56 protein-coding genes, 1 tRNA gene and 1 pseudogene (2 of these 58 cut by a window edge) are annotated in these 56,838 nt (G+C 56.4%); 25 read left to right on the forward strand and 33 right to left on the reverse strand.

Features of this window, described 5'->3' with window-relative positions; translation table 11 throughout:
• The 8 genes from hscA to trmJ all read right to left on the reverse strand — a co-directional run.
• Positions 1-714, reverse strand: the beginning of a protein-coding gene (hscA, locus tag BW979_RS25540) for a Fe-S protein assembly chaperone HscA (RefSeq protein ID WP_047227473.1). It extends 1,149 nt beyond the left edge of the window; the window shows 714 of its 1,863 coding nt (coding positions 1-714); it begins with the start codon at positions 712-714; its stop codon lies beyond the left edge, outside the window.
• 50 nt (positions 715-764) lie between these two features.
• Positions 765-1,286 (reverse strand): co-chaperone HscB, encoded by a 522-nt coding sequence (hscB, locus tag BW979_RS25545; RefSeq protein WP_076386242.1) that lies wholly within the window; start codon positions 1,284-1,286, stop codon positions 765-767.
• Between the two features lie 8 nt (positions 1,287-1,294).
• Positions 1,295-1,618 (reverse strand): iron-sulfur cluster assembly protein IscA, encoded by a 324-nt coding sequence (gene iscA / locus BW979_RS27360; protein WP_047227471.1) that lies wholly within the window; start codon positions 1,616-1,618, stop codon positions 1,295-1,297.
• Between the two features lie 24 nt (positions 1,619-1,642).
• Complete coding sequence (iscU, locus tag BW979_RS27365; protein ID WP_003185157.1) at positions 1,643-2,029, reverse strand: Fe-S cluster assembly scaffold IscU; 387 nt, start codon at positions 2,027-2,029, stop codon at positions 1,643-1,645.
• A 43-nt stretch (positions 2,030-2,072) separates the two neighbouring features.
• Positions 2,073-3,287 carry an IscS subfamily cysteine desulfurase gene (locus BW979_RS25555; protein ID WP_047227470.1) on the reverse strand — a complete coding sequence of 405 codons (1,215 nt, stop codon included), beginning with the start codon at positions 3,285-3,287 and terminating at the stop codon, positions 2,073-2,075.
• 50 nt (positions 3,288-3,337) lie between these two features.
• Entirely contained in the window at positions 3,338-3,829 is a 492-nt protein-coding gene (gene iscR / locus BW979_RS25560) for a Fe-S cluster assembly transcriptional regulator IscR (RefSeq protein ID WP_047227469.1), read from the reverse strand.
• A 267-nt stretch (positions 3,830-4,096) separates the two neighbouring features.
• Positions 4,097-4,873, reverse strand: a complete 777-nt coding sequence (cysE, locus tag BW979_RS25565) for a serine O-acetyltransferase (RefSeq protein WP_076386244.1) — start codon at positions 4,871-4,873, stop codon at positions 4,097-4,099.
• Positions 4,874-4,875: 2 nt separating this feature from the next.
• Positions 4,876-5,646, reverse strand: a complete 771-nt coding sequence (trmJ, locus tag BW979_RS25570; protein WP_047227467.1) for a tRNA (cytosine(32)/uridine(32)-2'-O)-methyltransferase TrmJ — start codon at positions 5,644-5,646, stop codon at positions 4,876-4,878.
• A 144-nt stretch (positions 5,647-5,790) separates the two neighbouring features.
• Between trmJ and suhB the strand changes: the two genes are divergently transcribed.
• Positions 5,791-6,609, forward strand: a complete 819-nt coding sequence (gene suhB, locus BW979_RS25575) for a type III secretion system regulator SuhB (RefSeq protein WP_003185165.1) — start codon at positions 5,791-5,793, stop codon at positions 6,607-6,609.
• Positions 6,610-6,910: 301 nt separating this feature from the next.
• On the opposite strand, the gene BW979_RS25580 is transcribed toward suhB, so the two are convergent.
• From BW979_RS25580 to queA, 6 genes are all read right to left on the reverse strand, one after another.
• The gene (locus BW979_RS25580) at positions 6,911-7,459 is read right to left on the reverse strand and encodes a glycine zipper 2TM domain-containing protein (protein WP_047227466.1); all 549 of its coding nucleotides are present in this window, start codon (positions 7,457-7,459) and stop codon (positions 6,911-6,913) included.
• Positions 7,460-7,575: 116 nt separating this feature from the next.
• Entirely contained in the window at positions 7,576-8,490 is a 915-nt protein-coding gene (gene secF, locus BW979_RS25585; RefSeq protein WP_047227465.1) for a protein translocase subunit SecF, read from the reverse strand.
• A 9-nt stretch (positions 8,491-8,499) separates the two neighbouring features.
• Positions 8,500-10,368, reverse strand: a complete 1,869-nt coding sequence (secD, locus tag BW979_RS25590; RefSeq protein WP_047227464.1) for a protein translocase subunit SecD — start codon at positions 10,366-10,368, stop codon at positions 8,500-8,502.
• Between the two features lie 63 nt (positions 10,369-10,431).
• Positions 10,432-10,767, reverse strand: coding sequence for a preprotein translocase subunit YajC (gene yajC / locus BW979_RS25595; protein WP_007956696.1), 336 nt, complete (start codon positions 10,765-10,767; stop codon positions 10,432-10,434).
• A gap of 43 nt (positions 10,768-10,810) precedes the next feature.
• Entirely contained in the window at positions 10,811-11,926 is a 1,116-nt protein-coding gene (tgt, locus tag BW979_RS25600) for a tRNA guanosine(34) transglycosylase Tgt (protein ID WP_160891620.1), read from the reverse strand.
• Positions 11,927-11,940: 14 nt separating this feature from the next.
• Positions 11,941-12,990 carry a tRNA preQ1(34) S-adenosylmethionine ribosyltransferase-isomerase QueA gene (queA, locus tag BW979_RS25605; protein WP_025211994.1) on the reverse strand — a complete coding sequence of 350 codons (1,050 nt, stop codon included), beginning with the start codon at positions 12,988-12,990 and terminating at the stop codon, positions 11,941-11,943.
• Between the two features lie 108 nt (positions 12,991-13,098).
• Between queA and BW979_RS25610 the strand changes: the two genes are divergently transcribed.
• From BW979_RS25610 to BW979_RS28230, 4 genes are all read left to right on the forward strand, one after another.
• Positions 13,099-13,183 (forward strand) — tRNA-Leu (locus tag BW979_RS25610).
• A gap of 390 nt (positions 13,184-13,573) precedes the next feature.
• Positions 13,574-13,903 (forward strand): hypothetical protein, encoded by a 330-nt coding sequence (locus BW979_RS25615; protein WP_047227462.1) that lies wholly within the window; start codon positions 13,574-13,576, stop codon positions 13,901-13,903.
• A gap of 98 nt (positions 13,904-14,001) precedes the next feature.
• Complete coding sequence (locus BW979_RS25620; protein WP_076386246.1) at positions 14,002-14,406, forward strand: hypothetical protein; 405 nt, start codon at positions 14,002-14,004, stop codon at positions 14,404-14,406.
• Between the two features lie 374 nt (positions 14,407-14,780).
• Complete coding sequence (locus BW979_RS28230) at positions 14,781-15,119, forward strand: colicin E1 family microcin immunity protein (RefSeq protein ID WP_155417171.1); 339 nt, start codon at positions 14,781-14,783, stop codon at positions 15,117-15,119.
• A gap of 20 nt (positions 15,120-15,139) precedes the next feature.
• Here BW979_RS28230 and BW979_RS25625 read toward each other — a convergent pair whose 3' ends face one another.
• The gene (locus BW979_RS25625; protein ID WP_047227460.1) at positions 15,140-16,492 is read right to left on the reverse strand and encodes a colicin-like pore-forming protein; all 1,353 of its coding nucleotides are present in this window, start codon (positions 16,490-16,492) and stop codon (positions 15,140-15,142) included.
• Between the two features lie 356 nt (positions 16,493-16,848).
• Here BW979_RS25625 and BW979_RS25630 point away from each other — a divergent pair.
• The 4 genes and pseudogenes from BW979_RS25630 to BW979_RS25645 all read left to right on the forward strand — a co-directional run.
• A pseudogene (locus BW979_RS25630) lies at positions 16,849-17,880 on the forward strand (DUF927 domain-containing protein); the annotation flags it as partial.
• Positions 17,881-17,971: 91 nt separating this feature from the next.
• Positions 17,972-18,814, forward strand: a complete 843-nt coding sequence (locus tag BW979_RS25635) for a hypothetical protein (RefSeq protein ID WP_047227459.1) — start codon at positions 17,972-17,974, stop codon at positions 18,812-18,814.
• Positions 18,815-18,879: 65 nt separating this feature from the next.
• Positions 18,880-19,068, forward strand: coding sequence for a hypothetical protein (locus tag BW979_RS25640; protein ID WP_047227458.1), 189 nt, complete (start codon positions 18,880-18,882; stop codon positions 19,066-19,068).
• A 385-nt stretch (positions 19,069-19,453) separates the two neighbouring features.
• On the forward strand, positions 19,454-20,455 hold the full coding sequence (locus BW979_RS25645; protein WP_047227457.1) for a hypothetical protein: 1,002 nt from the start codon (positions 19,454-19,456) through the stop codon (positions 20,453-20,455).
• 175 nt (positions 20,456-20,630) lie between these two features.
• On the opposite strand, the gene BW979_RS25650 is transcribed toward BW979_RS25645, so the two are convergent.
• The 3 genes from BW979_RS25650 to BW979_RS25660 all read right to left on the reverse strand — a co-directional run bounded on the left by BW979_RS25650 (position 20,631) and on the right by BW979_RS25660 (position 24,321).
• Positions 20,631-21,095, reverse strand: a complete 465-nt coding sequence (locus BW979_RS25650) for a hypothetical protein (protein ID WP_047227456.1) — start codon at positions 21,093-21,095, stop codon at positions 20,631-20,633.
• Between the two features lie 85 nt (positions 21,096-21,180).
• Positions 21,181-21,840, reverse strand: a complete 660-nt coding sequence (locus BW979_RS25655) for a hypothetical protein (protein ID WP_076386250.1) — start codon at positions 21,838-21,840, stop codon at positions 21,181-21,183.
• A gap of 189 nt (positions 21,841-22,029) precedes the next feature.
• Positions 22,030-24,321: an AAA family ATPase gene (locus tag BW979_RS25660; protein ID WP_047227455.1), complete on the reverse strand. Its 2,292-nt coding sequence runs from the start codon at positions 24,319-24,321 to the stop codon at positions 22,030-22,032.
• A 288-nt stretch (positions 24,322-24,609) separates the two neighbouring features.
• On the opposite strand from BW979_RS25660, the gene BW979_RS25665 reads away from it, so the two are divergent.
• Positions 24,610-25,704, forward strand: a complete 1,095-nt coding sequence (locus BW979_RS25665) for a hypothetical protein (protein WP_047227454.1) — start codon at positions 24,610-24,612, stop codon at positions 25,702-25,704.
• Positions 25,705-26,983: 1,279 nt separating this feature from the next.
• Positions 26,984-27,850, forward strand: a complete 867-nt coding sequence (locus BW979_RS25675) for a hypothetical protein (protein WP_047227452.1) — start codon at positions 26,984-26,986, stop codon at positions 27,848-27,850.
• Positions 27,851-28,031: 181 nt separating this feature from the next.
• Here the strand turns inward: BW979_RS25675 and BW979_RS25680 are convergent, their stop codons facing one another.
• Positions 28,032-28,391 carry a DUF6124 family protein gene (locus BW979_RS25680; RefSeq protein WP_047227451.1) on the reverse strand — a complete coding sequence of 120 codons (360 nt, stop codon included), beginning with the start codon at positions 28,389-28,391 and terminating at the stop codon, positions 28,032-28,034.
• Positions 28,392-28,884: 493 nt separating this feature from the next.
• Here BW979_RS25680 and BW979_RS25685 point away from each other — a divergent pair, with 493 nt between their 5' ends.
• Positions 28,885-30,078 (forward strand): colicin E3/pyocin S6 family cytotoxin, encoded by a 1,194-nt coding sequence (locus tag BW979_RS25685; RefSeq protein WP_047227450.1) that lies wholly within the window; start codon positions 28,885-28,887, stop codon positions 30,076-30,078.
• A complete protein-coding gene (locus BW979_RS25690) occupies positions 30,075-30,305 on the forward strand; it encodes a DUF7683 domain-containing protein (protein ID WP_047227449.1) in 231 nt (76 codons plus the stop codon). The genes BW979_RS25685 and BW979_RS25690 overlap by 4 nt, the downstream gene beginning before the upstream one ends.
• Before the next feature lie 41 nt (positions 30,306-30,346).
• Here BW979_RS25690 and BW979_RS25695 read toward each other — a convergent pair whose 3' ends face one another.
• Positions 30,347-31,054 (reverse strand): class I SAM-dependent methyltransferase, encoded by a 708-nt coding sequence (locus BW979_RS25695; RefSeq protein WP_047227448.1) that lies wholly within the window; start codon positions 31,052-31,054, stop codon positions 30,347-30,349.
• 232 nt (positions 31,055-31,286) lie between these two features.
• Between BW979_RS25695 and BW979_RS25700 the strand changes: the two genes are divergently transcribed.
• The 3 genes from BW979_RS25700 (at position 31,287) to BW979_RS25710 (ending at position 33,967) form a co-directional block, all read left to right on the forward strand.
• Positions 31,287-31,685 carry a DUF488 domain-containing protein gene (locus tag BW979_RS25700; RefSeq protein ID WP_076386252.1) on the forward strand — a complete coding sequence of 133 codons (399 nt, stop codon included), beginning with the start codon at positions 31,287-31,289 and terminating at the stop codon, positions 31,683-31,685.
• 134 nt (positions 31,686-31,819) lie between these two features.
• Positions 31,820-33,328: a DUF6630 family protein gene (locus BW979_RS25705; RefSeq protein ID WP_076386254.1), complete on the forward strand. Its 1,509-nt coding sequence runs from the start codon at positions 31,820-31,822 to the stop codon at positions 33,326-33,328.
• 18 nt (positions 33,329-33,346) lie between these two features.
• Complete coding sequence (locus BW979_RS25710; RefSeq protein WP_047227445.1) at positions 33,347-33,967, forward strand: GIY-YIG nuclease family protein; 621 nt, start codon at positions 33,347-33,349, stop codon at positions 33,965-33,967.
• Between the two features lie 100 nt (positions 33,968-34,067).
• On the opposite strand, the gene BW979_RS25715 is transcribed toward BW979_RS25710, so the two are convergent.
• Positions 34,068-34,604: a DUF4256 domain-containing protein gene (locus BW979_RS25715; RefSeq protein WP_047227444.1), complete on the reverse strand. Its 537-nt coding sequence runs from the start codon at positions 34,602-34,604 to the stop codon at positions 34,068-34,070.
• 80 nt (positions 34,605-34,684) lie between these two features.
• On the opposite strand from BW979_RS25715, the gene BW979_RS25720 reads away from it, so the two are divergent.
• From BW979_RS25720 to BW979_RS25730, 3 genes are all read left to right on the forward strand, one after another.
• Positions 34,685-35,206, forward strand: a complete 522-nt coding sequence (locus BW979_RS25720) for a GNAT family N-acetyltransferase (protein WP_172833805.1) — start codon at positions 34,685-34,687, stop codon at positions 35,204-35,206.
• Positions 35,207-35,363: 157 nt separating this feature from the next.
• Positions 35,364-36,509 (forward strand): hypothetical protein, encoded by a 1,146-nt coding sequence (locus BW979_RS25725; RefSeq protein ID WP_047227443.1) that lies wholly within the window; start codon positions 35,364-35,366, stop codon positions 36,507-36,509.
• Entirely contained in the window at positions 36,503-37,264 is a 762-nt protein-coding gene (locus BW979_RS25730; RefSeq protein ID WP_076386256.1) for a hypothetical protein, read from the forward strand. The genes BW979_RS25725 and BW979_RS25730 overlap by 7 nt, the downstream gene beginning before the upstream one ends.
• 224 nt (positions 37,265-37,488) lie before the next feature.
• Here BW979_RS25730 and BW979_RS25735 read toward each other — a convergent pair whose 3' ends face one another.
• The gene (locus BW979_RS25735) at positions 37,489-38,193 is read right to left on the reverse strand and encodes a hypothetical protein (protein WP_047227441.1); all 705 of its coding nucleotides are present in this window, start codon (positions 38,191-38,193) and stop codon (positions 37,489-37,491) included.
• 159 nt (positions 38,194-38,352) lie between these two features.
• Here BW979_RS25735 and BW979_RS25740 point away from each other — a divergent pair, with 159 nt between their 5' ends.
• On the forward strand, positions 38,353-39,330 hold the full coding sequence (locus BW979_RS25740; RefSeq protein WP_156893536.1) for a hypothetical protein: 978 nt from the start codon (positions 38,353-38,355) through the stop codon (positions 39,328-39,330).
• A 77-nt stretch (positions 39,331-39,407) separates the two neighbouring features.
• Positions 39,408-39,824: a VOC family protein gene (locus BW979_RS25745; protein WP_047227439.1), complete on the forward strand. Its 417-nt coding sequence runs from the start codon at positions 39,408-39,410 to the stop codon at positions 39,822-39,824.
• Between the two features lie 2,138 nt (positions 39,825-41,962).
• Here BW979_RS25745 and BW979_RS25750 read toward each other — a convergent pair.
• Entirely contained in the window at positions 41,963-42,676 is a 714-nt protein-coding gene (locus BW979_RS25750) for a FadR/GntR family transcriptional regulator (RefSeq protein WP_047230511.1), read from the reverse strand.
• A 97-nt stretch (positions 42,677-42,773) separates the two neighbouring features.
• On the opposite strand from BW979_RS25750, the gene BW979_RS25755 reads away from it, so the two are divergent.
• Positions 42,774-43,517: a FadR/GntR family transcriptional regulator gene (locus BW979_RS25755; protein WP_047230512.1), complete on the forward strand. Its 744-nt coding sequence runs from the start codon at positions 42,774-42,776 to the stop codon at positions 43,515-43,517.
• Positions 43,518-43,622: 105 nt separating this feature from the next.
• Here the strand turns inward: BW979_RS25755 and BW979_RS25760 are convergent, their stop codons facing one another.
• From BW979_RS25760 to BW979_RS27930, 9 genes are all read right to left on the reverse strand, one after another.
• Positions 43,623-44,345 carry an oligogalacturonate-specific porin KdgM family protein gene (locus BW979_RS25760; RefSeq protein ID WP_076386258.1) on the reverse strand — a complete coding sequence of 241 codons (723 nt, stop codon included), beginning with the start codon at positions 44,343-44,345 and terminating at the stop codon, positions 43,623-43,625.
• Positions 44,346-44,484: 139 nt separating this feature from the next.
• Positions 44,485-45,252 carry an ABC transporter ATP-binding protein gene (locus BW979_RS25765; RefSeq protein ID WP_076386259.1) on the reverse strand — a complete coding sequence of 256 codons (768 nt, stop codon included), beginning with the start codon at positions 45,250-45,252 and terminating at the stop codon, positions 44,485-44,487.
• Between the two features lie 10 nt (positions 45,253-45,262).
• Positions 45,263-46,102, reverse strand: a complete 840-nt coding sequence (locus BW979_RS25770) for an ABC transporter ATP-binding protein (protein WP_076386261.1) — start codon at positions 46,100-46,102, stop codon at positions 45,263-45,265.
• A gap of 11 nt (positions 46,103-46,113) precedes the next feature.
• A complete protein-coding gene (locus tag BW979_RS25775) occupies positions 46,114-47,022 on the reverse strand; it encodes an ABC transporter permease (RefSeq protein WP_047230516.1) in 909 nt (302 codons plus the stop codon).
• Positions 47,022-48,059, reverse strand: a complete 1,038-nt coding sequence (locus BW979_RS25780; protein ID WP_076386263.1) for an ABC transporter permease — start codon at positions 48,057-48,059, stop codon at positions 47,022-47,024. Before BW979_RS25780 ends, BW979_RS25775 begins: the two co-directional genes overlap by 1 nt.
• 34 nt (positions 48,060-48,093) lie before the next feature.
• Positions 48,094-49,716 (reverse strand): ABC transporter substrate-binding protein, encoded by a 1,623-nt coding sequence (locus BW979_RS25785; RefSeq protein WP_076386265.1) that lies wholly within the window; start codon positions 49,714-49,716, stop codon positions 48,094-48,096.
• 71 nt (positions 49,717-49,787) lie between these two features.
• On the reverse strand, positions 49,788-50,942 hold the full coding sequence (locus BW979_RS25790) for a mandelate racemase family protein (protein WP_047230519.1): 1,155 nt from the start codon (positions 50,940-50,942) through the stop codon (positions 49,788-49,790).
• Positions 50,943-51,288: 346 nt separating this feature from the next.
• Positions 51,289-52,125 (reverse strand): IS3 family transposase, encoded by an 837-nt coding sequence (locus BW979_RS25795; RefSeq protein WP_047230569.1) that lies wholly within the window; start codon positions 52,123-52,125, stop codon positions 51,289-51,291.
• Positions 52,122-52,424, reverse strand: a complete 303-nt coding sequence (locus BW979_RS27930; RefSeq protein ID WP_047230570.1) for an IS3 family transposase — start codon at positions 52,422-52,424, stop codon at positions 52,122-52,124. The genes BW979_RS25795 and BW979_RS27930 overlap by 4 nt, the downstream gene beginning before the upstream one ends.
• A 1,619-nt stretch (positions 52,425-54,043) precedes the next feature.
• On the opposite strand from BW979_RS27930, the gene BW979_RS25805 reads away from it, so the two are divergent.
• Complete coding sequence (locus BW979_RS25805) at positions 54,044-54,355, forward strand: hypothetical protein (RefSeq protein ID WP_047229442.1); 312 nt, start codon at positions 54,044-54,046, stop codon at positions 54,353-54,355.
• Between the two features lie 132 nt (positions 54,356-54,487).
• On the opposite strand, the gene BW979_RS25810 is transcribed toward BW979_RS25805, so the two are convergent.
• Positions 54,488-54,859 (reverse strand): PH domain-containing protein, encoded by a 372-nt coding sequence (locus tag BW979_RS25810; protein ID WP_047229441.1) that lies wholly within the window; start codon positions 54,857-54,859, stop codon positions 54,488-54,490.
• 450 nt (positions 54,860-55,309) lie between these two features.
• Here BW979_RS25810 and BW979_RS25815 point away from each other — a divergent pair, with 450 nt between their 5' ends.
• Both BW979_RS25815 and BW979_RS25820 read left to right on the forward strand, forming a co-directional pair.
• Positions 55,310-56,305 (forward strand): TRAP transporter substrate-binding protein, encoded by a 996-nt coding sequence (locus tag BW979_RS25815; RefSeq protein WP_047229440.1) that lies wholly within the window; start codon positions 55,310-55,312, stop codon positions 56,303-56,305.
• A 66-nt stretch (positions 56,306-56,371) separates the two neighbouring features.
• Positions 56,372-56,838, forward strand: partial view of a TRAP transporter small permease gene (locus BW979_RS25820; protein WP_047229439.1) — the 5' portion only. 166 nt of this gene lie beyond the right edge of the window; only the first 467 of its 633 coding nucleotides appear in the window; the start codon lies at positions 56,372-56,374; its stop codon lies beyond the right edge, outside the window.

The raw sequence follows: 56,838 nt of genomic DNA on the forward strand, positions 1-56,838 counted from the left end.
GCCGCCCAGGGCGCTGTCGCCGCCGGTGGCCAGGACTTCGAATACACCGCCGGTCAGGCGCAGAATGGAGATATCAAAGGTGCCGCCGCCTAAGTCATAGATCGCGACGAGGCCTTCGGCGTGCTGGTCCAGACCGTAGGCCACCGCAGCGGCGGTCGGCTCGTTGAGCAGGCGCAGCACGTTCAGACCGGCCAGCTTGGCCGCGTCCTTGGTGGCTTGACGCTGGGCGTCGTCGAAATAGGCCGGGACAGTGATGACCGCACCGACCAATTCGCCGCCCAATGCCGCTTCGGCGCGCTGGCGCAGCACCTTGAGAATGTCAGCGGAAACTTCCACCGGGCTTTTCGGGCCCTGCACCGTTTCAATGAACGGCATGTGGGATTCGCCGTCGACGAAACGGTACGGCAGCTGATCACCCAATTGCTTGACGTCGGACAGACCACGCCCCATCAGGCGCTTGACCGACACAATGGTATTGAACGGATCGGTCGCGGCGGCCAGCTTGGCTGACTCGCCCACTTCCACATGATCGGCGTGATAGCGCACGGCGGACGGCAGGATCACTTGCCCCTGCTCATCGGCCAGCGGTTCGGAAAGACCGCTGCGCAACGCAGCGACCAGGGAATTGGTAGTACCCAAGTCAATTCCCACAGCCAGGCGACGCTGGTGCGGTTGTGGACTTTGGCCGGGTTCGGCGATCTGCAGTAGGGCCATCGTAATCAGGACTTATCTGTAATCAGGCGTGCGACCGGAGCGGCACTGGGTTAATCGTCGAGGCGCTCTTCAAGCTGGCGCACTTCGTAGGTGAGCTTGTCGAGGAACTGCATGCGCCGCATCAGGCGTTCGGCCTGTTCGCGTTGCGCGGCATCGTCCCAACAGGCTGCGAAGCTTTCATTCAAGGTGTGCTGGGCGTCCTTCAAGCGGCGCTTGAACACCGCGACACCGGCCAGATCGGCGCTGTCCTGCAGATCTTCGAGTTCTTCGCGCCACTGCATCTGCTGCAACAGAAACTCGGGATCATGCACGGTGACTTCCAGAGGCAACTCATGACCACTGATGGCCAGCAGATAACGCGCGCGCTTGGCCGGGTTCTTGAGCGTCTGGTAAGCGTCGTTGAGGTTCGCCGACCGTTCCAGCGCGCGCCGCTGCTCTGCCTCCGAGGCATCAGCGAAGCGGTCGGGATGGACACCGCGGGCCAGCTCCAGATAACGAGCGGACAACTGCTCGATATCCAGGGAAAAGCCCGGCTGCAACTGGAACAAAGCAAAATGACAAGGAGTACCCACAAGCCGCCTCAGATGTTGAAGCTTTCGCCGCAGCCACATTCACCGCGCACGTTGGGGTTGTTGAACTTGAAGCCTTCGTTCAACCCTTCCTTGACGAAATCCAGCTCAGTGCCGTCCAGGTACGTCAGGCTTTTCGGGTCGATGATCACTTTCTGACCATGACTCTCGAACACCTGATCGTCTTCGCCCACTTCGTCGACGAATTCGAGCACGTAGGCAAGACCAGAGCAGCCCGTGGTGCGAACACCCAGGCGGATACCCTCGCCCTTGCCGCGCCCCTCAAGAGAGCGCTGCACATGCTTAGCTGCCGCTTCTGTCATCTGGATAGCCATGAAAACTCCTTACCTGTGCGCGGATCAGATCAAGCCTTTCTTCTGCTTGTAATCGCGAACGGCAGCCTTGATGGCGTCCTCGGCGAGTACCGAGCAGTGGATCTTCACTGGCGGCAGGGCCAGTTCTTCGGCCAGCTGAGTGTTCTTGATGGTTTCAGCCTCATCAAGGGTCTTGCCCTTCATCCACTCGGTGGCCAGGGAGCTGGACGCAATGGCCGAACCGCAGCCGTAGGTCTTGAACTTGGCGTCTTCGATGATGCCTTGCTCGTTGACCTTGATCTGCAGACGCATGACGTCGCCGCACGCTGGGGCGCCGACCATGCCGGTGCCAACATCAGGATCCTGCGCGTCCATCTTGCCGACGTTGCGCGGGTTTTCGTAGTGGTCGATGACCTTTTCGCTATATGCCATTTGCTTCAATCCTCATCAGTGAGCCGCTCTGGTGGCGACTTCTTCAGTGCGCCGCCCACTCGATTTTCGAGATGTCGACGCCGTCTTTGTACATGTCCCACAGCGGCGAAAGAGCACGCAGCTTGGTAACGGCCTCGCAGACTTTCTGCGCGGCGTAATCGATTTCTTCTTCGGTGGTGAAGCGGCCGAAGGTGAAGCGGATCGAGCTGTGAGCCAGTTCGTCGTTGCGGCCCAGGGCGCGCAGTACGTACGAAGGCTCGAGGGACGCCGAGGTGCATGCCGAACCGGACGACACGGCCAGATCCTTGAGCGCCATGATCAGCGACTCGCCTTCAACGTAGTTGAAGCTCAGGTTCAGGTTGTGCGGTACGCGGGCGATCATGCTGCCGTTGACGTAAAGCTCCTCGAGGTGCTCGACCTGCTTGAAGAAGCGGTCGCTCAGGGCCTTGATGCGTACGTTCTCGGCGGCCATGTCTTCCTTGGCCACACGGAAGGCTTCGCCCATGCCGACGATCTGGTGGGTCGCCAGGGTGCCGGAACGCATGCCACGCTCGTGACCGCCGCCGTGCATGGTCGCTTCGAGGCGAACACGCGGCTTGCGGCTCACGTACAGCGCGCCGATGCCTTTAGGGCCGTAGGTCTTGTGGGCGGAGAACGACATCAGGTCGACTTTGAGCTTCGACAGGTCGATGTCGACCTTGCCGGTGGACTGAGCCGCGTCGACGTGGAACAGGACGCCCTTGGAGCGGGTCAGCTCGCCGATGGCCTCGATGTCGTTGACGGTGCCGATTTCGTTGTTCACATGCATGATCGAAACCAGGATGGTGTCGTCCCGCAGTGCGGCTTCCACCATGGCCGGAGTGATGATGCCGTCTTCACCTGGCTCGATGTAGGTGACTTCGAAGCCTTCACGCTCCAGTTGGCGCATGGTGTCCAGGACAGCCTTGTGCTCGATCTTGGAGGTGATCAGGTGCTTGCCCTTGGTGTGATAGAAGTGCGCGACACCCTTGATTGCCAGGTTGTCGGACTCAGTAGCACCAGAGGTCCAGACGATTTCACGCGGGTCGGCATTGACCAGGTCAGCGACCTGGCGGCGGGCGTTTTCGACCGACTCTTCAGCTTTCCAGCCGAACACGTGGGAGCGGGACGCCGGGTTACCGAAGTTTCCGTCGACCAGCAGGCATTCACTCATCTTTTGCGCGACACGCGGATCAACCGGGGTGGTCGCAGAGTAATCAAGGTAAATCGGCAATTTCATGGACTTTCTCCTAAATCAGGCTGGCTGGCGTTCCGCTTGCTCTGCGGCGGTCATTCGACGGCGGACGCTTCAATCTTGTCCAGGTGCGGCGTCTTGCCATTGCAACGACGCTGGTCCTGACGCTGGGCTACTTCCTGCACCTCACGACGAGTTACAAGGTCAGCCAAGCTGATACCGCTAAGAAATTCGTGGATCTGCAGGCTCAGGTCGCACCACAAGTGGTGGGTCAGGCAAGTATCGCCGCCATGGCAGTCGCCAAGGCCCTGGCATTTGGTCGCATCGACCGATTCGTTCACCGCGTCGATCACCTGGGCAACCTGGATGCCCTGCATGTCGCGTGACAGCTGATAACCGCCGCCGGGGCCGCGCACACTGGAAACCAGGTTACTGCGGCGCAGCTTGGCGAACAGCTGTTCAAGGTAAGACAGGGAAATGCCCTGGCGCTCGGAGATATCGGCCAGGGACACCGGCCCGTGCTGCGCATGCAATGCCAAATCCAGCATCGCGGTCACGGCGTATCGGCCTTTTGTAGTCAGTCGCATGGACAATTACCACGGAGTTCGGAATGGGGCGAGTATGCAATTCCCGAGTATTTAAGTCAAGTATAAGACCTAGTGCTTTACTCAGGTTTACCCGCAAAAGAGCGCGCGCATCATAGCAAAGGCTGGTCGGCGGCGACCAGTGATACCGCGTTATCGTTCATCGCGAGCAAGCTCGCTCCCACATTGGATCTGCGGCGGCCTTCGATTTTGTGGCCATTGCAAATCCCCTGTGGGAGCGAGCCTGCTCGCGATGAGGCCAGCAGGGTTTCAGCTGGCCTCGCTTTCATCCTTGTCCTTCACACACGCAAAATCTTCCTCGCGCAGTTCAGGCAGGTCCTTGGCGCAGTAATTACTGCCCAGGTCCTTCAGGGCGCCGCACATGCCCTCCAGGCGCCCATCGACGGCCTGCAGGTGATCGAGCAGTTGATTGATGGCACGGGCGACCGGGTCGGGCATGTCTTCGCCAACACCGTAGGCATCGAAGCCGATCTTCTCGGCCATGGCCTTGCGGCGGGCGTCCTGCTCGTCATCGGTCTTGACGATGATCCGCCCCGGAATGCCCACCACGGTTGCTCCGGCCGGCACAGCCTTGGTCACCACCGCATTGGAGCCGACTTTCGCCCCCGCTCCCACCGTGAACGGCCCGAGCACCTTGGCGCCGGCACCGACCACCACGCCGTCTTCCAGCGTCGGGTGGCGCTTGCCTTTGTTCCAGCTGGTGCCGCCGAGGGTAACGCCCTGGTAGAGCGTCACGTCATCGCCGATCTCGGCGGTTTCACCAATGACAATGCCCATGCCGTGGTCGATGAAGAACCGCCGACCGACCTTGGCGCCCGGGTGGATCTCGATTCCGGTCAGCCAGCGTCCGAAGTTGGAGACAACTCGAGCCAACCACTTCCAGCCCATGCCCCACAAGGCACTCGACAGGCGATGGATCCAGATGGCGTGCATGCCCGGGTAGCAGGTCAGCACTTCAAAGGCATTGCGCGCCGCCGGGTCACGATGGAAAACGCTTTGGATATCTTCACGCAAACGATCGAACATCTTTATTCCTTCCGCTTAATCAGCTCGCCACGGGCCGCTTTCTGGGTTTCCGTGAGGATGCCGCGCAATATATTCATCTCCGCCCGGCTGACCGAGCTTCGTCCGTACAACCGACGCAGGCGCGCCATCAAGTGCCGGGGCTTGTCCGGGTCGAGAAACTCGATGTCCACCAGGGTCTGCTCCAGGTGTTCATAGAGCCGCTCCAGCTCGTCCATGGTCGCCAGTGTCTCACTGCGCGGCGACGTGGCCTCGAATTTTTCCACCTTGCTGGGCTTGCCTTCGGCTGCCAGCCAGGCCATGCGCACTTCATAACTCAACACCTGCACCGCCGCCCCGAGGTTCAGGGAACTGAACTGCGGGTCGGAAGGGATATGCACGTGAAAGTGACATCGCTGCAGCTCTTCGTTAGTCAGGCCGGAATCTTCACGGCCAAACACAAGAGCGATCTCAGCGCCCTGCCCGGCTTCCTCGACCACTTTCGTTCCGCATTCGCGGGGGTCGAGCAGCGGCCAGGGGATACGGCGGTCGCGGGCGCTGGTGCCGAGCACCAGGTTGCAGCCCACCAGGGCGTCTTCCAGGGTGGCGACCACTTGGGCGGCTGCCAGGATGTCACCGGCGCCGGAAGCCCGGGCGTCGGCTTCGTGATGGGGAAACGAGCGTGGCTCGACCAGCACCAGCCGCGACAGGCCCATGTTCTTCATGGCCCGCGCAGCCCCGCCGATATTTCCCGGATGGCTGGTATTGACCAGGACGACACGAATGTTCTGCAACAAGGGAGGCGCTCTCGAACACGATAAAGGGAGCAAATCTTACCTAAGCACCTACCGTTAAGCTATGAAAGCGAACACCAACCTTCTCCTGGGAAAACTTTCTGATAGAATGCGCGGCTTTCTTTAACAACCTTAGGTGACACATCCATGCAGCCCATGCTGAATATCGCGCTGCGCGCCGCCCGCAGCGCCAGTGAACTGATCTTCCGCTCCATCGAGCGCCTGGATACCATCAAGGTCGATGAAAAAGACGCCAAGGACTACGTGTCCGAGGTTGATCGCGCCGCCGAACAGAAAATCGTCGACGCACTGCGCAAGGCTTACCCGAACCACTCGATCCTGGGTGAAGAGACCGGCATGCACGCCGGCACCGGCATCGAAGGCGAAGAGTACCTGTGGATCATCGATCCGCTGGACGGCACCACCAACTTCCTGCGCGGCATTCCTCATTTCGCTGTCAGCATCGCCTGCAAATACCGTGGTCGCCTGGAACACGCCGTCGTGCTGGACCCGGTTCGCCAGGAAGAATTCACCGCCAGCCGTGGCCGTGGCGCCCAGTTGAACGGTCGTCGCCTGCGCGTCAGCGGTCGCACCAGCCTGGACGGCGCCCTGCTGGGCACCGGCTTCCCGTTCCGCGATGACCAGATGGACAACCTGGACAACTACCTGGGCATGTTCCGCGCCCTGGTCGGCCAGACCGCCGGCATCCGCCGCGCGGGCGCCGCGAGCCTGGACCTGGCATATGTCGCCGCCGGTCGTTTCGATGCATTCTGGGAGTCGGGCCTGTCCGAATGGGACATGGCAGCAGGCGCCCTGCTGATCCAGGAAGCCGGTGGTTTGGTGAGCGACTTCACCGGCGGCCACGACTTCCTTGAAAAAGGCCACATCGTTGCCGGCAACACCAAATGCTTCAAGGCTGTGCTGACGGCCATCCAGCCACACCTGCCGGCTTCGTTGAAGCGCTAAGCAGCTCGGCTACAGAAAAAGCACCTTTCGGGGTGCTTTTTTTATGCCTGTCTCACACCGCTCACTGATCGTTCCCACGCTCTGCGTGGGAATGCATCCGGTGACGCTCTGCGTCACCTCTAGAAGCGGAACGCGGAGCGTCCCTGGCGGCATTCCCACGCAGAGCGTGGGAACGATCAATGGATGCAAGCTGAACCACCGCTATCGCGAGCAGGCTCGCTCCCACAGGGAATTTGGGGTGGGCCATAGAATGCGGGCGTAAAAAAAGCACCCCGAAGGGTGCTTCTTCATAACCGCTGGATCACTGAGCCGGTTCGTTCTGACCCAGGATCAGTTGGCCTTCCTTGTTCACCGGGATCTGGTTGCCCGGGTCGCGGTCCATGCGGACTTTGCCTTCCTTGCCATCGAGCATGTAGCGAACGTCATAACCTACAACCTTGTCGCTGATGTCATTGACCGTGTTGCAGCGAGTTTGGGTGGTGGTGTAGGTGTCGCGTTCCTGCATGCCTTCCTGAATCTTGTTACCGGCATAACCGCCGCCGGCCGCACCCGCCACGGTGGCGATTTTCTTGCCGGTGCCGCCGCCGATCTGGTTACCCAACAGGCCACCGGCCACTGCGCCCAATACGGTACCGGCGATCTGGTGTTGATCCTGGACCGGCTTCTGCCGGGTCACGGTGACGTCCTTGCACACTTCACGGGGGGTCTTGATTTGTGTTTTAACCGGGTCCACGGCCAATACTTGCGCATACTCAGGGCCGCTTTTGACCAAGCTGTAGGTGGCTACCGCACCACCGGCAGTCACACCGACAGCACCCAATACCGCACCAACCAGCATCGATTTGTTCACTTGAACCTCCTGACCATCACATGCGGATTTATCCGCGCTTCTCCCAGCCTTGGAGCACAAAAAAAGGCGCGAGTTCAACTCGCGCCTTTCAGGCCATGACGGGCGGAAGCCAAACCTTACGGTCGGTCGTCCACTTCCGTGTCGGTGGCCACCGGAGGAATCAGATCCTCGGTGCTCAGGTTCAGCCAGATCAGCACCACGTTGGCGATGTAGATCGACGAGTAAGTACCCGCCAATACACCAATGAACAGCGCAATGGAGAAGCCGAACAGGTTGTCGCCACCGAAAATCAGCAGTGCACCGATCGCCAGCAACGTGGAGATCGACGTCGCCATGGTCCGCAGCAGGGTCTGGGTGGTCGAAATGTTGATGTTCTCGATCAGCGAGGCCTTGCGCAGCACACGGAAGTTTTCACGCACCCGGTCGAACACCACGATGGTGTCGTTGAGCGAGTAACCGATGATCGCCAGCACCGCCGCCAACACCGTCAAATCGAAGGTGATCTGGAAGAACGACAGGATGCCCACAGTGACGATCACGTCGTGGATCAGCGAGACAATCGCGCCCACCGCGAACTTCCACTGAAAGCGGAAAGCCAGGTACAGCAGGATCCCGCCCAGCGCCATCAGCATGCCGAGGCCGCCCTGGTCGCGCAGCTCTTCACCCACTTGCGGGCCGACATACTCGACACGCTTGACCTGCGCCGGGTTGTCGCCACCGGCCTTCTGCAAGGCCTCGGCCACTTGCTGACCCAGCTGCGGGTCTTCACCCGGCATCCGCACCAGCAGGTCGGTGGTCGCGCCAAAGCTCTGCACCACAGCGTCGGTGTAACCCGAGGTCATCAGTTGCTCGCGCACCTTGGTGACATCGGCCGGACGCTCGTAGGTCAGCTCGATCAGCGTACCGCCGGTGAAATCCAGGCCGTAGTTCAAGCCCTTGCTGAACCAGCTGAACAACGCCAGCAAGGTAAGCAATACAGTGACGCCGAACGCAACGTTGCGAACGCCCATGAAGTTGATTGTACGTAACATGGCAGCCCCTTAAATCCACAACTTCTTGAAGTCACGGCCACCATAAATCAGGTTGACCATTGCACGGGTCACCAGAATGGCTGTGAACATCGAGGTAAAGATCCCGAGGGACATGGTCACTGCGAAGCCCTTCACCGGGCCGGTGCCCATGGCGAAGAGAATCCCGCCCACCAGCAAGGTGGTCAGGTTGGCATCGATAATCGCAGTAAATGCCCGGCCGAAGCCTTCGTTGATTGCCCGCTGGACCGACATGCCCGCGGCGATCTCTTCACGAATCCGCGAGAAGATCAGCACGTTGGCGTCCACCGCCATACCCATGGTCAACACGATACCGGCAATACCCGGCAGGGTCAGCGTAGCCCCCAGCAGCGACATCAGCGCCAGCAGCAGCACCATGTTCACCGCCAGCGCAACCGTGGCGATCAGGCCGAAGAAGCGGTAGATGGCGATGATGAACAGCGAGACAAACAGCATGCCCCACAGCGATGCATCGACACCCTTGGCAATGTTGTCGGCACCCAGGCTCGGGCCAATGGTGCGCTCTTCAGCGAAGTACATCGGCGCAGCCAGACCACCGGCACGCAGCAGCAGGGCCAGTTCCGAGGATTCACCCTGGCCGTTGAGGCCGGTGATGCGGAACTGGCTGCCCAGTGGCGACTGGATGGTCGCCAGGCTGATGATCTTTTTCTCTTCCTTGAACGTCTGGACCGGTACGTCTTTCTCGACGCCGTTGACCACTTGCTTGGTGTAAGTAGTGGTCGGCTTCTGCTCGATGAAGATCACCGCCATGCTGCGACCGACGTTGCTGCGCGTGGCGCGGCTCATCAGTTCGCCGCCGTGGCCGTCCAGGCGAATGTTCACCTGTGGGCGACCCTGCTCGTCGAAGCCCGCCTGGGCGTCGGTCACCTGGTCACCAGTGATGATCAGGCCGCGCTCGATCTGCGCCGCCGGACGACCGCCTTCACGGAACTCGAAGCTCTCGGTGGTAGCGCGGGAAGCACCCGGTTCGGCCGCGAGACGGAATTCCAGGTTGGCGGTCTTGCCGAGGATACGCTTGGCTTCGGCAGTGTCCTGCACGCCCGGCAGCTCAACCACGATGCGGTTGGCGCCCTGGCGCTGCACGATCGGCTCGGCCACACCCAGCTCGTTGACCCGGTTACGCACCGTGGTCAAGTTCTGCTTGATGGAGTATTCGCGGATTTCCGCCAGCTTGGCCGGGGTCATCGCCAGACGCAGCACCGGCTGACCATTGAGGTCGGCTGGCACAATGTCGAAATCGTTGAAGTTCTTGCGGATCAGCGCACGGGCCTTCTCGCGTACATCTTCGTCAGTGAAACCCAGCTGAATGGCACCGTCGAGCTGCGGCAGGCTGCGATAGCGCAGACGCTCTTTACGCAACAGGCTCTTGACGTCGCCTTCGTAGACTTTCAAGCGTGCATCCAGCGCTTTATCCATGTCCACTTCCAGCAGGAAGTGCACACCACCGGACAAGTCCAGACCCAGCTTCATCGGATGCGCGCCGAGGTTGCGCAGCCATTGCGGGGTGGTCTGGGCCAGGTTCAGGGCCACGACATAGTCGTCACCGAGGGCCTTGCGCACCACGTCCTTGGCCGGCAGCTGGTCTTCAGCCTTGAGCAGACGCAACAAACCGCCCTTGCCGCCTTCGGCAATGGTCGCGGCCTTCACGTCGATACCGGAGGCCTTGAGCGCAGCGCTCGCACGGTCCAGATCGGCCTGAGTGACCTGCAAGGCAGTGCTTGCGCCACTGACCTGAATGGCCGGGTCATCAGGATAAAGATTGGGAGCGGAATAAATCAGACCGACCGCCAGCACCGCCAGGATCAGTAAATATTTCCACAGAGGGTATTTGTTCAGCATCACGCCGCCCGCTTATGACGCGGGGCGCCTTGCGCGCCCCGTCGATTGAATAGAAGTTGTTACTTAGATCGCTTTCAGCGTGCCTTTTGGCAGCGTGGCCGCGATGGCGCCCTTCTGGAATTTCATTTCAACGGTGTCGGACACTTCCAGTACCACGAAGTCATCGGCCACTTTGGTGATCTTGCCAGCGATGCCGCCGGTGGTGACCACTTCATCGCCCTTTTGCAGGCTGCTGAGCAGGTTCTTCTGCTCTTTGGCACGCTTGGCCTGTGGACGCCAGATCATCAGGTAGAAGATGACCAGAAAGCCAACCAGGAAAATCCACTCGAAACCGCCACCCATTGGCGCTGCTGCAGGGGCAGCGGCATCAGCCATGGCATTAGAGATAAAAAAGCTCATTTAGCACTCCAGTTGCAAGTATTGAATCTTAGGATCGGAAAACTCAGTCCAAGGGCGGAACAGGCAACCCGCGCTTGGCATAGAAGGCATCGACAAAGGCGGCCAATGTACCCTGTTGAATAGCCTCGCGCAAACCAGCCATAAGCACCTGGTAATGGCGCAAATTGTGGATGGTATTCAACATGCTACCCAGCATTTCGCCGCACTTGTCCAAATGGTGCAGATAAGCACGGGAGAAGTTCTGGCAGGTGTAGCAATCGCAGGTCGGATCCAGCGGCGATTCATCATGGCGATGGAACGCGTTACGGATCTTCAGCACGCCTGTATCAATGAACAGATGCCCATTGCGGGCATTACGGGTTGGCATCACGCAATCGAACATGTCCACACCGCGGCGCACACCCTCAACCAGATCTTCCGGTTTGCCAACGCCCATAAGGTAACGAGGTTTGTCAGCCGGCATCTGACCCGGCAGGTAATCGAGCACCTTGATCATTTCATGCTTGGGTTCGCCCACCGACAGACCGCCGATGGCCAGGCCGTCGAAGCCGATCTTGTCGAGGCCTTCGAGCGAGCGCATGCGCAAATCCTGGTGCATACCGCCCTGGACAATACCGAACAGCGCCGCCGTGTTCTCGCCATGGGCGTTCTTGGAGCGCTGGGCCCAGCGCAACGACAGCTCCATGGACACCCGCGCCACATCTTCATCGGCCGGGTACGGCGTGCATTCGTCGAAGATCATCACGATGTCCGAGCCCAGGTCGCGCTGGACCTGCATCGACTCTTCCGGCCCCATGAACACCTTGGCGCCATCCACCGGAGAAGCGAAGGTCACACCCTCCTCCTTGATCTTGCGCATCGCCCCCAGGCTGAACACCTGGAAACCGCCGGAGTCGGTCAGAATCGGACCTTTCCACTGCATGAAATCGTGCAAGTCACCGTGGGCCTTGATCACTTCCATGCCCGGGCGCAGCCACAGGTGGAAAGTGTTGCCGAGGATGATCTCCGCGCCCGTGGCCACAATATCCCGAGGCAACATGCCCTTGACCGTGCCGTACGTGCCCACCGGCATGAACGCGGGGGTTTCCACCGTACCGCGGGGGAAGGTCAGACGACCGCGACGAGCCTTGCCATCGGTAGCAAGCAACTCGAAGGACATGCGACAGGTGCGACTCATACTGTTTCCTCGGGTCCGCGTGGCGCGGGGTTACGGGTGATGAACATCGCATCACCGTAGCTGAAAAAGCGGTATCCATGCTCGACGGCGGCCTTGTAGGCGGCCATGGCTTCGGGATAACCGGCGAACGCCGAAACCAGCATCAACAGCGTGGATTCGGGCAAATGAAAATTGGTGACCAGGGCATCGACCACATGAAACGGCCGGCCCGGGTAGATAAAGATATCGGTGTCGCCACTGAACGGCTTGAGCACGCCATCGCGCGCAGCGCTTTCCAGCGACCGCACACTGGTGGTCCCCACCGCCACCACCCGCCCACCGCGCGCACGACAGGCCGCCACGGCATCGACCACTTCCTGGCTCACTTCGAGCCATTCATTGTGCATGTGGTGGTCTTCGATACGCTCGACCCGCACCGGCTGAAACGTGCCGGCGCCGACGTGCAGCGTCACGAACGCCGTCTCCACGCCTTTGGCGGCAATCGCCTCCAGCAACGGCTGATCAAAATGCAGCCCCGCCGTCGGCGCCGCCACCGCCCCCAAGCGCTCGGCGTACACGGTCTGATAACGCTCGCGGTCCGAACCTTCGTCCGGGCGGTCTATATAAGGAGGCAACGGCATGTGCCCGACACGGTCGAGCAGCGGCAACACCTCTTCGGCAAATTCCAGCTCGAACAACGCGTCATGCCGCGCCACCATCACCGCCTCACCGCCGCCGTCGATCAAAATCGACGAACCCGGCTTGGGCGACTTGCTCGACCGCACATGGGCCAGCACCCGATGACTGTCCAGCACCCGCTCCACCAGAATCTCCAGCTTGCCACCGGAGGCTTTCTGGCCAAACAAACGCGCCGGAATCACCCGGGTATTGTTGAACACCATCAAATCGCCCGGGCGCAAATGCTCAAGCAAATCAGTGAATTGACGGTGAGCCATGGCACCGCTGACCCCGTCCAGGGTCAACAGTCGACTGGCGCGACGCTCGGCCAGAGGGTGGCGAGCGATCAGCGAATCAGGGAGTTCGAAGGTAAAGTCAGCAACACGCATGATGGGGTTCGTCTAGCAGGGCCGGAAAGTCTAGCGGAATTATCAAAAATTCACCATGAAACGTGATTGACCAACGGTAGGCACCTCTCTATACTTCGCCGCCATTGAGCCCTGATGGCGGAATTGGTAGACGCGGCGGATTCAAAATCCGTTTTCGAAAGGAGTGGGAGTTCGAGTCTCCCTCGGGGCACCATCTTAAAGAAAGACCTTGAAATTCAAGGTCTTTTTTTTCGCCTGCAGGAAAGTGGTATTTCGCGACTAACGCAGATCCCAACCAATCCCCCACCCGCTTTTGTGGTGGATGGATAAATCACCGCTCCCCTTTGTGGCGAGGGGATTTATCCCCGCTGGGCCGCGAAGCGGCCCCAGAATACCCAACCTCATGGTGAGGAAGAGCCAGTGGTAAGGAAGAACCGGTGGGGGGGGGAAACCTGTGGCGAGGGAGCTTGCTCCCGCTTGAGCGCGAAGCGCTCACAAAAATGTCACAGCCCCCACCGATGCTCCGAACTGCCACTGCAAAGGCATAACCCATCAACCCAGCTCCACCCCCCCCTTCCCACCCAGTCATTAAGGATTTCGCCCCATGGAATTGCTGCTGGAAACGGTCGCTCTTTACTCGCTCAAGCTGGCTTATGAGACGGAAGGCCACAGCCCGATTTTGCGGGATGATCCGTTGATGGGCAGTTGCGACCGTGAGGTTTTTGAGTTGTTGATACGGCGGGGCGATGTGGCTGGGATTCAGGGCGAAATCGGTCGATGCCTGGATTTAGCTTTGGGGGCGATTGGTGGGGTGGATACGGTGCTGGGCCGAGAGCTGCATCGTCTGACTGCGGATTTCAGGGCAGTGCAGAAAATGGACGACCTTTACGCTCCGCTCATCGCGCTTAACGGTTATGTGAAAGATATCCTATAAACCGCAGCGCCCGTTCCCACACTCCGCGTGGTAACGCATCACGCAACGCTCTGCGTTGCAGACTAAACAGGCAGAACACACTCCTACGCAGGCAATCCATGGACGACATCATCGCAGCGATAGGCAGTTGGCTAACCGAAACCCATGAAGCGAAGCGGCGGATGGTGAGCAACCTGGAAATGCTCTTCTGGATCGCCTTCGGGATTGCCAGCGTGATCGCCGCGAAGGATCACGCTGCGAAACGTAAGGCGCTGATGACGCGAACGGAGCATGCCTTGCCGGAGAAGGATCTCGTCGCGACGTCGTTTAGTGACGAAGAAGGTCGTGCCGTTAAATATGTTGGCACCCTGCGGCGGGTTGAGGGCGGGTATACCGTGGGACTGATTCGGGAGGCTAACGGGGAGCGCACCGAGTCGTGTAGCGAGGTGATGCCGTCGTTGGAGAGGGTTGCGGCTTATCTTACTAGCTGTACGTCGTTTGTTTTGTCGGATTTCAAAGGCTGAAAATGTCGCGGTTGTGGCTTCATTACCGTGTGGTCAGCGACGAGATTCGTGCCCCGATAATCGCATTTGGGTACATTTAGGAAAAATAAAGCATCTCTAAACCTACCATTTAACGATCTCCCTTTTCGAAATATGCCGCCTGCGGTGGGCCAAGGGTATCAACACCGCCAGTTTGAGTCTTGAGATTGGCAGGATGCCCAGAGTAGAATAACGACACCATATAGACATCAGAAGGAATTGAATTCTACATCTTAATAATTACACATCTAATATATTATTTAGCTCAGCAATCAAGACCTGCGAGCGCCGATAAACAACCTACCATACAAGACGTAAAAATCGAACTAAACTCAACATGATTCTCGAGAGCCCCCTTGAACAAAAAATATTACCTTAACAATCTATTAATTTCCCTCAGCCTACTCGCACTGGGCCTAACCGTTTGGTTTTACAACGAGCCGTTATACGAAGCGGTAAACCTTAGCTATCTAGCTATATCTTTCTGCAGCGCCTTCCTTTTTCCTTTTTCCCGAAAGCTTATTGAAGATACATGCTTGCGCTTTACCAGCCGTGAGTTTTGGACAACTGGACTATTGACTGAGAGCCCCGGAAAGAATGGACTCTACGTCATATATTTTTTCATATGCATGGCTACAGCAATACCTTTGGGCGGTGGCTTTTTAATTTATCTCGGGATAAAGAGAGCGGCCTAAATAGACCGCTCTCATTTCTGCTATCGGCTCAAAACCGAATCAAGAGCATCGTTAAACATCTTGACACGTGCATCATTAACAAACGCACTTACCAACGCCATGATGAGACCAAATGCAACAATACCCATAGGGGTGGTAACTGATAGGCCGAATGCAAATGCTATCAGACCCGTCGCGGCTGCACCGGCAAATAGGGTTTCAACTTTCAATACCGTACTGTTCCAGTCACCAGTCTCATAACCTTTTTTTATTTCGACAAGCAGATCCATGGCGTCAATAGCTTTCCCCACGTACCCAAAAGCCTTACCAAAAATATTTAGATTCTTTGCCAACTCGCTCCTATCTAACGACTCAAGAGCGTTAGCAATTGCCGTCCGATCAGTGACATTAAATTTCTTGTTCAGATTATCCTTGTACTGATCGAATGCTCGCAAAGCTTCATCAGCGTTTCGAAGTACTTTGCCTTTCGCATCCTCAGACAGCTGTTGAGCTAAAGTCGACATCTGCGTGCCAAATCTCTCACTTATATCTTTGTAAAAATCAGCAGTAAATTTAATAGCATCCTTTAACTCGTCATCTGCCTTGGCCTTTTCCTCTGCCAATCGCTTAGCCTCTGCTTCGGCTTTAGCCTTCTCTTCCGCCAACCGCTTAGCTTCGGCTTTGGCCTTCTCTTCCGCCAACCGCTTAGCTTCGGCTTTGGCTTTCTCTTCTGCCAACCGCTTAGCTTCAGCCTTGGCCTTCTCTTCCGCCGCTTGGGCTACCGCAATCTTCGTCGCGAAAGTCTTAGTTTTCGCAGTGAGAATTCTAATCTCCTCGGTTAAAACCTTAACATTGTATGCCGCAGTACCAGCCGCGATAAAAAGATTATAATATGCATCCTTATCACGACGAGAGTAAATCCTATTTGCAAAATCGACTCCGTTCTGCTTAAAGTCTTTACTTAAAAAATCCCTTCCAAAAAAAGATCTGGATTTTGCAGTATCACTCTTAGCCTCAGTTTGCTTGGCCAGCAAAAGGGCGTCAATCGAAGCCTTTTTTTTCTTCAGCCCCTGTAGCGATTCATTAACATTTGATCCAGTAGCTGCATTAATTTGAAGTTCAAGATTGGCAGGAATATTTCGCACACTGGCTTTGTATGCGTCTTCAATTGTTTTTAGGGAGCCAGCCGCCACCACAAATATGGAAACTGCCGCACTGTCGTGATCTAGATTTATTCGCAGATCACTAAGCTTGGTTATGGGGCCGACCCCCTTAACCCATGGTTGGGGTTTCGCAATGTATCCACCACCTGGTATCGGTTTGGGCGGCTGCAGCGGCGGCGGATTAGGTGTAATTATGATTGGGGGTAATTCTATGGTTCCGTTTGTAGACATGATGTTCTCCTAATATGAGATCACACTGTTGATCAGTGGGATATCAGCACTGTTAAGGTCTCTATCGAGACCTACGGCTTCCGTGCCTGTGTTGCCCTCCGCCTCTAGAGCTGGGAGCGAACAAGGCAAAAATACTGTATAAAAACACAGCAATGAAATCAACAAAAATATGCATTTATGCATAAATCAATGCATAATCGAGCTTCGTAGGCTCGCTCGATCCGTCGGCAATGCACCTGCAGAGGCACGAATATCGAGTTTGTGGCTAGTGTGGGCGGTGTTGGATAGCTGCGGTTGGGGGGCCGTAGAAGCTATCGATTCGAAATACCGGGGTCAGGAGAAATACATCTGACCCTAATTCCACTCGATTCCTCGTGCTGGATGAAATCGGCATGTGCGACCCGCGCATTATCGGTGAAATTGTGTACATGCTCGGTAACGGAACCGGCAAGGCTCGCGCCAATGATCGAGGACAAGCGGGCCGACAGGTACAGGAATGGCGCTTGCTGTTTCTTTCGACGGGCGAGAAGACGTTGGCGCAGCACATGGCCGAGGCCAACAAGGAGCTGAAAGCCGGTATGGAAGTGCGCATGCTCGCCGTACCAGCGGATGCCAGCAAAGGCCTTGGCATGTTCGATGTGCTGAGTGGTTTCGATGACGCAGCGGCCCTCTCTGACGCGCTCAAGGCTCGCGTAGCCAAATACTACGGCACGCCCCTCACTGCGTTCCTGGCGGCCCTATGCGAGCCCGGGAAAATGCACGGATGGTCCACCATCCTCCGGCGGACTCTGGAAGGCTTCGTCGCCAAAGCCCTCCCCGCTTCGGCCAGTGGGCAGGCACACCGGGCCGCCGCACGCTTTGGGCTGGCCGCCGCAGCCGGAGAGCTGGCGACCGCACTCGGCATCACCGGCTGGCCCGACGGCACCGCGACCACAGCGGCACGTGTGTGCCTGAGCGCATGGCTGAATGAGCGTGGCGGCGCCGGAAACCTTGAAGGTGATGCGATCTTGGCCCGCCTTCGCCAGATCATCGAGCGCTTTGGCGAAAGCCGCTTCACCCGCTGGGAGACCGCCGCCGCGAAGATCGATGAGCACGGGCCCCGCACCATCGACCGCCTGGGTTTTCGCAAAACCCTGGAGCACGGCATGGGCGACACCCTGCACACCACCCACACCTACTACGTGCTGCCCGAAGCGTGGCGATCCGAGATATTCCGGGGCATGAACATCAACGCCGTGAACAAGGAGCTGCTGCACCGGGGTGTGCTGGAACCTGGTAGCGACGGCAAGGCATCGAGCTTGATCCGGTTGCCCGGTCTAGGCCCGCAACGTTGCTGCATCGTTAAGACGATACCGGGAACGGATGAGAGCGAGGCTCGGGCTGCCTGACGGCATCCCCACAGATCGAGGTAGCGCCGGCTGATTCCCGGCCTCGCCAGCCGCTCAACCCAACCCAATCGAATTACACAGAGACGAAACAATGAACAACATCCAAAAACTGAAAGACCGCCGTGAACGACTGACCTCCGAAGTGGAACGCTTGCGAGCCGAACTCTTGCACTATGAGACCGCCCTAGCCAGCCCCAAATCTATCGAGCGAGGCAGGGAGCGGGACGTGCAGGATCAGTACGCCGACCGGAAAAGAAAATGTGATTCACTGGACTTTGAAATTAATCGGTTGAGTCAAAAAATTGTTCGACGCGAAAACATCGCCAATCACGAAACCCTGATGGCGGGCTACCGCGACGCCATGGCGACCTGGAAGGCCGACGAGCACGAGCTCAACGAAAAGCGCCAGAGTGTCAGCACCCGCCTAAATGAAATCCGTCAGCAAGCCACAGACGAAATGGCGAAGGCACGTCAGGCTGAGACCGAAGCGGCGACAGCCTACGCTCAGGCTGTCGCGTGGGGCGACACCGATGGCGAGAAGACCGCTAACGCTGACGCTCAAAAAGCCGCTAAAAACCTCGCGACGGTAGCCGAGCAAAACCGTCGTCAGCAGCTGATCATCGGCGCTCTCGAACAAGAGCTGGCCACCATCGATCAGCCCATTTCTGAAGCGAAACAAGAACATCAGAAAATTGAGAACAAGGCGCTGCACCTCGCAAACGCGGTGCTTGAAGAGAAGTGGAATGAGGCGGCCCAGGCATTACTTGATGTTGGCGGGCAACTTTGCGCGGCGCGTCGAATGATCGACCGGGATCCTGTTGCACTGCTCAAGCTCAACGTTCCAGAGCAAGGCGAAAATTTCAGCAGTTGGGACTGGAGTGACCTGTCGGAGCGCTCAGTGCGGTACAAGGTGAAAGACGTGCTGGCTTTGTAAGGCACCGCCCACCTGAAACAGCCCACGTGTGTGGGCTGTTTAAACAAGGCCCAAGGATCAGCACTATGAACACTGCGATGCAGAACAGCCCCAGTCGTACCGAAACGCTGAAGGCGAGGAAAACCCATCTGAGCGGTCTGCTCAAGCTCATGGGCTCTCGCTGGGGGAAAAGCACAGCAATACAAAGCCTCACCGCCAATGCGATCAAAGCGGAACTGAGTCTCATCGATCAGCAATTGAAGCACCGAAGTTAGGGCGCGGTGGAGGACCTAGCCGGCTTCCGCTGCCTGCTCAATAGGTAGTTGGCTGAGCCGGCAGGTTTAACTGTTCAGTCCCACCATCACATTGGTTTGAAAAGGCAGTTTTCGGCCAGAATCTGACATTAATGAACTGAAACGCTCAGCCCATGATTGAGCGTAGACACACTGCTGATGACTTCGTATTCTCGGAAAAGATTTTGTCCTAATTCTCTTTTGCCCTTCTCGCGTGACTAGCGCTTGGAATAACGAGCCAAAGGGTTATGCTTAGACAAATAGCGTTATACGGCAAAAGTGCCCGAAAGAATCGGCCATTTCTGCCTACCAATTGTTAGGTTAGGTTGGTTTTTAGGGCGATTAAAATGCGTTATGGCAGGCATATATGAAACACTGGACTGAGCCAAATGGGATACTTTTAATTCAAGTCCCAATCGATTGGCAGTACCTTAATTCAAGCCTTGACGATTATGAAGAGAGGTCGCCTTACGGGTTTCAGCTTTATGAAGACCCCGTAGGCTGCTTTCAGCTAAGTTGCTATCCGTTGAGCGAGCTTGCGCCTAGCATCGCTAAAGCTAATCCAAACGGAGTCAGAAAGTTAAGCTGGAAGGAGTCCAGGGAAGATGATTCCGACTTTTGCACACATCTGTTCTTCGGAGCTTATTATGATCAAGCATTGATAGGTAAGTATATCTACGATGCGGGCCTTGAAGGTGACCAGAGGATTGATGAACAGCTTGCAATTGTGAACAAAGTTCTATACTCAGTTGTGATCGTCCCAGAGAGTGATCGTAAACTGGCTGCTGATCTCGATAAATTTGATCGTTTCACAGGATCTCTTGCGGCGTCACACGACCTTCTATGCACAGCAATTGACGCCGTGGCATGCATTGAGATTATTGCGATTGCAGCGAATCAAATAGATGCATATTTAAGATTGAGCCTGGTAATTGCAAAGCAGCTGAAGGAAAAGACGAATGATATCGAAACCAGATACCTTTACCAGGCAGATGGAGAAAAGGGAATAATGGAGAGGAAGGTCTTCGAAGATGCTTTAAAATCTCAAATAATTGATTTGGAGACTTTCGATAGTCTGAATGAGCTCTACAATTTGCGAAATCGTGTTATCCACCGATACATAATCTCAGATATCAAATCGCGTGATCTTGTCGCGATTGCTGGAAAATATTTGAGTGCTTTGGAAAAAACACGTCTAATCCTTCGCGACTTCGAGCAGAGACAAGCGATCGTGCCTTATGGGGTATACGGAACGAAGTTTGGTAAACCCCCTGTTACGGACGACGCCGTAAGGCGCTTACATGCGAGCGCAAATGACAAGCATCTTCTTGAAAAATATAAAAGAAGCGTAAGCAACAGAAAAAAATAACAACACGTTGCAGGTCACGCCTTGACCCGCTGCGCACTTATTATTAACGCAAAATCGGTCATCCCCTCAAAACACTGGCATGTGCGTCAGTGACCGTTTACGATCCTTTGCAGACATTCATAAAGAGCTAACCGACGCAATCTTCATAGCAAAAGCGGACCACTTTAACTGCTTGTTATAAATGATTTCCGTAAATAGCTTCAGCCAACCCAACATGTTTATCTTTTATTGCTCTGAGCACGACTAAGGATTTAGTGATCAATTGTTCGCTACGGTCGGGGTCAAACCACCGGCCATTGAATTTTCCGCCATGATATAAATTATTTCTAACTCTTCTGATGTGAGAGAACAGTATTTGTGGTGATCTTTCGTTGTTCGGGACTTCTTGCCAGGAGATTGTGCCCTCGCAGATCACCTGCTTCTTAGGTGGATACTCGAATAGATAGTTAATAGCGGCTGTGAACTCTTCGCTCGCGTCACCTAATATCAAGGGTCCAATCTCATTAGAAAATTTATCCCAATCGGGCTCTGCTTGACCACCCGAGCCGGAACGGGAAAAGTTCATTGCCTTCAATGCATATTCATATTGCGCGAAAAGCTTGAAAAAATTGAAGGCTAGTGCGTCTAAATGCGCTACCATGTTTTCTCCTTAAATGCCTAACGTTCAAGTTAAAGGGGCGGTGGCACACCGTACCAGTGCGCGAAACGAACGGCTTGAGTGCTTCTTACAATCCATACCCGCCACCTAGTACTGATTTAAAGCTCCTGAGTTGCTCCATACTAACCCTATCTTCAAACGCATTCTGACCAACAATCCGAACCATCCTTGAGCAAATTGCTGAGTACTTTTCAATCCAGTAGCTTTTTTCTAATTCACCCAGCCACTGATTATCTTTTACGGCGGAAGGAAGCCCATCTAAAAGACCAATATAATACCTTATAGAGTTGGCCAGTATTGCTGTGTTATGTAGCAGTGACAATATTGCTTCGCTAGAGTCTTCCGTTGTCGCAATTTTGCTGTCGGAAAGAGCATTAATAACATTTCTCAATGGGCGACCATAGTACTCGCCACCAAAGCAAACGTTATTAAAGGGCGTCTCTAGCTTTTTTTCAAGCTCTGTGTCTAGTCGAGAAAGTGTTTCGCGGGCCAACAGCAATTTATGTTGATATGCATTTGAAGCAAAGCTTTTATATACCATATAGCCTGCTAAGAGCGAGGCTGCAGGAGCCAAAACCCCACCAATATATGAGCCAAAACCGCCCCAGTCTTGAGTATTTGAACTAATACGGGCGCTTCCTCCTGCATGCATTGACAAGAAATATGATATTCCTGCTACGACAGACACAGCAATAAAAACCCGAAAGGCAAATCTAAACTCTCTCAATATCACTCCTTGGATTATAACTAAAATTAGCGGGCAAGATCCGTCGTCGAGTATTCCATGCGAAAGGCTACCGTTCCGCCAGCAGAGTGTCCACCGGCCGCTTTTGGCCGAAAGCAGCCGGTTACGGCTGGTAGCTTTCGACCAGAACGGCCACTCGCTAGCCTGGTCAGATCGTACACCGAAGGCGCATCATACAGCTCCCCGATAAACCAGAGTCAGCGCTCTCTGACTATAAGTAAGAAGTTCGGATGTGGTGACCGGTAGAGTTTCGCAGATCCCAGGATTAGTATCGTGATGAAATTGGCCGGCGTAGCCGTTGATGTCCTTCAGTTCCTCCACAAGAGGCGAGACGTAATTTAAGGGGTCAGTGGGAAGGACAGTCCCTATATGTGCAAGTATCCCGCCAAACATCAGGTCTCTCGGCACTAGCCCGGGAAATCGTCTGTGCAGGTATCCTTCGAGAAAAGGGCGGATCGCTTTAGCTACCATTCTGCTATCGTGGGCCGTACCAGCACAGAACTCCATTAGCAAACGGTGGTGTCTGTAGAAGGATGATTCACACTCTTGCTCCACGTTGAATTTCGCTAACTGGCTATAGCCGTCAATCGAGTGCTGCAGTTGCAGAACCTCTAGGGCAGGTACGCCCTTTTGGCTGAAGGCCTCTTTCAAATCCCGGACGAAAAAAGGGTCATGCGCCAGCACGATAAGCTGCTCGGCACGGGTGCTGATGAAGCGAAGTATCTCTTTGGTCTGAGACTTGCGATTGGCGTCCAGGCTACACATTGGATCATCAATCACTACAATTTTTTTTGCCAAATCCGCATCTGAGTTTACCGTGGCGATGAAGAAGGCAAACGCCAATGTCCGCTTATCCCCTTCACTTAGGGCGGTAGCAAATTTGGGAGTACCGTCGAGTGTAATTGACATTCCACGAAGCGATAGACCGTATTCGCTTCGTAAGCCACCTCGGAAATTAGCATCCATTTTTTCAATGCTGAAAGATGCCCCAAATTTTGCCAAAATCTGGTTAATTGTTTTTTGGAAAGCGGTTAGTGTTGCCGTCATCTGATCATTGAGGGTGGCGCGTGCAGCCTTCTTCTTGGACTCCGCTTCTTGCGATTTTTTCTTTGCCTCAGTGAGCAACGCCAAGAGATCTGTTACTTCTTTTCTTCCGCGCGTCACGCTCAATTGTAATCTCAGCACCTCTTGATTAATTGCGCCGACATTTTCCGTAGTCAACCCTCCACGGAACTCATTAATCAGTAACCGTGCATGTTTGATCTGGACATTAGTCTCCCGGATGTGCTTCAACATAGTGTTCCACAACTGCTGAGCGTTGGATTTCTCATCATCGCTACCGATAGCGATTGGCTCTAGCGGCTTGTTCAATTTGGCGCGAACCAGGCTCAGCAGGCTGTCCCTTACGGCGCCGATATCTATTTTGGCTTGTTCTATAGCGAATGTAGGACTATCGATTTTAACCTCCCCCGCCCATAAAGCGATGGAAGCACAGGCGTTGGCAGTTGCCATCGCTAACCTATCAATCACAGCCTCGCCGGTTCGCGTTTGGACTCCTCGCTCAAGCATCGACACGCTACTTTTGAGTTTCTCGTACTCCTTGTTGAAATGAGTTCGGTAGGCACGTACCAATTCGACACCAGTAGTGGTTTGATTGCAGTAAGGACAAACTGCTCCATTGTCGAACTCCTGACCTTCACTGATCCATCGTTCAATTGAGGGGCTGCGTATGTGAGCAATATGTGCTGAGACTTTCTGTTCTGCGTCCTCCTCAACGTTTTCCAGGGAAAGATTGAGGATCTTGAACAGGGCATCTAAGTCTAAAGATGGCTCTTGAACCTCCTCTGGGAGGGGCCTCTTAAGAACGGCGTCTATGTTTTGTGCGACCTGTACGCGTTTTCTCAGGATATCAATCTGTGGTTGTGCGAGTGACTCCATAGTTGGTGTCAACTTCTGGAATGCTGGAAAGAGCATGCCTTGATGATAGCCAGCTAGTTGTGCCGTAACCCGAGCAAGCTCGGCATTGGCTTCCGATGAATCTTTAGTAGCTTGCTCTTCCCCGGACCTCGCTTTTACGGCGGATGTACCCAATGCAAACTGCAAGAGGCTCTTCCGTTGACCAGGCGATACGACGCCCCCGGAGTGCACATTTTTTTCTATGAACTCGGCGTCAAACACAAGAAGCTCTGGCCTTGATTCTGACCATTTGCCGCTGGTTAAAACGACCTTGTGGCCACTACCGAATACCAAAGATACATCCGGTGTAATCGAGCCATCGATTGTCTTCCGGTCGAGAAGTGCTGAAGCATCTCCGTCAGCAGCAGATCGCAAAACGCTAGCTAAAGTGGATTTACCGCGTCCATTGTCCGCATAGATCAACTGCGTTTTGGAAAGCTTGAGAGCTTTGCCGTCCACATCGTGAAGTAGCCCGATACCGCGAATCCATTCAATTCTTTCGAGCACGATTGCTTCCTTTCAGTGGCAACTGAGGAATGAGATACACCAGTGTAGTCTCTGTGGGACAGTGCGCCATGGTCGCTATTCGACCCAAAGTGGCTGGGAGTTGCCAGCAGTAGTAGACTGGAGGCTGCCGTTCACTCAGAGGTGCCAGTTGGCCCAAAACGGATTGGCCAATCCTTGGCAGAACGGGCCTCTCTACGAGGCAGACATGACTAGGGACGAAGTACCTACCTAGTGGGCCTCAGTTTAAGACTTGGAGGTGTCTGTGGAACCAGGGAGGATTCAATCAGCATGACCGCCATTCACACTCTTAACGCTCGCGGTAACGTGTTGCTCCCAGTAATGCGAGAGTGCTTTGCCCTCAGCGATGCGCGCACCTTTGCTGAAATCCAACATTTTCATAATGATTGCGTCAGCATCCTTCGAACCAAGGGCATCGTCTACGCATCGCTCAGGGCCGCACTGACCCCGCAGTCAACAAAACACGAGGCTGCATTCCTTTTCGATGAGGAGCGCTGCACCCACAGCTACTCGCCTGGAGTGGAATGCGCCGAAGCGCTCTTTGACGCACTGGACTCCAAAACGACTCACAGCATTCTGGGCGGGGAGCTTTTCGGTTCGAGCGATAAGCTTGCGCGCAAGCTGCTGGATCCCATAGTGGCAAGCACGAAACCGAGTTTTCGTCTCCCCAACACCTGTTTCGTCTTGTACGTAAACAACCTGTCCGAAGGCGCTGTTGCTGTCATCGATTCCAAGCTTCAGCAGCATCCAGCTTACGTGGGCTACATGCCGTGCACATACTCGAGCAAAGCTAAAACATTCATCTCGCTAAACCTGATGAACTTTGTGATCAAGCACGGCAACACGATCATCATGGCGCACGAAGACGACCGGCCGAATACGCAGGATTACAACCTGCACATGCATGACTACGTGAAACAGGGCTTCCGGCTCAGAAGTATTCAGTCAATGTACTTCAACACCTTCCTCTCTTACAAACCCGAGCGCCTGCTTCTCGATGCCTCCGACGATGACCTGGAGATTGCGCTAAGGGCCATGTCTTCTGTCGTAGCACCGCTGGCGAAGTTCACCGTCTTCATTGAGGATGCCAAGTTCCAGCAATACCTTCAGACCACGAAGCTAGGAAAGCTGGAAAAGGCCGGCTTGGCAGGTCTGACGAAGGCCGAGCTCGCCGTCGAAATACGGAGCAAGCTGCGAATGAACTACCTGTACAACCTGGAGTGGGTGAACCAACCCACCCACCAGCTCAGCAAGTTCAACATCCTGCTGGAGTTCCCGCGAGTTGGCGGCCACCCGGAACGGGTAGTTGTGGCCCTAGAATACCGCCCGGTTGAACGCATCCTTCGCCTTCTCACCATCACCTAACTATTCCAAGCATTCAGAGCCCGGAGCTTGGGCTAAAGCGGCCCTTCTAGCGTCACGGATCAAGCTGCATGACGGCAAAGCACACCAATTGGGATTCACGGAACCGGCGAAATCAACGGCATCCCTTAGGTAGGTAATTTGCCTATCAACACGCGGATCGCCGCAGTGGCAGAGGATCACGCCGTGTTGCTCACCGCGCGACGAAATCAAAGAAAACTCAAGTTTCAGTTACTCCACCTCCCACCACGTTCTCGATGCCCTGGACTTTGCCGCTGATTCAGAGGGCATTCACCATTTTCGAATGGCATGTAAAGGAAGGCTTGGATGCGTTTAAGTTCCAGTACGACCTGAAATACTGGCCCGATGCCTCAGGGATGCCTGAGGAGCCCCTTTCAGTCTTGAGCAAATCAGCCCGCTTTTGGTCGACAGCTGGCATTCGAAACATGTCTATCAAGGCGTAACACATAAAATTTGCGTAACACTCGAAACAGATTCGCAACCACCGTGATGTAACTTATAAAAATTCTCATTAAATCAAATAGTTATGTATATTCGTTACACTTGTAACCTCTGCATCACTCCTTAAACGATTCCCCCCCCCCCTAGCATGGGAATGCCATCAGCGAGCGAACATCTTCATGACTCCTTGGGGTAGGTGATTGATCATCGCATCTGAAAAAAGACAGAAATTGCTAGGGTCCCTGACGATATTGAGGAGTCACGGGGTCGGAAACCCGCGTGATCGTGTTAGCGAAAAAGTGCACAGCTTAGTGAACAGGTGAACCTGGTGAACTGGTGGTTCACCTATGCATTTGCCCTATCGCTTGGTAGCTTGCCGGGGCCCCTGGGCATTTCGAATGGGTACGGGGCAAAGAACCCCCAGCAGCTTGTTAGCGACCGAGTTTTCTACGTCGGTTGACAGGTTGACGTGGTTGACACCATCCCCAAGGTTGACCGGGTTCAACCGTTCGCTATCAACAACACAATGGCTCACCTTTACCGTTGCGGTAACGATCCCCTTTTTTCGTCAGGATCCTTTCAATTTCAACGTTGAAATTTCAGTAAGGTCCAATCTCTGTCGCTACCAAGATCCCGCGGGTTTCCGACCCCGTGTAGTAGCCGACTCACCAGGGTCCCCAGCCGTTTTTTGGATGCTCGTAGACACAAAGATTCCATAGAGGTAGCTTCTCATCTGGGGAGAGGCACTTGACTACGCCGTTGCTGAGATATCAAGCGCATTTCGAGCAGGCTGACAATAAACTTAGGATTTAAATAGAAAATGGATTGGACAGTTCCTTACAGCCTAGGCATATCTACAAAGTCCATTAGGAAGTTCCTTATTGAGGTCGCGTCACTCGAAGCTGAAATTGCTTTTTCAGGTTTATACGTAGCTAGAAAACTAGATGACTTTAGCAGCGTTACGGCATTGATGGATGAATTCCCTCAGACCTTTAGCTCCTTCAAACGAAATATTGCTTCAATCGACAGAGAAACCTTTTCAATACTAGATCTATTAGAAAAAGACTCACTACTAGTAGAGCAGATTTCACTAATAAATCTAAAACTACAAATGTCCCGCCCTCCAACAACTTCCTCTCTAATCAAAAGCTTTGCCAAGTCTTTAACCTACTTCACGTCATTCACAAACGCAGAAACCAAGCGTATATTCGGCGAGGAGAGCATTTCGATTGAAAGAACCATAATCAATTGCGACAGACTTATTTCGGCACTCAATACAGCAGAAGTAATCATTCGCCACCGAAACATTCGCGACAATGAAATATTTAAACCGTCACGAGTAAAAGAAAGCATTGTGGTGGATTTAATAGACAAAGCGTCGGATCAATTAGATAATTCCACTTCGCTAAATCCGGAAACCAAACAATTAATTAACGAATATCTTGCTGAGATAAAAGCAGAGGCACAGTCTAAAGCACCTAGGTGGCAAAATATTATAGGATCCCTCATGATTGTCGCGGCGATCACTAGCGGTCTGTCAGACGCACCAGGAGCTGCAAAAACTTTAGAATCATTGATTCAGTATATTGTTGGGGTAGCGGCAATCAAGCCGGAGGCGCCCTTCCTCCCTTCCCCTACCGATGCAGAACGCATAGGGGTAGACTTCTTCAATGGAGTGGATACGTAGCGAACCGCGTAAGCCTAGTGCTGCAACAATCGAAAATTTGTATCCCTACGTGTATCCCTGATTCGAAAAGCCAGCTAGAGACCAGATTTTATATAGACCTTTCTGGTCCCCCTCGGGCACAAAAAAGGCCTTGCTAGGCAAGACCTTTTTTTCAATACAGGCGACAAGTAGCACTGCCGCCCTACCTCACCTCAACAATATCCAACGCTCGATTCGCCAACAGCTCACTCACCTCAATCACCTGCAAAATCCCCAACGCAACACTCCGCCTTGACCCATCCAGATCAAACGCCAAATCACTGATCATTGCATTCGCCGAAGCCAAGTTCTCACTCAGATTCGCAAGCAAACACTCAGAATCCACACTCGGATCAATCCGTAAAATGGAGTCGGACTTGTCAGACGTTTCGTTCTTAGGCTTGGGCTTCAGATAAAAATCCAACGCTCGCGTGGCAGCGTCGTCGATTTTCTTGTTGCGGGCGGACTGGGCGCGGGACGTAGGTTCGTCTGCCGCAGGAGGATTCGGAGTCACTTTTGCCATCGTCTTGCTTCCTGTAGTTGGAGCCACCACCCGCTCGCGACTAAACGATGGGAGGCAGCTGTACGCAGGTTAGTCGACCGGGGAAACAAGAAACCGGCGCGTCCGAGGACGCCCTGCGCACAGCCACCATCAAGTGCAGGATGGGAATCCCGACTGGATGACGCCTTGCACAACCTGTTTCACCCTGGGCGACTAAACCCGATCACTGATGAGCAGTGACAGGTCCCAAACTACCGACGCAACCCAAGGCGAACAAGCCGGCGGATTCTGGCGTAGTTGTAGGCAAAGGCGCAAGGCGAGGTCGGCTGGCGAGTTGCGGGCGCCCAATGTCTGACAGCCCGATCTGACGCTTCGGATTGTTCCGGGCCTCAAATATCCAGCCCTACCGGTATTGAGGAAACCAGAACAACCACTTCAAGAAACCTCCTACATCGCGCCCCTCTCTTCCCGCGTTAGCGTCTGTCCTGCATTTTTTCCGGACGAGACTCACTACGTGGCGGCACGCAAAAACGACATCCCCCAGGTCCGAAACCCGCCCAGCGGCGATGGGCATCACGTCACTTATCGGGACATGACCGCCAGCGAACTGGCCGAGCGCGCCACCCGGCAGCGGGCTTATGAAGCCATGCTTACCCGGCAAGCAGGCTATGAACAAGCGCGCTGGGCCGCGGAGGATAACAAGCCTTTGTCCACCGCTACAGGATGCGTGTTTGCCAAGAGCTGCAAGCTCCCCAACGGCATCATCGATTACAGCGACCCCAACGGCTACGTGCCGGCAGATCTGGTCAAGCAATACGGCGATCTCATATGGCTCGGCGGCCGGAGCGCCGACCCATCCGGCACGATTCCCCTCAGGCGGATCGGCGCAGGCACGGTGCCCGTTACCTTGGGCAGGCTCGCGCTGGGCGGTTCGGCAACTTCCACGGCTGCGGCTGCCAGCGGCACCGTCGGCGCAGCCCTGCTGACCGGCATCGCCGCCCTGCTCTGGCCGTCCAATCTGGGTGACAGCGCGCTCTACAGCGAAGACCAGTTACGCAACCTCAAACAGGCCCGCAGCCGCGTGCGCTTGAGCATCGAGCAGCAGGCCGATGGCAGCCTCAAGGGCTACGGCTTTTACACCGGCCAGAACCGCGATTGGGAAATGGTCGACGTCGTTCAGTTCACCCCGCGAGCCGATCAGTTCATCGCCGACCTGGGGGATGGCATCGAACTGATCTGGACGCCGGTTACCAACCCGTCCGACACCCTTGGCATTCCCGCTCTGGAAGCGGCGCCTCAGGCACCACCTATTTGGATCTACCCACCGACGCCGATGGCCGACAGCATCATTGTCGATCCGATCTATCCGCCGGAGTATAGGGATTTCATTCTGGTGTTTCCGGCGGATTCGGGGGTTCGGCCGGTTTATGTGGTTTTGAGTGTTCCGGGGGATCACAAGTACTACCCTGCTCCATCGTCACTTCCGGCGTTTCCAGACGCAACGTCTGCCCCATTAAAAACTGCTGTACGTGGAGGAGGTAAAAAACGCCGACGATGGAAAGATCGCTCAGGAAAAATTTATGAATGGGACTCACAGCATGGCACCGTAGAGCTGTACACAAAACAAGGTAAACACCTTGGTGAGTTCGATTCTGAAACGGGTGAACAAACAAAACCCGCAAACCCATCAAGGAGGGTAGAAAAATGAAACACGTTATTGAAATTTTCGACAAAACGTCCGAAGAGTTGTTGCAGAGCGTGGAAATTCCACAGTCGTATTCAGCACAACTCGCTGAGCTGATGGGCTGGACACAACCTGACGACCCATATGATGGCTATGATCTTTCACCGGAGCAGATAGAAACATTAGAGAAATGGACCCATACCACATTGAATGGCGACAACCGCATCATTCAAATCGTCTGTCTTGAATAAAGCCAAGGAGTACTCTGGCGGCTTCGCCCAACACTTCTAACTCACTCCACATCTGCCTGCCGCGTACAGACCCATCCGTGCATCAATCCCGCCTGAAAGAACTGCACAGGAGCGTCAAACCCGGCGGGCTTGATAAGGCTCGCGACCTGTTGCGCAGGCAGGATCGCAACATCTCTGGCGTAAGCAATACGCGCTCGCTCCAGCACTTCTGGCTGAAGGCCATCGGAAGACATCAATGTCATCCAACTGCGTAACAGCACCTCATAGGCAGGCGATTCGGTATCAGAGGCGAGGTCGGCGTTCGCCAATATTCCGTGGGGTTTAAGGCGCTGGGCTATTTCGCGAAAGAACCTGGTGCGGGCATCTTCTTCCAACAAGAATTGGGAGACCAGCAAGCAGGTAGCCGCGTCGTAGCTGGCCTCGGCGACGAGCGTATCCAGGTAGCCTTCGTGAAAATGGCAGCGCGCGAGAAAGCCATGCTGAACGGCCCTCTGACGACAGACATCAAGCATAGCGCCCGAAGGGTCGACAGCAGTGAAATGCCAGCCGGGGAAGCGCTCCGCCAGATGGGCAAGTTCCGCCCCCGTGCCAACGCCGACGCAGAGTATCCGGGCATTTTCCGGCAGGCCGGCGAACTGAGATTCGAGCAGCAAATAGAGGGCGGCGCGAATCGGCGCCATCCTTTCCCATTGCTTGTCGTAGCTGACAGCTTGCTGGTCGAACAATATCTTGAGGTCTTCACTGCGCATAGGGCACCTTGTGTCGTGATAGACGCATCGCGTAACCGCGGTACTGCTTTCAGTATCCCAGACCTGTCAAGCCCCACACCTTTGCGGCCGCCATGCTGTGGATCAGCACTTCCCAGGACCCCAGTCGAGCATTGATATTAGGATTATCTCAGCAGGTTGCGAGGGGGGACTCAACCCGATCACTGACCTCGGCCTATTCTGACGCTGTCCCCTCTCCCACAGGCAGGCCCCCATGATCCACTGCAAACGAGCCTACGAAGCAGCCAGCACCGAGGACGGCGTACGGGTTCTGGTGGACCGTCTATGGCCGCGTAATTGTCGCAAGGACGAACTCCCCATCGCGCAGTGGTTGCCAGAGGTGGCGCCTTCTCATGAGTTGCGCAAGGCGTTCAAAGCGGGGGCGGTTTCGTTCGAGCAGTTCAAGTTGGCCTATCGCAAGGAGTTGGCTGCGCGGCCGGAGGGTTGGTGGCGGTTGGTGGATGTTGCGCGGGGCGGCAATCTCACTCTGGTGTATGCCGCCAAGTCCACGGTCGAGAACAATGCCGTGGTGTTGGCTGAATGGTTGGAGGATGAGGTGGAGAAGCGGGCGGAGGGGAGTTCGCCGGTTTGTTATTTGGGTGGGGAGTTCTGATGGGCGGCAGGATGGTTTTGGGGCCGCTGCGCAGCCCAGCGGGAGCAAGCTCCCTCGCCACGGTGGTAGTTATTTTTTCAGGCGGGGTACGGCTAAGATGGCGCGCAGGCGAGTTCACAAGGAAGGCTGGCGTGATGCAATCCCGTTTTGATCCCTTGGTTCATATCGATTGGAAAACACCCGGCGCTGAGTTGCTTGGGCTGCTGCAGCATTACTATCCCGACATCGGTGTGTTTTCCGGGCCGGAATTCGAGACGCTGTTGGATGAGCTTTCCAACGAAATGGCCGAGGTCTGTTTCGAGGCGTTGGTACCTGTGCTGGCGCGTCACGGCTTTGACCTGTGGAACCTGGACGCCGGCGGTGATGATTACCGACCGGTGATTGTCCCAGCCGATCAACGCGAGGCTTTTGCACAACACTGGCAAGGCCAAAGCGCAGAACCGAGATTCACGCCGAGGCTGATCGAAGCGCAAAAGCCTGCCGCCCCCGACCGTAAATCCAGCAAGCCCAAGCGCAGCAAGCTGAACTGGCTACAGGAAGTCCACGACTATCCCGGCCCCACTTACGTGCATGACTACAACTACCGCAACGGCTGGGCCGCCATCACCGAGCAGGAGGAAGACCAGTGGCTGTGTTTTCTGATCGATTACAACCCATGGCCGCCCGCTGAGCAGGACATGCTCGAACACCGCACCGATGGGGTGGACGGCGCAGACTTGCAGCTCATCGATGCCAACACCCAGCGCAGCCTGTGGAAACGTCGGGTGAAAAGCGGCGCTTACAGTTCAGATGACCGCTACCAATACGAGATTCGCCAGGGCGATGACATCCAAAGTTTCGGACCTGTCGGGATGCAATGGTCGGAGTTTGAAGATCCCTGTGTCGTGGTCGACTCGGAGATATTCGAACGTCAGCGTATTTACGAACCCGAGCATTTGACGCGGATCTGGCGGATCACGGCGGACTCCAGCGAGGTCATTTTCGAGTACGCGGATGAACTGACGATCCTGCCCATCGGCCCGCGCCGCTTGCTGTTCATGCAGCACAACGGCCCGCGGTGTTGGGTCTGGAATCAAGACCCGCCGCACCAGGCCATTGCCGCCAAGCCGATGCCGGCTGACGCCTATAAATTGCGGGCGGCGACCGCGTACCTGGGCGGTGACGAGGTCCTGCTGTTCAGCGAAGGCGAGCGGCAGAACCTTGAGCACTCGGGTTATCAAGAGACGGTGCTGCTGGCGTGGCGCTTCAACTTCGTGACCGGCGCTACGACGAAGGCGCTGTTGGACGGCTTTGGCAGTGAGCTGCGCCAGGACACCCGCCTGCTGGTTACGCAGCCAAAGCAGGTCATCACGTTGCGCACGTTTCATGGGCAACTGCATGTTGCCCGGGGGCATGGGGATTGGTGGGTGTGGAATTACCGGACGAATACGTTTGGCACGCAGACCTTGGCGTGGTTTTGGAATCAGCGCAGCCATGAGGTGTTGAAGCTGTCGTCCAAGGATATTGCGCGGGTCAAGCCGGAGATTCGTTACCTGGCGGCGCAGGATCGGTATCTGGCGTTTGAGGCGGAGTTTGTGGCGCGGTTGCCGGGGTTTGCTGAGATACTTGAAACCAAAGGTAGTGATGTTCTGAGTTTCGACTGAAAAAACAGAGGGAGTGGTATGGGGTTCGATTCCGATGATGAGCCGGCAGAAAGGAGTGAGTACTACGCGGCTTGTCCGCCTTCTCCCCATGCGTGGCTTTACATTGCAGTGGATGTCAGGGATATGGGAATCGCCAAAATCGGGTTAACGACCAAGCGAACTCCCGAGATGCGGATCGCAGAAGGAAGAACCTACAACCCCTTTCTCGTGCTGTTCACCACCTACGATCTCGCGCGGTGTACTTGGGGTACGTCAGCCAAAGAGCTGGCTGATATCGAACGCTACATTCATCGCCGAGCTGTGTTCGGTACACCGATCGGGCACCTCGCCACCGGACGCTCGTCAGAATGGTTCCGAATCCATCCTGAACAGGCGGAATCCATCGTCGACGCGATGCTTGCAAAACGGGGTTTTTCAGTTGGCGAGCGATACCTCTATAGCTCCTATGACGGTCCTGATGTCTTCGATCAAATTCGAGTGTCGAGGATGAGAGAGATCAAGACGGTGTACCGGCCAAGCCTACGCGCCGTTATCGACGATTCCATAAATGCGGGCATCCCAGATGAGTACTACCGCGAGTACTACAACTTCCTGAGGGCGTACCATTCGAGACCTCAGGCAGAAAGACCTTACGATTGAATTGCGCGCTGAATGCCTGTCGCCCAAGTACTTTGTCGCCGGGTGACATACATCATCGGTGTGGCTTCTCGGCTTGGTGAGGCATAGGGGCTTACCCTGCTCAAACACAAAGCCAGCCCCGAAACCCTCGCGCCGCGTAATACGACTGCACACCATTGTGATAAACGAACACCCGTTCATAACGATAGTCACCGAATAGCGCACCGCCGAGGGCGCGAAGTTCAGGGGGTGTTGCCAGCCAACTGGACGTTTTGGCATCAAACTCGCCAAGCTGCTGCAAGGCTCGGTACTGGTCTTCAGTCAGCAAGGCGATGCCCATTTCTTCGGCCATTTCCATGGCACTGCCTTTGGGTTTGTTTTCCTTGCGTGCGTCCAGGGCGGCGCGGTCGTAGCAGAGGCTTCGGCGACCGGTTGGGCTTTCTTTGGCGCAATCGCAAAAGGTGACGAGGCCGGCTTGCTGGTCGTGGCCGATCACGTCGGGTTCGCCGCCGGTGGCCTCCATTGCCTGGAGCGACTTCAGGGCGTTAGGGTTGCTTTCCAGCTTGGCCTGGACGTCGGCCCAGAGGATGTCCGGGTGGCGATGTGGGTTCTGGTCGAAGCGGGTTTTCAGGGTCTGGAGAAGGTCTTGTCTTTTCATGGTTTTGGGTCCGTTGCTGGTCGGTTCCAAATTCTGGCAGTACCAGCGTAGCAACCCATTGAAGCATGAGGTCACGAACCATGATGCGCAGCGACGCTCAACCCGTTTTTCTCCTGCACTTGCGTCCAGTCAACCTCGACCAGGACAGCGGCGTTTGCGTACGTTTCTTTGAAGACATGCTGCTCTGCGCGTTTGGTTCCACACAAAAACTGCACGACCCGGATGGCACACAGCGTTACCTTCAATCTCTCCAAGAAAAAGCAGCCGAGCTTCCTGGCAGCATTGTCCATGCCTGGGATGAAACGCAGATCGTGGGCCAGATAGAAATGTCGCGGCTGAAGGCTGAGCCCGCAGTGGGCTACATCCATTTTTTCTACCTAACCCCTGAGTGGCGATCACGTGGTGCAGGGAAGTTGCTGCTGGCCTACGCGACCGACTTTCTTGCAGGGTTGGGGTGCGAGCGGATGAGATTGTCTGTGAGCGACACGAACCACAGGGCGGCACGGTTTTACAGGCACCATGGTTGGATTGATATCGGGGCCAGGCAAGACAAGCCGGAGCTGCGTTTGCGGTTGATGGAAAAGGCCATTGCCGCCTGGTGAGAGCAACTCCCTCGCCACAAGGTTGGGGTTCGGCAGAATGGATTGGAACGTCCTCTCCATCACCCTACGCGTCAATATCCACCATAAAATATCAAGAATTTTGCACGCTATCACAACCTCTGATACCGTGCTGGAATCGTGATACGGAAGAATGACCATGACTGCTATCCGCCAAGACCATGAGCTCTCCGAAAGGCGTGATCTGATCGAGCTCAAAGTCTACGTAGAGAACGTGCTAGGCCTGAAGCTGCGCTTGAAACCGTGGGAGCACGTCAAGATCCTTCCGTATGCATTGCGTGACCGCTACGAATTTTTTGTCACAGAAATCTTCGGGGCCGGCTGCCTCATTCTCAAGGAACGTCCACAGCGTGAAGCCAGCGTTGCGGATGTCGCCAAGCATATCCAGGCCATCCACAACTTGCAGGCATCCAACAAGTTGCCCGATACCGGCGACCTGATGATTTTCGTCACCGACACGCTTCCGAGCTATGACCGCAAGCGACTGGTGGAGAAAGGCGTCCAGTTCATCGTGCCGGGCAATCAGCTTTTTCTTCCGGCCTTTGGTATGGATTTGCGTGAGTATTACCGCCAGCGCCTGGAAAAACCTCAGGTCCTGAGCCCCGCCACCCAAGCCATGCTGATTCAATTTCTGATCAAGGGATGGCACCACCAGCTCCTGACCACTCGCGCAACCTTCGAGAAGTCCTTTACCTACGCGAAAATGACCGTCAGCAGAGCGATCAAGGAACTGACCGACTTGGACATTGTTAAGCCTGGAAAGGAAATGGGTGAGGCCGCGATCCTGTTTCACTTGTCCCCCAGGGAGACTTGGGAGATGGCCAAGGAGTCCATGCGTACGCCGGTCAAAAAAGCACTTTGGCTCAATGCAATTCCCCAGGTTTTTGACGACACCCCAATGTTGCTGGCCGGAGAAACGGCCCTGGCTGAAATGAGTCTTCTCGCCGGCCCAAAAGTCCCTTGCTATGCGATGACGGCAGCGCAGTTCGAGCATATTCGGGAGCATGCTCAAACTGAAAAGAATGCGGCCTACGGGGAGGAATTCGGCGCTTGGGGCTCAACTTCGAAAACGGCCAAGTCGAAACTCGAGACCACGGCGCCCTACCTTGAAGTGCCGCAAAACCATGCCGCGTGTTGCATTCAGTTTTGGAGTTATGAGCCGCCGCGCAGCAACATCGCCACTGGAACGGTGGACCCCTTTTCTCTCTATCTGAGCCTCAAGGATGACCATGATGAACGCGTGCAAATGTGTCTGGATGAAATGATGGAGAACGTGAAATGGTAGTGGGTGTCGACCGGTTTCGAGAGTATTTCAGGGATTTCCAGGGCAGCTACGTTCTGATTGGCGGGGTGGCTGCTTCGATTGCCATGGAGGAACTGGGTGAGGAATTTCGACTGACCAAGGATCTGGATATCGTCCTGGTCGTCGAGGCGCTTGATCGTGCGTTCGTCGGGCAGTTCTGGAAGTTCATCAAGGACGGTGGCTATGCCATTCGCCAGAATGGTGACAGCGATGGGGACTCCCCGGTTTTTTATCGCTTCCAGAATCCGGAGGACAAATCCTTTCCCGTTCAGGTCGAGCTGTTTTCCCGTGTCCCGGATGGCCTGGAGCACGAAGAAGCGGCCAGAATGACCAAAGTCCCCGTGGAGGAGCAAGCCGCCAGCCTGTCTGCGATCATTCTTGATGATGAGTACTACGCCTTTCTCTTGGAGGGCGTCGATCATACTCAGGAGATCAGCCACATCGGTGCTGATCGGCTCGTTCCCCTCAAAGCCCAAGCCTGGCTTAACAAGAAGGCGCAGCTTGAGCAAGGTATTCCAGTAGACAGTCGCGATATCAAAAAACACTTTAGGGATGTGATCGTACTGACCGTCGGTCTCACCGAAGGAATGGCCCAGCTACCGGAACGGCTGGCGCGCGATTTGAAGAGCTTTCTTGACCAAGTGCCTGCTGAGCTGGCGTCAAATCCCCAAGCCTACAAAGGTGTAGATGGCCACCGTTTGATCAAGACGATTGAAGAAGCCTTCCGCCTCACTTGAATCATGTTTTTTGCACGCTATCAGATGTATTGATAGCGTGCGAGAAAGTTGTTACGACGTAGGGCATGTCCTCGAGCGTCATCCCGAACTTATTGTCACCAAAGGCTCGAACGGTTGGAGACGAACATCTAAGTCAGAGCACGACACGCCTCTGGTGATTGAAAGTAGATGCTCCTTCGATTTGTGCACATCCCAAACTGGGATTTAACGTTCGATGCCCCAACCTAACGCTCCGCCTCCCCCTGTGGATAAATATCACTGACATTCAACGACAACTTCGCAGCCACCTCATAACCATCAGCCTTGCTGAAGTTCAACTGAAACTCCTGATAAGCAGGACCGGCCAGCCAACGGTTAACTTGCAGACCTTGATACCTGGAGCTTTCCCCGGGCGTGAGTTGCCCGAACAGCGGATAGCCCGCGTCGGCAAAAATCCTGTCAGCTTCGAACCAGTCCATCTCCTTATCAAGGCTCACACGTTGCTCCACCATTGCCCATGCCTCTGGCGTGACCTTCTGGCCGACATCCAGGAAGACCACCTTGCTTTCTTTCGCGGCGATCAGGAAAGGCAAGGTCATGGGTGTGCCCGTCGAATCCAGCAGCTTGTATTTCATACCAGCGTATTCCCCACCGCCTTCTTCCCTGCGCTCCCATATTCGCCAATCGATGACGCTTTCCGGGTTGAAGCTGTTGTTGGTGAGGATGATTTTGTAGCGCTGTTTGAAGAGTACGTCCTGATCATCTTTATAGGCCTTGTAGAACGACACCTTGCTGTGTTCGGCGCCGACCCGGATGATGATCGGAGTCCTGCGGCTGGCGACACTGTCCTGATATTGCTGGTAACTGAAGAAAGCGGATGCAATGGAGACGAGTAAGGCGAGCGTCGCAATTCCATCTGTGCGGGTGAGGGTCTTGAACCATTTCATCATGAGGCGGTGTGTCCGGATATTCGTGGTGGATGGGTTGGCGTCTTCGCGAGCCTTGTCCGAATGAAGACCCAGAGGATAGCATTGAGCCATCAATCCTCAAGGAAGCCCGAAAATGCCTGGAACGCCCGCCCCTCTGAGCGTCACAACGAAGATCAGCTCATGACCCTCCTCACCGCCGACGCCATCGGGCAACGTGCTACGTTTTTCATCATCGTTTTATCCTGCTTGCTTGTCCTGGGCATCACGAAGACCTTGAGCAAAGCCCATCAAAAATCGAATCAAGACTCTCAGTTGTTCATGTACGGCACCATTGCCACGTCCTTCATCATAGTCATGTCTGCGGTACTGATTTGGGGCAGCAAGGATCTTCCCGCGTGGCTTCAAGGCATCGGCAGCATCTACGCAATCATCGTGGCAATACTCGTATCCCGGCATGAAGGCCGAAATGCCCAGGAAAGAAGCAGACGGGAACGAGCAGAAGATCACAGACGTCAAGCCCAAAGAGTCAACCAAGAGAAGATAGAAACCACCAGGGCGATCTACCAGATCGTGCTTCGCGCGTTCATGAGCTTCAGCTACGTGCGTGAGAATGCCTATGACAAGAGTCTGTCAGCCAAGGATATCGGCCCGCGCAAGGGCGAGCCCGACCTGAAAATAACAGGCGGCAAACAATGGCGGTCACTGGGTTTCAAGGCTGCCGACATTCGCGTACAGCTTCGGCAACTGGAAGCATTTGTAGAGCAACTGGAAAAAATTTCCCCCTTTGAGCATAGGGATGCAGTTCTCGCCCTGCTGACATCCGAATTCTGCGCCTCGATCAAAGTGTTATTGGCTGATTTGAAGACAGGCTGGAATATCGAAAGTCAACGAACGGCGCCCGGCTCCGGCGCAAAATCGACGATCAAGTACCCTCCTTGCGTAAAAAACGCCACCTACACAGAAACTGAAAAACTCATTGGCGTCACCGAGTATCTGGCCCATGGGATTTTTCATATGTATCTGGATGAGCCGGAGTGCAATCGTATCGAGGAGGTTTTCCTGAGTTGGTCCCAAAGGGCAAACAAAATTTTTTTAAGTCATGGGCCCCAGGCATCATCCGGTGCGCAAGAGGATGTTAATCAGGCACAGCAGAGCTGACTTTTACGACGACATTCCTGCATGGGTAGCTAAGGTGAAGTAACCCGTTAGCGGCTAGCACTGAACAGGAGGCCCGTATGAGGAACTTCACGATCCAACACATCGACCACATCGTCCTGCGCGTAAAAGACATCGAGCGCAGCCTCGCTTTCTATACGTCGGTGCTTGGTTGCGAGCTGAAGAAGCGCCGGGACGATCTTGGAATGATTCACCTCAGCACCGGTGTTTCGATGATTGATCTGGTTGCTGTCGACGGGCCGTTGGGTCGCGCGGGTGGGCCGGCGGCTGGCAAGCAAGGGCACAACGTCGACCACCTCTGCCTGCGCATCGAACCGTTTGATGAACAAGCCCTCATCGCTCATTTGGCCTCAGCCGGCCTGAGCGTTGAGAAAGCGCAGATGCGCTATGGCGCGGAGGGGAAAGGTTGGTCGATCTATTGCTTCGATCCGGATGGCAATCAGATTGAGCTGAAGGGGCCCGCGCTGGAGCCCTGAGTTTCATGGTCTGTCTGGGCCGGTGATGTTGGATGGGCCGCCGTCATCGCGAGCAGGCTCGCTCCCACAGGGGATGTATGGCGGACACAAAATCCGTGAACACCACCAAAAAACTGTGGGAGCGAGCTTGCTCGCGATAGCGGTCTGTCTGAAACGGTGATGTTGGATGGGCCGCCGTCATCGCGAGCAAGCTCGCTCCCACAGGAGATTTATGCCGGACACAAAATCCGTGAACACCACCAATCAAAACTGTGGGAGCGAGCTTGCTCGCGATAGCGGTCTGTCTGAACCGGTGATGCTGAATGTGCCGCCGTCATCGCGAGCAGGCTCGCTCCCACAGGGGTTCTGTGGCGGGCACAAAATTCGTGAACACCACCAATCAAAACTGTGGGAGCGAGCTTGCTCGCGATAGCGGTCTGTCTGAACCGGTGATGTTGAATGGGCCGCCGTCATCGCGAGCAAGCTCGCTCCCACAGGGGATGTATGGCGGACACAAAATCCGTGAACACCACCAAAAAACTGTGGGAGCGAGCCTGCTCGCGAAAGCGGTCTGTCTGAACCGGTGATGTTTGATGGGCCGCCGTCATCGCGAGCAGGCTCGCTCCCACAGGGGATGTGGGGCGGGCACAAAATTCGTGAACACCACCAACCAAAACTGTGGGAGCGAGCTTGCTCGCGATAGCGGTCTGTCTGAACCGGTGATGTTTGATGGGCCGCCGTCATCGCGAGCAGGCTCGCTCCCACAGGGGGATGTGTGACGGGCACAAAATTCGTGAACACCACCAACCAAAACTGTGGGAGCGAGCTTGCTCGCGATAGCGGTCTGTCTGAACCGGTGATGTTTGATGGGCCGCCGTCATCGCGAGCAGGCTCGCTCCCACAGGGGATGTGTGACGGGCACAAAATTCGTGAACACCACCAATCAAAACTGTGGGAGCGAGCCTGCTCGCGATAGCGGTCTGTCTGAACCGGTGATGTTTGATGGGCCGCCGTCATCGCGAGCAGGCTCGCTCCCACAGGGGATGTGGGGCGGGCACAAAATTCGTGAACACCACCAACCAAAACTGTGGGAGCGAGCTTGCTCGCGATAGCGGTCTGTCTGAACCGGTGATGTTTGATGGGCCGCCGTCATCGCGAGCAGGCTCGCTCCCACAGGGGGATGTGTGACGGGCACAAAATTCGTGAACACCACCAACCAAAACTGTGGGAGCGAGCTTGCTCGCGATAGCGGTCTGTCTGAACCGGTGATGTTTGATGGGCCGCCGTCATCGCGAGCAGGCTCGCTCCCACAGGGGATGTGTGACGGGCACAAAATTCGTGAACACCACCAATCAAAACTGTGGGAGCGAGCCTGCTCGCGATAGCGGTCTGTCTGAACCGGTGATGTTTGATGGGCCGCCGTCATCGCGAGCAGGCTCGCTCCCACAGGGGATCTGTGGCGGGCACAAAATTCGTGAACACCACCAACCAAAACTGTGGGAGCGAGCTTGCTCGCGATAGCGGTCTGTCTGAAACGGTGATGTTGGATGGGCCGCCGTCATCGCGAGCAGGCTCGCTCCCACAGGGGATGTGGGGCGGGAACAAAATTCGTGAACACCACCAACCAAAACTGTGGGAGCGAGCTTGCTCGCGAAAGCGGTCTGTCTGAACCGGTGATGTTGGATGGGCCGCCGTCATCGCGAGCAAGCTCGCTCCCACAGGGGATGTGGGGCGGGCACAAAATTCGTGAACACCACCAATCAAAACTGTGGGAGCGAGCTTGCTCGCGATAGCGGTCTGTCTGAACCGGTGATGTTTGATGGGCCGCCGTCATCGCGAGCAGGCTCGCTCCCACAGGGGGATGTGGGGCAGACACAAAATCTGTGAATACCACCAAAAAACTGTGGGAGCGAGCTTGCTCGCGATAGCGGTCTGTCTGAACCGGTGATGCTGAATGTGCCGCCGTCATCGCGAGCAGGCTCGCTCCCACAGGGGATCTGTGGCGGGCACAAAATTCGTGAACACCGTCAATCAAAACTGTGGGAGCGAGCCTGCTCGCGATGGCGGTCTGTCTGAAACGGTGATGTTGGATGGGTCGCCGTCTTCGCGAGCAAGCCCGCTCCCACAGGGGGGTGTGGTGGACACAGGTTTTGTGGAGGTTATTGCGTCGTCGACTCAACCGCTCCCCGCACCCGCTGCAGCATGTTGATCAAATGCAACCGCATCGAAGCCCGGGCCGCTTCGGCATCATGGCGCGCCAACGCTGCGTAGATCTGCTCGCGCTCACGAATCACCAAGGCGCGATTCTCAGCCGTGACAGCTGGCCCGGCCTGTTGAACCACCGCGATCAACGTATTGCCCACATGGGCCATGGCATCGATAAAGAAGCTGTTGCCGGTGCACTGGGCGATCTGTAAATGAAATTCGAAATCCACCTGGGCGCTTTCGGCATCCGCGGCTTCAGAAGCGTTCGCCACATCCAGCGCTTCACGCATCGCCAGTAACTGCTGCGGCGTAGCGCGTTGGGCGGCGATGCCAGCGGCTTCGACTTCCAGGCTCTGGCGCAATTCGATCACCGCCAGCGCGTCGTACGCGCCACCCTTGACGTGCTTGCTGCCCTGGAAATCCCCCGGGCGAGCAGTGTCGACCACGAAGGTGCCGATGCCGTGACGCGTTTCCACCAGGCCTTCGGCCTGCAACCGCGACATGGCTTCGCGAACCACCGTACGACTGACGCCACGGTCCTTGATGATGACCTGCTCGGTCGGCAGTTTGCTGCCTGCGGGCAGTTCGCCGGCCAGTATCTGCTGCGTCAGATCGACCACCAGTTGCTGGGTCATGCTCAGGCGTCGATCGGGTGTGACACGGTCCATTGCACCTATCCATTAAAGCCAGACGATCGCGGCATTATAGCCGCGACCTAACGTCGAAACGCACTATAATGCCGGCTGATCACACTAGAGCAAGCCGATGACGGATCAAGCGTTATCTCCATTGAATAAACCGCGCCGCCTCGCCGAAACACTGGTGGACCGCTTTGCCCAGCGCATGCGTGAAGGCATTCTCAAGCGCGGCGAAAAGCTCCCCACCGAAGTGCATATCATGGAAGCCGAGGGCGTCAGTCGTTCGGTGGTGCGTGAAGCGCTGTCGCGCTTGCAGGCGGCGGGGCTGGTGGAGACGCGGCATGGGGTCGGCACCTTTGTCCTGGACATGCCGGCGCCGGAGGGCTTTACCCTCGGGCCGGCGACGATTGCCACGTTGTCGGATGTGCTCAACCTGCTGGAGTTTCGCCTGAGCCTGGAAGTCCAGGCCGCCGGCATGGCTGCCGAGCGCGCCACGCCCCAAGCCCTGGCCGAACTGGCCCAGGCGCTGGAAGCGTTGCTGCAAGGCCCGGAAAAGTCCGGCACCACCATCAATGCCGATTTCCAGTTCCATCTGAAAATCGCCAAGGCCGCTGGCAATTACTACCTGATCGACATCATGAAGCACCTGGGTACCAAGCTGATCCCACGTACCCGGATGAACTCCGCCTATTCCGGGCAGAGTGATCGCAGCGCCTACCTGCAGGGGATCAACGCCGAACATCAACAGATCTTCGACGCCATCGCCAGTGGTAATGTCGACGCAGCGCGGGCGGCCATGTACCTGCATTTGAGCAATAGCCGCATGCGCCTGTGTGAAACTCAACAACGCCAGGCTTTTTACAACGAATAATGCCCACTGATTCTGTGGGAGCGAGCCTGCTCGCGAAGGCAGTGGGTCAGTCAACATGAATGCCAACTGATCCGACGCTATCGCCAGCAGGCTCGCTCCTACAATTTAGAAGAAGCTGTATTTAACACCGACCCGCAGCCGCAACTGGCGATCGCTGTCGACCGAGTTGACTTTAATATCACCCACTTCAAAGAACGGTGCCCAGCGTTTATCCCACTGGTATTTGACCACGGCGTTCTGTTCATAGTCGTCGGTGCCGCCGTTATAGCGAATGTAGTCGGCATCGAAGTAAGTCAACTGATATTCATAGGCCCACGGTCCTTGGGGGCCATAGTTGATATATACATCGTAACGATTGACCGTCTGATCGTCCTGCCCATTATGCGGCACGTCACGGTCGATCTTGTCGCGGTCCAGTTTGGCTGAATCCAAACGGTAGCGACCGGCGATGCTCAACTCTTTGGTCACGCGGTAACCCAGGCGCAGGCCCAGCTTGTAGGTGGTGGATTCTTCGTCGCTGTCCAAGGCCAACGAGGGCGTCAGCATCCAGCGATCATTGATCTTGTGCTGGTAGTTGACGGTAAATTCATGACCGCTGCCGACGGTATTGTCGAAGGCGACGTCTTGCCGGTCACCGGCGGTCTTGTATTTGAGTTCACCCTCCAGACCCAGGCCACTGTCCAGCCGAATACCAAACTTGGCACGGTCGGCATGCATGCGACTTTTTTCCGCATATTGGTGGCGTACATTGATATAGCCGGTATCGGCCTGGGCAATAACCGAAGTAAACAAGGAAGCGAGAGAAAGTATTACCAATGTCTTTTTCATGTTTTTTTATTCTTGTTGGTTGAACGGGTTAGTTGGGTTAAACGCTAAATCACAGGCGAGCGCGTGCGCGGCATTGAAACCTGGGGTTCAACGTCTTTTACGGGTTAAAACAAATGCAACTGATGAATCAGGGTTTAATTCAAACGGCGACAGGGATGCCTTGTATGTCGCGACTGGCCTGCACCAGCAAACGGGTGTACGCGTGCGTGGCACCGTCACTCGCCAGAAGCTGACTGTCGAGCGTCTCCACCACCCTGCCCTGCTGCATCACCGCGACCCGATCGCACAAGTGCGCAACCACCGCCAGATCGTGGGTCACCATCAGGTAGGTCAGGCCTTCCTGGCGGCGCAAGTCGGCCAGCAGGTTGAGGATTTCCGCCTGCACCGAGACATCCAGCGCCGAGGTCGGTTCGTCCAGCAACAGCACCCGGGGACGCAGGATCAACGCGCGGGCGATCGCCACGCGCTGGCGCTGGCCACCGGATAATTGATGCGGGTAACGAAAGCGGAAGCTGTCGTTCAAGCCGACCTTGCGCAGGATCTCGCTGACCTTCTGCGCACGCCCGTCGATGCCGTGGATGCGCAACGGTTCCTGCAACGCGGCATCAATGGTGTAGCGCGGATGCAGCGAGGCGTAGGGATCCTGGAACACCATCTGCACCGTACGATAGTGGTTCAGCGGCAGGTTGCGGGTCACGGCCTGGCCGGCGATCTGCAGTTGCCCGGTCCAATGCTGATACTGCCCGGCCAGACAGCGCAGCACGGTGGTCTTGCCCGAACCGGACTCCCCTACCAGGCCGAATGCCTCGCCTTCGGCAACACTCAAATCAACGTCGTGCAATACCGCGTTCAGTGCCGCGCCGGTGCCAAAACAAAGGTTCAGGCCGGCGATTTCAATCATGCTCATGACAGGCTCCTCAAGCATTCAACCACTGCGGGTCACGCTGCAACACCGGCAGCGTGGCGCGCCGATGATCCAGGCTCGGCAGTGCGGCCAGCAGGCCACGGGTATAGGGATGGCTGGCTTGATCCAGGTCGGCGGCGGCAATCGACTCGACCACACGGCCGGCGTACATCACCAGCACGCGGTCACAGAAATTCCGCACGAGATTCAAATCGTGGCTGATGAAAATCAGCCCGAGGTCGCGCTCGCTGACCAACTCCTCCAGCACGTTGAGCACCTGCCGGCGCACCGACACATCCAGGGCAGAAGTGGGTTCGTCGGCGATGATCACCTGGGGGTCGGTGATCACCATCATGGCGATCATGATCCGCTGGCCCATGCCGCCCGAGACTTCATGGGGGTACAGGTCGTAGACCCGCTGCGGGTCGCGAATGTGTACCTTGGCGAGCATGTCCAGGGCGCGTTCGCGGGCCTCGCGATGGGGCACTTTGTGATGGGCCAGATAGGCCTCGGCGATTTGTTCGCCGACCCGCACCACCGGGTTCAGCGAGTACTTGGGGTCTTGCATGATCATCGACATGCGCGCACCGCGAATCGCCTGGATCTGCTTTTCGCTGGCGGCCAGCAAGTCGATATCGGCAAAACGCAACGTCTTGGCGGTGACTCGCGCCGTCGGCGGATGCAAGCGCAAGAGACTGCGGCCAACGGTGGACTTGCCCGAACCGGACTCACCAACGATGGCGAGTTTTTCCCGGCCCAAAGTGAACGACACGTCACGCACCGCCCGGGAGATTTTGCCGGCGTTGCGAAACTCCACACACAAGTCCTGTACGGCAAGTTTTATCTCAGTCATGGGGCTGCTCCTCAGGATTGGCTACGTGGGTCAAGGACGTCGCGCAAACCGTCGCCCAACAGGTTGAAGGCCAGGCTGACCAGCATGATCGCCGCACCGGGCGCCGCCACCAGCCACCAGCTTTCGAGCATGTAGCGCCGTCCGGTCGAGATCATAGCGCCCCATTCCGGCAACGGTGCCTGGGCGCCGAGGCCGAGAAAGCCCAGGGCGGCGGCGGTGAGAATGATGCTCGCCATGTTCATGGTCAGGCGGATGATCACCGAGGACAGGCACATCGGAATGATGTGGCGCAGGATGACCCGGGTACTCGACGCGCCTTGAAGCTGCACCGCCACGACGAAGTCAGCGTTGCGCAGCGGCAGGGTTTCAGCGCGAGCGAGTCGGGCAATCGGCGGCCAGGCGGTCAGTGCGATGGCGATCACCGCATGCTCAAGGCCCGGGCCGAGGGCAGCGATGAACGCCAGCGCCAGGACCAGGCTGGGAAACGAGATGAAGATGTCGGTGATGCGCATGAACAGGCTGTCGACCCAACCGCCGAAGTAACCGGACACCGTGCCCACCAGCAAGCCGATTGGCCCGACAATCACGGTCACCAGCAAAACGATGTACAGGGTGATGCGCGAGCCGTAAACCAAGCGGGCGAAGACATCGCGACCGTATTCGTCAGTGCCGAACCAGTGGACGCTGCTGGGTGCTTGCAACGCCCCGGCAAGGTTCTGCAACAGCGGATCGTGACCGGCAATCCATGGCGCGAAAACCGCGACCAGCATCAGGGTCGAGACGACGATCAGGCCGGCAAAGGTCATCGGGTTGCGCAGCAGGAAACGCAGCAGGCGCAAGGCACTGACGGCCATCGCTGCCGTACTTGAAGATGGCAGCGCGGCACTGCCGGCTGCGCTGGAAGCAAGAGGCAGGTTCATTAGCGAGTCCTCGGGTCGAAGATCTTGTACAGCGCGTCGCTGATCAGGTTCAGCGTCACGAAGATGAGGCCGATCAGCAGGACACAGGCCATCACCGCGTTCATGTCGCCAAGCAAAAGGCTGCTGGTCAGGTACTGACCGAAGCCCGGCCAGGCAAATACGGTTTCGATCAGCACCGCGCCTTCCAACAGCCCGCCGTAGGCCAGCGCAACGATGGTCAACAGCTGCACGCGGATGTTGCCGAAGGCATGGCCCCAGACAATGCGCCGCTGGGACAAACCCTTGACCCGGGCGGTGATGATGTATTCCTGGGACAGCTGCTCGAGCATGAAGCTGCGGGTCATGCGGCTGATGTAAGCCACCGAGTTGAAACTGAGGATCACCGCCGGCAGCAGGATGTGGCGCAACGCGCTGCGAAAGGCCTCCCAGTCGCCGGACCAGGCGGTGTCGATCAACAGCAGCCCGGTGTGTTTGGGGATCAGCCCATCGTAGGCCAGGCCGATGCGCCCGACGCCACCGGCCCAACCCAGCCAGGCGTAGAACACTAGGAAGGCCATCATGCCGATCCAGAAAATCGGCGTGGAGTAACCGAACAGCGTGATCAGCCGCGCGATATGGTCCCCGGCACGCCCCTGATGTGTCGCCGCGTAGACGCCCAGCGGCAAGCCCGCCAACACGCCGAACAGAATGGCCAGGGTGGCCAGTTCCAAGGTGGCCGGGAAGACCCGGGCGATGTCGGTGATGACCGGGTTGCCTGTCAGCAAGGCCATGCCGAAGTCACCGTGCAGCAGATCCCCGAGGTAGATCGCGAACTGCGTCCACAACGGTTTATCCAGGCCCAGCTCTTGGTGCACCTGGGCATAGGCCGAGGTGTCAGCGTCCGGGCCGACAATGGCCAGCACCGGGTCCAGGGGCATGACCCGTCCGATGAAAAAGGTCAGTAGCAGCAGCCCCAGCAGCGTCACCGCCACCGACCCGCTGCGCCGGGACGCCGAAGCGACCCGGGATGTCCAGATTGAAAAGGATGCAGTCGACATGTTCATTCCTGCCTTGGCCCTGCGGCCGTCGATTTCAGCGCTGCTTGTAAACGTCCCGAAGACGTGTGGTGGCGGCGGTATGGCCGATGTAGTTGCGCACGTCAGCGTGGATCACCACTTCGTCGACCATCTGTGAAACCGGCATGATTGCTCCGGCCTGCTGGTCGTAGAGGGTCTGGATCTGCGCGTACATTTCCCGCTGGCGCGCGGAGTCTTGCTCGCGCTCGGCCTGCTCGATCAACTGATTGAGCTGCGGGTTGAAGAACGAGGTGCGCCAGCCCTGGAAGTTGCTCAGCTTGGCTTCGGTGCGGTTGTCCGGGTTGTAGACCAGGGCCCGCAGGCTTGAATGCGGATGACGCTCCGCCCCGCCACCACCACGACCGACGAGGATGTCGAACTGGCGGTCGCGCATTGCACCGTAAATCTGATTTCCCGTGCCGGTGATGATCGTGGCCTGGATACCTGCCTGGGCCAGCGTCGCTTGCAGGCTGGTGGCGATGTTGATGAACGGCGGATCGGTCAGCGAGCGGATGCTCACCTTGAAGCCTTCGGCGTGCCCCGCCGCCGCCAGCAGACGCTTCGCCTCGGCCACATCCAGGCGATAGCCAGGATCTTCCAGGCGTGCCGGCAGCCCCAGTTGCATCGGCCGCTGATTGATCACCCCGTAGTGCGGCATCACCACATCGTTGATGCCCTGGTAGTCGATCAGCAGGCGGATGGCTTGGCGCACGCGGATGTCCTGGAACAGCGGCTGTTGCATGCTCATCGCCACGTAATACAGCGTGCCACGGGCGATGCTCTGGATGCGTACCTCATCGACCTTGCCCAGCGCCTTGATGTCAGTGGCCGCCATGCCTCGGGCGACGTCCAGGTCACCGCGCTCGACCATCAGGCGCAAGGCCTGGGACTCGGTCATGTTGCGCATGATCACCCGGCGCAACTTCGCGGGGCCGCGCCAATAGTCGTCATGACGACTCATCAGAATCACGTCGTTGGCGCGCCAGATGTCGAGCTTGAAGGCACCGGAGCCGGCTGTGTGGGTCGCCAGCCACGCGGCGCCCTGATCATCACCGACCTGATGTTGCAAAGCGACCGAGCGATCAATGATGAAGGCGCTGGGAGAGGTCGCCAGAGTGTTAAGCACCAGCATCGGGTCGGTGCTGCGCGGCAGGTCCATGACAAAGGTATGCGGCCCTTCGGCGCGCATCAGTTTGCTGACGTTGTCGGCGGTGAAACCGTAGGCTTTCCAGGTCGAAGCCAGGGCGCGGTTGAGGGTGACCACCCGTTGTAGCGACCAGGCGACGTCTTGCGCGGTGAGCGGTGCGCCGGAGTGAAAACGCACGTCATCGCGCAACTGGAAGGTCAGGCGCATGCGGTCGGGGCTGACCTCCCAGGTTTTCGCCAGGGCCGGGATCAGCGTGTCCGGTTGCGCCGCGTCCTGCTCCAGGAGCATGTCATAAACGTTGGCGTTAACCTCGGCGACCTCCAGGCCGGTTGCCGCGGCGGGGTCCAGGGACAGCAGGTTTATCATGCTCATGCCCACCACCAATTGGTCGGCGGGCGTTTCGCCTTGAGCCAGGCTGACGGGCACCTGCACTGTGCACAGGGCCACGGTGACACACAGCAGCCTGGTCAGGCGCTTGGGCCAGAGTTTCATGGTTCAGTCCTTTCTTATATTTATAAAGACTTGTCGTCCGGGCAGCTATCGGCCGCGGACGTGGTGCGCGATCAATGTCGAGACAAGGTATTGGCCTCGATATACGCGAAGTTGATGTCCTCGCCCAACCCAGGCCGATCAGACAGGTGCACAAAACCGTCGGCGTCCATCGGGTCGACGATGCTATTGAGGTGCGCAGGGACTTCTTCGTAGTCGAGGAAGGGATGCAACAGGCCGCGCTCGTACCAGCGGCAATTGCTGATTGCACCGACTACAGCCAGGTTCGCCGCGCCATTGCCGTGGACTTCACAGTCCATGCCGAACGACTCGGCCAGGTGCGCCACCTTCAGGCACGGCCCGATCCCCCCGACCCCGGCCACGCCCGCGCGCAGGATGTCACAGGACTTATGGGTGACCCAACTGGCGCGGCTGTGGAACTTGCCGGCGATGCTTTCCGGGCCCAGTACCGGGATGTCCAGATTGGCCGCCAGCCAGGCATAGGACTCAGCGGAATCTTCCATCATCGGTTCTTCGAACCAGGCGAAATTGAGTTGCTCGAGCGCCCTGCCAATGGTCAGCGCGTCCATGCGGCTGTACCAGTGGTAGCCGTCGAGCATCAGCGCGATGTCCGGACCGACTGCCTCACGCACGGCGGCGCAGGCTTGAATGTCCATCTGCGGATTCGGGGCGAAGGAAATCGGCGGCATCCAGGTGTGCAACTTGATGGCCTTGTAGCCGCGCTGGACCAGTTTTTCGGCGAACTGGCCGTACTCGTCCGGCGTGGACAAGCCCCCCGGCAGATCATCGCCACACATCGTCGAACCGTACGCCGGCACTTTGTCGCGATAGCCGCCAATCAGCTTGTGTACCGGCAACTTGAGCTTGCGCCCGGCCAGGTCCCACAGCGCTTGTTCCACCAGCGCCAACGCGCGGTCGGTGAACTGCCCGGCGCTGCCGCGCTGCCAGTGCGCCAAGTCTTGCCAGATGCTTTCGCGGTCCATTGGGTCCCGGCCGATCAGCACCTTGCGCACAAAGGACTCGATGATGTGCGGACGAACCAACTCAGGCGGACCGAAGGCATAGCCCTCGCTGCCGTCATCGCAGCCAATTCGCAGCAAGGCCATCTTGATCAGAACCTCCTCGCCCGGATGAGCGTGGCCGGCGCTGTCTTGAGCGCGGCGCGAAGGGGTGGAAAAGACTTCGACGTGAACGCCTGTGATTCTCATAAGGGGAAGAACACCATGTATTGTGATTTTTATTTGTATGTCGTCATACAACGTAGCTGATTATTCGGACGTTTCCGTCAGACTGTCAACCGGTAAATCACACAAAAAACCAACATATGATGGGATTTCCATAGCGAAGAGGTTATTTCTCACATCATAAACAACAGAAGTCGTCATACCACAGCGTTACCAGGGAGGACTTGGAAAGACCGGAACACCGGCGATCAAAACTGTGGGAGCGAGCTTGCTCGCGATAGCGGTCTGCCTGAAACGGTGATGTTGAATGTGCCGTCGTCATCGCGAGCAAACTGAACTGGTCAAGTAATTCTGGACACCAGTTAAGGTTTCACGCCGCCAGTTTCTCCATGGCTACCGGCGACCGGTAGTCGTTGTAGCTATGGAGCCTGACGTTGTTGTATCGCATCACATAACGTTGCACATCCACGCGGGCTTCATGCTCCGAGCTGTAGCCATCGTCTGGCACCCACTCTGATTTCAGGCTCCCAAAGAAACGCTCCATCGGGGCGTTGTCCCAGCACTCACCTTTACGACTCATGCTGTGCAGGAGTCCATGCTTGCGCATCTCATTCCTGAATTTGTGGCTGGTGTATTGGCAACCTTGGTCAGAATGAAACAGCACCTCTTTTGGACAGCCTCGCAATTGAACCGCCATTCGCAACGCTTCGCAGGTCAGCGTGGCATCGGAAATCATTGAAAACGACCACCCCACGATCCGGCGAGCAAACAAATCCAACACTGCCGCGAAATACATCCAGCGCTTACCCACCTTGATGTACGTCACATCTCCACACCACACCTGGTTGATCGCCGTGACATCAAACTTGCGCTTGAGCACATGCGGCGCTACCAGCGCTTCCACGCCGGAAGATTTGTACTTGTGCCGCCGCCGCTGATGACTGGCAACACCGGCTTCGCGCATCAAACTGCGAGCCAGATGTCGCCCGACACGATGCCCCTTTGCTTGCAGTTCCTTGGAAAGGGTGCGAGACCCGGCGGATGCTCTGGATTCCTTGTGATGCTCGACCAGCACGGCTTTGAGTTTCTCCCGCTCAGGCTTCACCTTGCCTTGGCGCTGACGCCAGGCGTAAAAGCTGCTGCGGTTGACCCCAAACGCCCGACAGCAATTGTTAACGCCGTACTGCTCGTCCAGCTCGTTGATCAACGAGAATGATCTTTGGAGTCCAAAAGCAGGAGAGCACTGGCCTTTTTTAGGATTTCAATGTCCAGGTCTTTTTGCCTGAGCAACGCTTTGAGCTGCTGAATCTCTCGCTGATCGGCGGTAATCGCCTTAGCCCCCTCGGGGGTCGAACCCAAGCGCTCTTTGCGAACCTGGTCGACCCAACGGCGCAAGGCGGTAGGGCCAATATCCAGGCTGGCACAGACTTCGGGAACGGACTGGCCCTCGTCCAGCACCATGCTGGCAGCCTTGAGCTTGAACTCACTGGAATAAGATTTGCGCATATCCAAACACCTCAGATTTGGGCGCCATCATAGCGCCCGATTGAAGTGTCCAAAATCATTAGGCCAGTTCAAACTCGCTCCCACAGGGGATGTGGGGCGGGCACAAAATTCGTGAACACACCGATCAAAACTGTGGGAGCGAGCCTGCTCGCGATAGCGGTCTGCCTGAAACGGTGATGTTGGATGGGCCGCCGTCATCGCGAGCAAGCTCGCTCCCACAGGGGATGTGGGGCGGGCACAAAATTCGTGAACACCGTCAATCAAAACTGTGGGAGCGAGCTTGCTCGCGAAAGCGGTCTGCCTGAACCGGCGATGTTGGATGGGCCGCCGTCATCGCGAGCAGGCTCGCTCCCACAGGGGATCTGTAGCGGGCACAAAATTCGTGAACACACCGATCAAAACTGTGGGAGCGAGCCTGCTCGCGAAAGCGGTCTGTCTGAAACGGTGATGTTGGATGGGCTTCCGTCATCGCGAGCAGGCTCGCTCCCACAGGGGATCTGTAGCGGGCACAAAATTCGTGAACACACCGATCAAAACTGTGGGAGCGAGCCTGCTCGCGAAAGCGGTCTGTCTGAAACGGTGATGTTGGATGGGCTTCCGTCATCGCGAGCAGGCTCGCTCCCACAGGGGATCTGGGGCGGGCACAAAATTCGTGAACACACCGATCAAAACTGTGGGAGCGAGCCTGCTCGCGAAAGCGGTCTGTCTGAAACGGTGATGTTGGATGGGCTTCCGTCATCGCGAGCAGGCTCGCTCCCACAGGGGATCTGGGGCGGGCACAAAATTCGTGAACACACCGATCAAAACTGTGGGAGCGAGCCTGCTCGCGATAGCGGTCTGTCTGAAACGGTGATGTTGGATGGGCCGCCGTCATCGCGAGCAAGCTCGCTCCCACAGGGGATGTGGGGCGGGAACAAAATTCGTGAACACCACCAACCAAAACTGTGGGAGCGAGCTTGCTCGCGAAAGCGGTCTGTCTGAAACGGTGATGTTGGATGGGCCGCCGTCATCGCGAGCAGGCTCGCTCCCACAGGGGGATGTGTGGCGGGCACAAAATTCGTGAACACACCGATCAAAACTGTGGGAGCGAGCTTGCTCGCGATAGCGGTCTGTCTGAAACGGTGATGTTGAATGTGCCGCCGTCTTCGCGAGCAGGCTCGCTCCCACAGGGGATGTGTGGCGGGCACAAAATTCGTGAACACCACCAATCAAAACTGTGGGAGCGAGCCTGCTCGCGAAAGCGGTCTGTCTGAAACGGTGATGTTGGATGGGCCGCCATCATCGCGAACAAGCTCGCTCCCACAGGGGATCTGTAGCGGGCACAAAATTCGTGAACACCACCAATCAAAACTGTGGGAGCGAGCCTGCTCGCGAAAGCGGTCTGCCTGAACCGGTGGTGCTGAATGGGCCGCCGTCATCGCGAGCAGGCTCGCTCCCACAGGGGATGTGGGGCGGGCTTTCGCTTATAGCGTTCCAATACAAAATCCGTATTCACTTACTTCCATCAGGTCTTGGCTACTGTCAGATATGACAGTGGTCCTCACTGCGGCTCACTTCTAACCTGATCCAGCCTCGCAAGTACGCGAAGCCAATCTTCGATGACCCGCAAGGAGTTCATGATGAACACAAGATACTGTCCCACTAAACCGACCCTACTGGCTCTTTCCCTATTATTGAGCGGCATGACTTTTCAAGCTTTCGCGGCAGGACGCGAGCCTTGCAGCGCGGACAAGGTCGCGCAAGCCAAGGAGTTGAAACCAGGGGGGATGGGTGAAACGGCTCTGTCCGAAGAAGAGTACGTAACGCAACTGAACCTGGAAGCGGTCAGGGTCACCGGAGTCGTCATGACCAAGGACTTGAGAAATGATCGTCTCACTGTGGTTACCGACAACTCCAGCAGCAAAATAGTGACCGACATGTACTGCAAATGAACGGTCCCGAAGAACTCGCCACATGCCCCTCATTGAAGTGGCATGTGGCTGTCACCCTGCCGCTTGAATGCTCAACGCAACAGGCGCCACTTCACCCCCCGAGTTTTCGTATTCACTCAGGGTCCACTGACATCAGGCCAAAAGATGCCTGGAGATCAGCTTCGATATTTCGACGATGCCTGTCTTGCCGGTGAATTCGAACTTCACCTTGCCCAGGGATGAAAAGTAAATCTCCAGTTCCGAATCCAGGTCGAAGGTGCCGGAGGTTTCTACCGAGTAGGCGACGATGTTTTTATAAGGCAGAGAGGTGAAGTCTTTTTTGCTGCCGGTGATGCCTTGCACGTTCACCGCGATGATGCGTTTGTTGGTGAAGACTACGCCGTCGCGCATGGACTTATAGGCGTCGATGACCTGTTCGCCATCCAGCAGCAGGGCTGTTACGCGTTCGGCATACTCATCGTTCTGCTTGAGCTTGAAGAAGCCTTTGTTGTTGAAATCGATCATCCGTAAATCCTTGTGGGGGTTGAAAAGCGTTCCAGGCTTCCTGGGCCCATATCGAGACGGGCGCGGGGATTCTCGCGCAGCCAGGAGTAACATCACAAGGCCATGACCGAGCATTTCGCCGTCTCACCGGGCTAAATCCTCCGACACCCGATGCGTGGCCAGCGAACAGGCCAGTAGCCATTATTTCGCTTTTATGGTTTCCTGACCCCCGTTACGGTTGCAGGCTGAAACCTTTCGCCCTGTTTCGGTCCCGATGGTTGTCGCCCCAGCCCTGGAAGGCTCTAACGCACCCTTTTGAGGCGTTAGCCAATACCCGCGATTTTTCCCGCACTGACCGTCACAATCCCCCGGCAAACTGTTTTTCTGCCTAGACTTGCAACTGTCCCGCCGTGCGCTGCGTTTTGAATGAGCCCGCACGATAAATACAAAAACAAAAGAGGAAACCCCACAATGTTCAAACCTATCTGGAAAGCGCTCGCCTGTACGCTGGCACTCAGTGCGTTGAGCACGGCCATGGCGGCGGATCCTGTCGTCATCAAGTTCTCCCACGTAGTAGCCGAACAAACGCCCAAGGGCCAGGGCGCACTGATGTTCAAGAAGCTCGTGGAAGAGCGTCTGCCAGGCAAAGTGAAGGTCGAGGTGTACCCCAACTCCTCGCTGTTCGGCGATGGCAAGGAAATGGAAGCCCTGCTGCTGGGCGACGTGCAGATGATTGCGCCGTCGCTGGCCAAGTTCGAGCACTACACCAAGTCCGTGCAGTTGTTCGACCTGCCGTTTCTGTTCGATGACATCTCCGCTGTGGACCGCTTCCAGTTGAGCCCTGAAGGCCAGAAGCTGCTCAAGTCCATGGAAAGCAAGAACATCACCGGCCTGGCCTATTGGCACAACGGCATGAAGCAGTTGTCGGCGAACAAGCCACTGCGTGAACCCAAGGATGCCCGTGGCCTGAAGTTCCGCGTGCAGGCCTCGGCCGTGCTGGAAGAGCAGTTCAAGGCGGTGAACGCCAACCCGCGCAAAATGAGTTTCGCCGAGGTCTACCAAGGCCTGCAGACTGGCGTGGTCAACGGTGCGGAAAACCCGTACTCGAACATCTACAGCCAGAAAATGCATGAAGTACAGAAGTACATCACCGAGTCCAACCACGGTGTACTCGACTACATGCTGATCACCAACACCAAGTTCTGGAACGGCCTGCAACCTGACATCCGTACCGAACTGGACAAGATTCTGGTTGAAGTCACCACCCACGTGAACAACGAGGCGGCGCAACTGAACCAGAAAGACAAGCAGCGCATCCTGGACGCCAAGACCACCGAAATCATCACCCTCACGCCTGAAGAGCGCGGCGAGTGGCGCGACAAGATGAAGCCGGTGTGGAAGAAGTTTGAAGGTGACATCGGTGCTGATCTGATCAAAGCCGCCGAAGCCTCCAACAAGGCTCAGTAATGGGTTGGCCGGTGCTGCCGCCCTGGCAGCGCCGGCCTGTCGTCCCCCCTGCAGGAGATGTCATCCATGAACGCCCTTCGGCGCATCTGGGAACACTTCGAGGAAGGTTTCATTGCCTTTCTTCTGGCCGCCATGACGCTGGTTACTTTCGTCTACGTGGTGCTCAACAACCTCTACACCGTTTTTTACAGCCTCGGTGACAACTGGCCAGCCGCCAGTGAGCCGGCGTTCGCCATTGGTGACAGCATCATGGGCATGGCCCAGGCCATGACCTGGAGCAGCTCGCTGACCAAGGCCCTGTTTGGCTGGCTGATCTTTTTCGGGTTGTCCTACGGCGTGCGGACGGCCGGGCATATCGGCGTGGATGCGCTGGTGAAACTGGCGAGCAAACCGGTACAACGCTTTATCGGCGTGATCGCTTGCCTGTGCTGCCTGACTTACGCCGGGCTGCTGGCCGTCGCCAGTTACGAGTGGATCAATACCCTGATGATCGCGCAGATCGGCGCAGAGGACCTGGGCCACTTCGGCATCAT

It is taken from the genome of Pseudomonas sp. A214 (assembly GCF_900156295.1).
Lineage (GTDB): Bacteria > Pseudomonadota > Gammaproteobacteria > Pseudomonadales > Pseudomonadaceae > Aquipseudomonas > Aquipseudomonas rhizophila.

Coding starts and splice junctions, on each gene's coding strand:
- BW979_RS25780 (WP_076386263.1), bottom strand. CDS start 48,059: ATGTCGACTGCATCCTTTTCAATCTGGACATCCCGGGTCGCTTCGGCG.
- queA (WP_025211994.1), bottom strand. CDS start 12,990: ATGCGTGTTGCTGACTTTACCTTCGAACTCCCTGATTCGCTGATCGCT.
- iscU (WP_003185157.1), bottom strand. CDS start 2,029: ATGGCATATAGCGAAAAGGTCATCGACCACTACGAAAACCCGCGCAAC.
- BW979_RS25815 (WP_047229440.1), top strand. CDS start 55,310: ATGTTCAAACCTATCTGGAAAGCGCTCGCCTGTACGCTGGCACTCAGT.
- BW979_RS25700 (WP_076386252.1), top strand. CDS start 31,287: ATGATCCACTGCAAACGAGCCTACGAAGCAGCCAGCACCGAGGACGGC.
- BW979_RS25790 (WP_047230519.1), bottom strand. CDS start 50,942: ATGAGAATCACAGGCGTTCACGTCGAAGTCTTTTCCACCCCTTCGCGC.
- BW979_RS25745 (WP_047227439.1), top strand. CDS start 39,408: ATGAGGAACTTCACGATCCAACACATCGACCACATCGTCCTGCGCGTA.
- BW979_RS25680 (WP_047227451.1), bottom strand. CDS start 28,391: ATGGCAAAAGTGACTCCGAATCCTCCTGCGGCAGACGAACCTACGTCC.
- cysE (WP_076386244.1), bottom strand. CDS start 4,873: ATGTTCGATCGTTTGCGTGAAGATATCCAAAGCGTTTTCCATCGTGAC.
- BW979_RS25735 (WP_047227441.1), bottom strand. CDS start 38,193: ATGATGAAATGGTTCAAGACCCTCACCCGCACAGATGGAATTGCGACG.
- BW979_RS25555 (WP_047227470.1), bottom strand. CDS start 3,287: ATGAAATTGCCGATTTACCTTGATTACTCTGCGACCACCCCGGTTGAT.
- BW979_RS25810 (WP_047229441.1), bottom strand. CDS start 54,859: ATGATCGATTTCAACAACAAAGGCTTCTTCAAGCTCAAGCAGAACGAT.
- BW979_RS25650 (WP_047227456.1), bottom strand. CDS start 21,095: ATGGTAGCGCATTTAGACGCACTAGCCTTCAATTTTTTCAAGCTTTTC.
- BW979_RS25665 (WP_047227454.1), top strand. CDS start 24,610: ATGACCGCCATTCACACTCTTAACGCTCGCGGTAACGTGTTGCTCCCA.
- BW979_RS25805 (WP_047229442.1), top strand. CDS start 54,044: ATGAACACAAGATACTGTCCCACTAAACCGACCCTACTGGCTCTTTCC.
- BW979_RS25720 (WP_172833805.1), top strand. CDS start 34,685: ATGATGCGCAGCGACGCTCAACCCGTTTTTCTCCTGCACTTGCGTCCA.
- BW979_RS25775 (WP_047230516.1), bottom strand. CDS start 47,022: ATGAACCTGCCTCTTGCTTCCAGCGCAGCCGGCAGTGCCGCGCTGCCA.
- BW979_RS25770 (WP_076386261.1), bottom strand. CDS start 46,102: ATGACTGAGATAAAACTTGCCGTACAGGACTTGTGTGTGGAGTTTCGC.
- BW979_RS25705 (WP_076386254.1), top strand. CDS start 31,820: ATGCAATCCCGTTTTGATCCCTTGGTTCATATCGATTGGAAAACACCC.
- BW979_RS25750 (WP_047230511.1), bottom strand. CDS start 42,676: ATGGACCGTGTCACACCCGATCGACGCCTGAGCATGACCCAGCAACTG.
- yajC (WP_007956696.1), bottom strand. CDS start 10,767: ATGAGCTTTTTTATCTCTAATGCCATGGCTGATGCCGCTGCCCCTGCA.
- secD (WP_047227464.1), bottom strand. CDS start 10,368: ATGCTGAACAAATACCCTCTGTGGAAATATTTACTGATCCTGGCGGTG.
- BW979_RS25620 (WP_076386246.1), top strand. CDS start 14,002: ATGGACGACATCATCGCAGCGATAGGCAGTTGGCTAACCGAAACCCAT.
- BW979_RS25710 (WP_047227445.1), top strand. CDS start 33,347: ATGGGGTTCGATTCCGATGATGAGCCGGCAGAAAGGAGTGAGTACTAC.
- BW979_RS25765 (WP_076386259.1), bottom strand. CDS start 45,252: ATGAGCATGATTGAAATCGCCGGCCTGAACCTTTGTTTTGGCACCGGC.
- iscA (WP_047227471.1), bottom strand. CDS start 1,618: ATGGCTATCCAGATGACAGAAGCGGCAGCTAAGCATGTGCAGCGCTCT.
- BW979_RS27930 (WP_047230570.1), bottom strand. CDS start 52,424: ATGCGCAAATCTTATTCCAGTGAGTTCAAGCTCAAGGCTGCCAGCATG.
- BW979_RS25725 (WP_047227443.1), top strand. CDS start 35,364: ATGACTGCTATCCGCCAAGACCATGAGCTCTCCGAAAGGCGTGATCTG.
- suhB (WP_003185165.1), top strand. CDS start 5,791: ATGCAGCCCATGCTGAATATCGCGCTGCGCGCCGCCCGCAGCGCCAGT.
- BW979_RS25675 (WP_047227452.1), top strand. CDS start 26,984: ATGGATTGGACAGTTCCTTACAGCCTAGGCATATCTACAAAGTCCATT.
- BW979_RS25755 (WP_047230512.1), top strand. CDS start 42,774: ATGACGGATCAAGCGTTATCTCCATTGAATAAACCGCGCCGCCTCGCC.
- BW979_RS25645 (WP_047227457.1), top strand. CDS start 19,454: ATGAAACACTGGACTGAGCCAAATGGGATACTTTTAATTCAAGTCCCA.
- BW979_RS25740 (WP_156893536.1), top strand. CDS start 38,353: ATGACCCTCCTCACCGCCGACGCCATCGGGCAACGTGCTACGTTTTTC.
- iscR (WP_047227469.1), bottom strand. CDS start 3,829: ATGCGACTGACTACAAAAGGCCGATACGCCGTGACCGCGATGCTGGAT.
- BW979_RS25615 (WP_047227462.1), top strand. CDS start 13,574: ATGGAATTGCTGCTGGAAACGGTCGCTCTTTACTCGCTCAAGCTGGCT.
- BW979_RS25715 (WP_047227444.1), bottom strand. CDS start 34,604: ATGAAAAGACAAGACCTTCTCCAGACCCTGAAAACCCGCTTCGACCAG.
- secF (WP_047227465.1), bottom strand. CDS start 8,490: ATGTTACGTACAATCAACTTCATGGGCGTTCGCAACGTTGCGTTCGGC.
- BW979_RS25635 (WP_047227459.1), top strand. CDS start 17,972: ATGAACAACATCCAAAAACTGAAAGACCGCCGTGAACGACTGACCTCC.
- tgt (WP_160891620.1), bottom strand. CDS start 11,926: ATGTCCTTCGAGTTGCTTGCTACCGATGGCAAGGCTCGTCGCGGTCGT.
- BW979_RS25760 (WP_076386258.1), bottom strand. CDS start 44,345: ATGAAAAAGACATTGGTAATACTTTCTCTCGCTTCCTTGTTTACTTCG.
- BW979_RS25730 (WP_076386256.1), top strand. CDS start 36,503: ATGGTAGTGGGTGTCGACCGGTTTCGAGAGTATTTCAGGGATTTCCAG.
- BW979_RS25695 (WP_047227448.1), bottom strand. CDS start 31,054: ATGCGCAGTGAAGACCTCAAGATATTGTTCGACCAGCAAGCTGTCAGC.
- BW979_RS25785 (WP_076386265.1), bottom strand. CDS start 49,716: ATGAAACTCTGGCCCAAGCGCCTGACCAGGCTGCTGTGTGTCACCGTG.
- BW979_RS25625 (WP_047227460.1), bottom strand. CDS start 16,492: ATGTCTACAAACGGAACCATAGAATTACCCCCAATCATAATTACACCT.
- BW979_RS25640 (WP_047227458.1), top strand. CDS start 18,880: ATGAACACTGCGATGCAGAACAGCCCCAGTCGTACCGAAACGCTGAAG.
- BW979_RS25690 (WP_047227449.1), top strand. CDS start 30,075: ATGAAACACGTTATTGAAATTTTCGACAAAACGTCCGAAGAGTTGTTG.